This is a genomic window from Microcoleus sp. AT9b-C3 (genome assembly GCF_036705485.1).
In the GTDB taxonomy this organism is placed as follows: domain Bacteria; phylum Cyanobacteriota; class Cyanobacteriia; order Cyanobacteriales; family Microcoleaceae; genus Microcoleus.
Map to the genome: position 1 here is coordinate 115,343 of NZ_JAUBUR010000016.1, position 41,185 is coordinate 156,527.

Consider the following 41,185-nt stretch of genomic DNA (forward strand, 5'->3'; position numbering starts at 1 on the left):
AGGGTGCTTGTGACAGGTCGAAAGCAAGCTTTGCTTCTGCGGCGATTAACCGTTCAACTTCGCGATCGCGTGCAGTTTCAGGAAGCGATCGCAAATCTATTTCTAAAATCTTCAATTCCAGATGGGAAGCGATCGCCTGAACGGGTTGCCCGTTTATTGTCTTAAAAGCCGTTCGCAAAACTTCGTGGCGCTTGACAAGTTCGTTGAGACTGCGATCGAGGGCTCTGGCGTCGAGTGTTCCCGTCAAACGCACGCCGGCGAGGATGTGATAGGTAAAGTTGCCTGGAGTTAGTTGCTCAAAAAACCACAACCGCTGTTGAGCAAACGACAGAGGAAAAGTGTTAGACTCTCGACTTTGAGGCAGAATTTTTGCTAGCGAAACGCTTTCTTTTTTCTGGTTGAGTCGCTGCAACAGCAACTCGCGCTTTTGGGGAGAAAGAGTCGCGATGCGTTCGATTAAATCACTCATTTGCTGACAATAGAATTTCAAAGGTGGTACAAGGCCCCGGATTTATGCGTGGAATCAATCCCAAATCTCAAATCTCAAATCCTCAAGAAAGAGCATTTATCCGTGGGGTCAATCTAAAATCTAAAATCTAAAATCTAAAATCGATTGACTCCTTGTTCGGCGAGAATTTCCTGAATTTGTGCTTCTGACAGTTGATCGAGGTCTGCTAACACCTGAGCGAGCATTTCATTGTCTGTTTGTTCGACTTGCTTTTGGGCGATCGCTACAGCAAAATCGGCGACAGTGGCCGACTCAAATAAACGGTGCAAAGGCAACTCGACCTGAAATGCTTGGCGCACTCTGGAAATAACTTGAGTTGCTAATAAGGAATGCCCTCCTAATTCAAAAAAGTTGTCGTAAATGCCGACTTTTTCAAGTTTGAGAACTTCAGCCCAGATAGCGGCTAAAACTTCCTCGATATTTGTGCGAGGCGCGACAAAGTTTCGTGTCAACTCCGGTCGCATTTCATCAGGTGCGGGCAGCGATCGTCGGTCTACTTTTCCGTTAGAAGTTAAAGGCAAACTTTTGAGTATCACAAAAGCAGAAGGCACCATGTACTCCGGCAATTTTGACGTTAAAAAATTGCGAATTTCCTTGTGGGTAGGTGCTTGTTTCTGCTCGGAAACCAAATAAGCCACGAGGCGCTTTTCACCAGGCGCATCTTCCCGCGCCACAACTACAGCCTGCGCGATATCTGGATGTTGCCCCAGCACGGCCTCAATTTCTCCCAATTCAATGCGGAAACCGCGAATTTTTACTTGGCCGTCAATTCGCCCGATAAATTCGATGTTTCCGTCTGGCAAATAGCGAGCCAAGTCGCCGGTTTTGTACAGTCGCGTCTTTGCTTGCGTGTCCAAGGGATTGGGAATAAATTTTTCTGCGGTTAATTCAGGGCGGTTAAGATATCCGCGTCCCAAATTATCACCGCCGATGTACAGTTCACCAGGTACGCCTATCGGCACTGGTTGCAAGTAAGAATCTAAGATATAAATCTGAGTGTTGGCAATCGGAAGACCGAGTGGAACTGTGTCAAAATCGCACCCAGTTTTATCAAATTCCACTTGATAAGTCAGGACACCTACAGTTGTTTCAGTTGGCCCATAGTGATTGAATACTGAGCAACTGGGAGCAAGATTGCGAAGTGTTTTAATTAAGCTCCAGTTGGCTGATTCACCTCCTAAAATAAGCCGTTTAGCAGGCAAAATAGACTTGGGTTGAGAGGAATTTAAAAGAGCAGCAAGGTGCGAGGGAACAATCTTGAGGCAATCGATAGAATGGCGGCGGAAATATTCACCCAGTGCCTCTGGATCGGTGGCGCGTTCTTGGGAGATAATATGCAGGCAACCGCCGAAACAAAGGGCGGGGAAAATCACTGTGTTTCCTAAGTCGGCGGCGAAGGTTGAAACAGTGGCGAAAGTGGCACCTGATGGCAGGTTTAATTTTTCCTCAATAGCGTACAGGTAATTGAGCAGTTGCCGGTGTTCGATCGCGACTCCCTTGGGCGTGCCAGTGGAACCAGAAGTATAGATGACGTAAGCTAAATTGTCAGAAGAGGCGCGAGGCGTGTAAGAGGCAGAAGTAGTGGGAATGTCTGTATCGATGCAAACAATATTTACCTGAGTTTTCGGTAAGCTTTCGATGAGCCGCTTTTGTACGAGCAAAACCTTCACCTGAGCGTCTTCTAGCATTAGCGCTTTACGCTCTATTGGGGTCGTTGGATCGATGGGTAAATAGGCGCCACCTGCTTTTAGTACGCCCAGCATTCCTACGATTGTTTCTAAAGAGCGATCGACGCAAATTCCCACAATTGTTTCGGGCAAAACTCCCAAGTTTTGCAGGTGATGGGCGAGTTGATTGGCGCGATCGTTAAGTTCTCGATAGTTGATTGTTTGGTTGTCAAAAACAACGGCAATATTATCAGGAGTGCGATCGGCTTGTTCTTCAAAAAGGTGGTGAACGCATTTGTCTGTCGGGTAATCTTTCTGGGTTTGGTTGAACTCGACGAGAAGCTGGTGACGATCGCGATCGCTGAGTATGTCTAGCTGACTGATAGCGACTTCTGGATTTTTGACTGTGCTTTCTAAAAGCGCCTGAAAGTGTTCTGACAAGCGCTTTATATCTGCCGCACCAAATAAAGCGGAATCGTAGTGAAATTCAGCGCTTAGGGAATTGCACAGGCGGAGGCAGGAGAGCTTGAGTTTGAATGGCTCTAGGCAGGCATCTTGTCGCACAAGGGAAAATGAAACGTCTGAATTACCATAGTTCTTAGGTTCTCCTTGGAAGTCAAAGCAGACGGGCCAAAAGCTACTGTTTTTTTCGTTTTCTAGGATTTCTTCCCAGCTAAAATATTCTTGCCAGTTGTACATCTCGTTGAGATTAAGCTCAACTTGCTGCCTCGCTTGTGAGAAATTTAACTCGTCTTCCACTGGGCATTGTAGGGGTAAGTATTTGCACAGCAGCCCCAGAGAGTGTTCTAATTCTTCATATTTTCTGCCGTCAATCGCTACGCCGATTATCGGGTTTTGCTCTCTGGTAAGCCGCCAAATGAGAATTTGCCAGCAAGTCAGCAGGAAGGCAGAAATATCGCTTTTGTGTTTTGGAGCGATCGCTTCCAGGCTGTTTAACAAATCCCCCCGAATTTCCACCCTTTCTACTAGCGGCTTAAATTCCGCTTCTGCATTCTTCTTTTCCCAAGGAAGCGTTAATAAATCGAAAGATTCAATGTTCAGCTTTCGCCAGTATTCTTGGCCGATTGCCGTTTCTTCTGATTCGAGTAACTCATTTTGCCACTCAGCAATATCGGCATATTGCATTGGCTCATCGGCTGGTTCTTCTGGACAGACACAGGCTGAGTAGGAAAGACTGAGTTCGCGGGTGAAATTTTTCAGGGTGGCACTATCTGCAATTAAGGCAGAGAAGTTCGCCACCAATAGGTGCTTGTCTTGGGCCAGAGTGACTAAAGAGATATGCCAAAGCGAGCCGCGCTCAAAATCAAAAGGAAGCAGACTTAGTTGCTGAAAAAGCGCTGCGATTTTAGCTTCTTGTTCTTCGGGAGACAAACCGCTCAGATTGTGTTCCGAGATAGGAACTTCACCAGTGCTGGCGATCGCTTGCAGGGGTAGTGTCATCCCAGGCAAGCAGTGAAAGCTAGTCCGCAGGATTTCGTGCCGATTTACGACATTTTGCAGCGCCTTTTTAAGCATCTCTCGATCGAGGTTTCCTGTAATTAAGATTGCACCTCGAACGCGATAAGTCTGTTGGCTTTTATTTTGCTGTAACCCCCACAGGTGTCGTTGTTGTGGAGAAAGTCTAAACCCTTCGATTGTTTCGTTTTGCATTTCTAAAGTTCCTTTAATAAGCCTTATCTTGACAGCTAAACGCTTCTGCCATACCGACAACAACCCGACGCGAACCCGAAAATGGCGTGCGTCCGTGCGCGACTAGCATATTATCTAACAGCAAGACATCTCCTTCTTCCCAAGGGAAAACAATCGTTTCTTGCTGATAGCAGCGACGAATTTCGTCTAATATAAAATCTTCAATGGGCGAGCCATCGCCGTAATAAGCATTGCGGGGTAAATCTTCCTGTTTAAAAGAAGTTAAAAGCTCTTTGCGAACGGCGGGTTCGAGATTAGAAATGTGGAAGAGGTGAGCTTGATTAAACCACACCATTTCCTGCGTTTTTGGGTGTTCCGCGACAGCTTGACATATTTGCCGAGTTCTCAAGCGATCGCCACTTTTCCATTCTAACTCAATTCCCGCTTTTTTGCAATACTCTTCTACCTCAATTTTGCTATCAGTATTGAAGACATTTTGCCAGGGTAAATCTACGCCACCGCCGTAATTTCGCACATACATTACCTTTTTTTGGGCAAACTTTTCTCTAATCTTTGAATCCAGGCTTTCAAACACTTTGCGGCTGTTAGCGATCGGAGTTTCTCCTCCGTGTTCGGCTTTCTTGACGCAGAAAAAAGCGATTTTCAGCGGCCAATTGCGAGAATAAGCCATTTCATTGTGCAACGGGATGAATTGCTCGGCAGGATACTCGGTGGAAGTGTAGATATTTCCGCTCACCTGACTGCGCGGAGTCGAGCGAAAAGAATATTCCAACAAGTCACCAGCAAGAGTTTGAATAAACTGCTCGAAACCGTTCACCCCCCCGACTTCAAAACCTCGAAAAAGTATTCCTCCATGCTTCCATAACTGCGTTTCAATTGATGAGCGATTGTTCAGTGCCCAACCTGCGAGATTTAATTTTTCTCCTGTTGGCTGAACAACTAGAGGTAGAAGGTTTTGGGGCTGGAGGTAGGCGGTTTTGACTAATTCCTCTGAGGACAGGCTGACGGCTTTGCGCCTAACTAATCCTAACTTTTGGGAATTGAAATTCTTTGTTTCTGTATTTGTCATAGTTTTTGGTTGGGTGAGGATTTTATCCCTTTTCCGGTAGCATCGGCATAGTAAAATTCAGTCAACAGTCAACAATCACAGATGGTGCAACCGGAATCCATCTAATTCATCTGCGTTAATCTGTGTTAATCTGCCTGTATCTGCGGTCAAAAAAAGAGAAATTCTTCACCGCCGATAACAAGGGATTGACGCTGATTAACGCAGATGTCGAGAAGAGAGATAGGAATAATTCGATGCTAACAGATTTGATATGAGCCATCATTTTCAACTTTTCATAACTTTGCGTTTAGCCATTTTAAATTTTTGAATTCCCGAAAGATGAATTTGTTTTTCCTGCTCAATTTGGTGCTGCCTTTCTGCTTCGGCAAGAATTTCTGCCAACTCGTCGAGCCTGATATCTGGCTGGATAACTACCTGGTTGAGAACGGTTTGAAAACCTCTCACGATTCGGGCAACAGTCGCAGCCTCAAATAAGTCTGTTTTGTACTCAAATAAGCCTTGAATTCCTTCTGAAATCTCCCAGAGAGTGAGGCTTAAGTCGTGTCTCGACATACCGACATCGAATTCCAGAACGGTCAAAGTCAAATCGCCTAATTTCAGGGGTGGCATGGGTGCATTCTGGAGTACAAACCACACTTGAAAAAGCGGGTTATAGCTGAGATTGCGCTCTGGCTGCAATTCCACGACGAGCTTTTCCAAAGGAACATCCGGGTGAGCGTAAGCTGCTAACGCTACCTCGCGTGTTCGAGCGAGCAGTTCGCGGAAAGTTGGATTACCTGCGGTGTCAATTCGTAGCACTAAAGTATTGACAAAAAATCCAATTAATTCCTCTAATTCAAGGAGGTTGCGGTTGGCAATAGGAGAGCCAATAGCGAGGTTATCTTGCTTTAATTGGCAGGATAGCAAGGATTGAAATGCTGCCAAAAACGTCATAAATAGGGTGACATCTTGTTGCGGGGCGAGCGTTTTCAGCCTTTCAGTTAAAGAAGCAGAAATAACAAAAGATTGCTGCGCTCCTCGAAAACTTTGCACGGGAGAGCGCTGCTTATCTGTTGACAGCACAGCTAAAGTGCCACCCAATTGCTGTTTCCAATAAGCGAGCTGTTTTTCTAATTTCTCTCCCTGGAAATGCTGCCGCTGCCAACTGGCGAAGTCCGCATACTGCACGGGAAGTTCAGGCAGCGGGGAGGGTTTGTCAGTTGAAAAAGCTTCATAAAGTGCGGCTACTTCTCGCACCAATACCCCCATAGACCAACCATCAGAAATAATGTGGTGTATCGTCAGCAGCAACACATATTCTGCCGGACTAAGTTGCAGCAGAGTGCCCCGCAGTAAGGGATCTCGCGTTAAGTCAAAGGGGCGTTGGGCTTCTTCAAGAGTACGCTGCTCTATTTCAGCTTGCTGCTCAGTTTCTGCTAAATGTTGCAAGTTTACCACCGACAAAGCGAAATCCAAGGAAGGAGAAATCACTTGAACAGGTTCCCCGTCCACTTCTGCAAAAGCAGTCCGTAAAACTTCGTGACGCCTGACAATTTCATTGAGTGTTTGTTGCAGTGCCGACAAATTCAATTGTCCTTGCAAACGCACAGCAGCAGGAAGGTTGTAGGCAGGGTTTTCGGGAGACAATCGATCGAGAAACCACAGCCGTTGCTGGGCAAAAGAAAGGGGAGCCGAATTTTGCTGCGATCGCCTGGGAATGCGCTGAGATTGCTCAGCCTGTACTGCCTCTTTGCCCAATGCTTTGAGGAGGAGCGCTCGCTTCTGGGGCGAGAGGTTTTTCAGTCGTTCTGAACGATTAGTAGACATCATAATTCACCTCCTCGCAGTGGTCGCTGTTTGTGATAGTTAAGGAAAGCTTTGCTGCTATTTTTAGCTGGTCGTTTAAAACAACGTTGATATCTGCTTCAGTGGTGAGGGGGTTGGCAAGGACGACTCGAAAAGCAACAATGGGAATCGTTTTGCCATAACAGGTGTTTTGCAGGGTTGTTCGCGATACGAAGGTGTGACCGGCTCGCCGCTGGGCCTCCTGAAGGCGCTCGTTAAATTGATTAATGAAGTGGTTGTCTGCTTCGGCTAGTTGTTTTTTGGCTGCTTTTTCCCTGAAGGTTTCTGGAATGTAGCGGTATAAAAGAATATTAATTTCTGGTTCTAGCAGCAATTCAAATTCTGGATTTTCCCGAATTAAATTGGCGAAGTGCTGCGTTTTATGGATGCCTGCATCTATCAAAAATTCATAGCCTTGATGGCCGATGATGTTGAAGGCGGCTTGCAAGAACAAACTCGCACCTGGCCGAGAGCCTTCGAGAGAGCGCTTGCCTAGATCGATGGAGTCTTTTCGCACTGTGTAGGGCGCGTGTTTTTCAATAACTTTGGCGGTTTGGGGATTGCGGAATAAAACCACACCGATTCCCATTGGCAAATACATTTGTTTGTGTCCATCTATGGTGACGGAATCTGCTAGTTCAATGCCTGCGAATTTGTGCCGGTGACGTTCGGAAAAAAGCACGGGGCCGCCCCAAGCGGCATCGACGTGAAAGTGAGCGTTTGCTTCTTGGGCGATCGCGGCTATTTCTGGAAGCGGATCGATACTTCCCGAATCGGTGCTGCCTGCAATACCGATAATTGCCAGAATGTGCAGGTTGCGATCGCGACATTCGGCTACAGTTTGGCGCAGCGCTGCCAAATCCATGCGGTGATTGGAATCGGTGGGAATTTTTAGGAGATTGCGATCGCCAATGCCTAATAAACCGGCAGCCTTTTCAAAAGAATAGTGCATCAAATTGGAGCCGATTATCACCATTCCCTTGTAGCCGTAAAACTCTAAAGCTGCGTACAAGCCTTCTTTTTCAATGCCACTAAAGTTATTTTTTGGCCCTAAAGAAGCGTTGCGAGCGCACCACAGGGCTGTGATATTAGCGAGGGTGCCGCCCGTTGTCATGATACCGAGCGTGCTGTCACTTTTTTGAATGTGCTGGTTATAAAAATCCTCAGAAAAATCGTAAATTAATCGGTGCATCATTGCCAAAGTCTGGCGCTCGCAGGGGCTTAAAACTTTGGCAGTTTCCATCTTGACCAAATTTTGATTCATCGCGGTTAACAGCTTCGCGATGGGGCGCACAAAATAGGGAAGTGCGCTCGTCATGTGACCGATATATCGGGGGGAAGAAGTGTGAATGGAATGGGCAACGAGGGTTTGGGCCAAATCATCGATATAATTCCCAACATCTGTAGGAAGGGCGGGAATTTTGTTTTCCCTAAACTCCTGAATAATTAACTCTAAGTCAATATCTGTACTAGCGGTTTTTGCGTACAAAAAGTCTTGAACTAGGGCAGAAATTCGCTCCTCCATTGCTTCTTCTGCCAAAAATGACTTTTCTGACGCACTGAATAGCTCCATTAACTTTTCTTCAAGTGGGGTAACACAGGCTTTTAAGGGCTGCATTACATCTTGACAATCTTTGATTTGTACTGTTAGTTTACTCATTCCGAATCAATCCTCTTAAGTGGGCTTTTTTTGTCTCCTATTTCCCATATAAACCTTAAAGGAAAAGGGCTTTTTGTGCTTTTTGACCAGAAAGAATTGGTTTAAAGCCCCAAGCCTTGCAGGGAGAAATTAAAAGAAGACTATTCATTACTCCAATCCTCGGAATTCCAGGTAGAGGTCGCCCCGCGGTCAACTGTCAACTGTCAACTGTCAACTGTCAACTGTCAACTGAACAACCCGATATTTACTCAGTCAGCATCACCGTTTGTGCTGACTCTCCATCACTCTTTTCTAAGAGATCGAGCAATTTATCTATCTGGTTAGAATCGGCGTTTGCCAGAATTTCTTCCTCGATTAGTTCAGCTAAATTCTCAATGGTGGGAGCGGCAAAGAAATCGCACAGCGCTAACTCTACCCCAAAGCACGATCGCACTCGCGATATTAACTGTGTTGCCATCAGAGAGTGACCGCCGAGGTCAAAAAAGTTTTGGTTAGTTCCTACTTTTTCTAGCCCTAAAAGAGCAGTCCAAATCTCAGAAATTTCTTTCTCTGTGGGCGTTTGTGGCTCAGTGAAAGCTGTTTCATCAGAAACGTAATCGCACCTTTGAGATAAGGCGAGGCGGTCAATTTTTCCGTTGGGCGTTAATGGCAGGGCATCTAATAGCACAAAAGCTGAAGGCACCATGTAATCGGGCAGTTTGTGCTTCAAGAATGAACGCAGTTCGGAAATAAGTTCTGGGTGCGGATTTCTGAACCCAGAGTTAGGAACTAGGTAAGCGACTAGGCGTTGGCTGCCCGGTGTATTTTCCTGAAGCAAAACAGCAGCGGTGGACACAGAAGAATATTGAGAAAGTGCTGCCTCTATTTCTCCGAGTTCGATGCGGAAACCGCGAATTTTGACTTGGCAATCGCCACGGCCCAGAAATTCTATATTACCATCCGGCAGGTAACAACCGATATCGCCTGTTTTGAACAAAACTTTTTGATTAGAATTACTGAGAAAATCTAATTTTTCTTGCCCAAACGGGTTAGAAATGAATTTTTCCGAGGTTAAGTCGGGGCGGTTTAAGTAGCCCTGTGCCAATCCATCGCCGCCGACGTAAATCTCGCCGGGAATTCCTATGGGAACGGGTTGCAAATTGCGATCGAGCAGATAAATTTGCGTGTTGGCGATCGGGCGACCAATTGGAACTTTCTCGACACAATGAGTTGCATTGTACCACGTCACGTCCGCAGCTACTTCCGAAGATCCATAAAGATTGATTAATACCCGTTGGGGCATTTGCTCTAGAAATTGCTGGCAAAGTTCCACCGGCAGAGTTTCTCCGCTGCAAATCCAATACTTTAATTGAGGCAAACGCCTGTCTAAATCAGGGAAGGAATCTAAGATAGCGCGCAACAAAGAAGGAACTAACACCAGTCGCGTTACATTTTGCTTGGATAAGGTTTGAAGGAATTGGTTAATATCTTTGACGGCTCGATCGGGAATAATCACTGTGGGCAACCCATGCAGCAAAGGAGCAAAGATTTCCCAAACCGAATCGACAAAATTTAAGGATGTTTTTTGACAGCAAATATCTTCTTCGCTAAAAGGGTAGGGGTTCCAAAAACAGCGATTTACTGTGCCTCGGTGGGTGCCGAGTACGCCTTTGGGAGTGCCAGTCGAGCCGGAAGTGTATAGGACGTAAGCGAGGTTTTCGGCTTCCACTTTAACAGCGGGGCTGCGATCGCTCTGGCGGGAAATTTCCTGCCATTCAGCGTCGATACAGACGACTTTAGCGCTGTGTTCGGGGAGGGTTTCTAGGAGGTTTTTTTGAGTCAAAAGCACCGGAACTTGTGCGTCGGCCAGCATGAACGATCGGCGTTCTTGGGGATAAGCAGGATCGACAGGAACGTAAGCGGCACCGACTTTTAAAATGCCCAAAATGGCCACCAGCATCGACAGCGATCGCTCTAAACAAATTCCCACCAAAACTTCGGGTTTTACACCTAGAGATTGCAGGTAATGCGCGATTTGGTTGGCTTTGGCATTCAATTCGCTATAAGTCAATTGTTCATTTCCGCAAATTGCAGCCACTGCATCTGGGCTTCGCTCTGTTTGCGCTGCAAATAATTCATGAATTGAGGAATTTTTGGGGTAATCCGCTTGAGTGTCGTTCCACTGGACAAGTAATTGCTGGCGTTCGGCGGCGCTCAATACGGGCAATTCTGAGAGTTTCCGCTCAGGATTTGCAGTCATTCCTTCGAGTAAAGTTTGCAGGTGTCCGAGCATCTTCGCGATCGCACTGTTCTCAAAGCGGTTGCTATTGTAACCAATTTTGAGCGCCAACTCCTCACCCGGCACCACCGTCAGCGTTAGAGCATAGTTCGTCTTTTCAAAAGAAAGAACGCTTTCTATTTCCAGGTTTTGAACCCGCTTCTGCAAAGAAGACTCTAAGGGATAGTTCTCAAAAACTACCAGCGTGTCAAACAAAGGCAGCCCGCGCGGCACTTCGCTCCACCGCTGCACCTCTACCAAGGGGCTGTATTCGTACTGTCGCGCCTCTATTTGTCCGTCCTGCAACTGTTTGAGCCAAGACAGCAGCGAGTCTTTTGGGCGAATCTTGACGCGCGCGGGCTGGGTGTTGACGAACAGCCCCACCATCGATTCTACTCCCGCCAAGTCTGGTGGACGACCGGAGACAACCGTGCCAAAAATAACGTCTTCCTCGCCACTGTAGCGACTCAGAAGCAGCCCCCAGGCTCCTTGCACTAGAGTGTTCAGCGTCAATTGCTGCTGCCGAGCTAACGATCGCAGCGCTGCTGTTGTCGCTACAGGCAGCAGGATTTGCTGTTCGCGATCGCTTTCTTCTGGCGCAGCGTCGCCAAAACCCCGCTCAATTGGCAGCGGCGTGGGTGCGGTAAAGCCTTGGAGGCGCTGCCGCCAAAACGACTCAGCCTCAGACAAATTCTGCTGCTGTATCCAAACAATGTAGTCGCGATAGGGGCGCGGGCGTGGCAAGGATAATTGCTCGCCGTTGAGTTCGGCTTGGTAAAAATCAAAGACTTCTGTGAGGATGGCGGGGCTAGACCAGCCATCTAGCAGCAGGTGGTGGTGGCTCCAGATGAAATAATAAGTATCTTTTGCCAGTTTGATCAGAGTCATCCGCATCAACGGCGGTTGTCGCATATCGAAACCCCGATCGCGATCGCTTTTGAGAAAGGTTTCTAGCTGCTGTTGCTGTGCTGCGGGCGCGAGATCTTGCCAATCGAACTCCTCCCAAGGCAGTTGGACTTGCCTGTGTACGACCTGAACGGGTTCTTTGAGGCCTTCCCAGACAAAGGAAGTTCGCAAGATGGGATGTCGATCGGTCACCTGCTGCCACGCCTGCTTGAATGCCTGCGCGTTCGCCAGTTTGCGAAGCGTGCAAGTTAATTGCTCGAAATAAACTCCTGAGTTGGGAGAGTAGAGGGTGTGAAAGAGCATCCCCTGCTGCATAGGCGAGAGGGGGTAAAAATCTTCAACGTTTGCTTTGCTCATTTCAAACTTTTCCAATTGCTGAAAGAATGTCTTCTAGGTCGTTTTGCGTCCACTGGCTCCACTTGAATTCTGCAAAGTCAGAGGGAGTGCAGCCGACTGCTTCAGGTTCCTGGGAAGCCAGGGCGATCGATCGCAGGGCTTCGGCAAATTTTTGCGCTAAATTCTCCACCGTAGAAGTTCGGTGAATTTCCTCGCTGTAAGTCCAATCCATTCGCAACTGCCCGCCCGCAACAAATCCGTTAATTTCTATCAAATAGCTGCGGTTTCCTTCGGGGCTAAAAGTCTGCCCGACCGATTCCCCAGACAGGGCAAATAAAGATGATTCAGGGAGAACTTGATCGAATTGTCCGAAGTAATTGAAACTCACCTCGGCGGTGGGGAGCGAGCTCAGTTTCTGGGACATTTCGCCGCCAGCGAGATATCGCAGCAACCCGTAACCGATACCGCGATTCGGGATGGCGCGCAACTGTTCTTTGACAGCCTTTAAGCCATCTGCGGGAGTGGAAGCCTCGCCGATCGACAGCAGTACCGGAAACACGGAAGTAAACCAACCCACAGTCCGCGAAACGTCTGCATCTGGGAAGATATCTTCCCGCCCGTGCCCGTCTAAATCAACCAGCAGCGAGCGTTCTCCCGTCCACTGGGCAAACGCCCAGGTCAGTGCTGCCAGCAGCACGTCGTTAATTTGGGTTCGGTAGACTTTGGGAACTTCGTGCAGCAAGACGTTAGTGTCTTCTGCTGCGATCGCCACCGACACGATGCGCGACTGCGCTACCGCATTGCTTCCCCCAGCGAAATCTACGGGCAGCGAAGAAATCGGCTTTTGCAGGTGTGCCAGCCAGTAATCGAATTCTTGGTGCAACGCTTCTGACTGACCGTATTCAACCAGCCGCTGTGCCCACTGTTTGAAAGATGTCGTCTTCGGCGGCAGCGCTATTGCTTCACCCCTGCTCAACTGTTCGCAGGCAATTTGCAAGTCTTCCAGCAAAATTCGCCACGACACGCCATCGACAGCTAAGTGGTGGATAACTATTAGCAGGCGCGAAGGTTGCTGCGGCCCCAGATCGAACAGAACAGCGCGCGCGATCGGCCCTTCTGACAGGTTTAAGCTTGCCTGTACTTCATCCGCCTTAGACGATATAGCACAATTTTGCTCATTTGTCAATAAATTAGATAAATCTAATTTTTCAAACGGCACGGCTCCCCCCGGTTCGGCATTGAACTGCTGCCAGCCAGATTCGCCGGAGGCAAAGCGCAGGCGCAGAGCGTCGTGGTGCGTCAGAAGTTGCGCGATCGCTCGCTCCAGCAGCGCTCCTTCGATGGGTTGCCGCACTTCCAACATCACGGCTTGGTTCCAGTGGTGCCCACAGGCAAAATTTTCTTCAAAGAACCACTGCTGCACGGGAGTCAGGGGCACCGCGCCCGTCACCGGTTTTTGCTCGGCTTGCACAGCCTCGACAGTGCCAGCGGCGGCTGCCAGTTCCGCGATCGTCTGGTGTTGGAATAGCAGTTTGGGAGTCAGTTGAATCCCCGCTTGATTGGCTTTGGCGACGATTTGGATGCTGAGAATCGAATCACCGCCCAACTCGAAGAAGTTGTCGCGCGTGCCCACTCGATCGATACCGAGTACCTGCGCCCAAATACTCGCGAGTTGCTCCTCGACGCTGCTGGAAGGAGCCGCGAAAGCTGCTTCCAAGTCGGATCGCGTCAAGTCGGGCGCTGGCAGCGCCGCCCGATCGAGCTTGCCGTTAGGCGTTAAAGGCAGTTTCTCCAGCAAGACGAAGGCAGACGGCACCATATACTCTGGCAAGCGTTCTTGCAGGAACTGGCGCAACTCGCTAGAAGACAGTGAAGAATTTTGCTCTCGGGCGTCGGGGACGACGTAAGCAACGAGACGCTGGCGATCGCCTTCCCACACCAAAACCGCACTTTCCCGCACTGCAGGATGCTGGGACAGCGCTGCCTCAATCTCTGCCAGTTCGATGCGGAACCCGCGAATTTTCACCTGATTGTCAATGCGACCAATTAGCTCGATATTGCCGTCTGGCAAGTAGCGAGCTAAATCCCCAGTTTTGTAAAGGCGATTTGAATACCCGAAAGCAGAAATTTCTTCGCAGAAGGGGTTGGCAATGAATTTCTGGGCGGTTAATTCGGGGCGGTTGAGATAGCCGCGCGCTACGCCAGCACCGGCGACGTGCAGTTCTCCGGGAACACCGATCGGCACGGGCTGCAAGGAAGCGTCTAAGATGTAAAGCTGGGTGTTGGGAAAGGGCCGTCCGATGGGCACTAACTGCTCGCCCGCTAAATTTCCCGTCGCGCTTTCAAAATAGCAACTGTCGATGGTGGCTTCAGTGATGCCAAACGAGTTAATCAACCGAGTTTCTGGGCCGCAAAATTGCCGGAATTTTTCATATTCCGAGCCATACCAACTGTCTGAGCCGCAGACGACGATTTTCATAAAGTCGAGCCGCTGTCCGCTCTCTTCTAGGTACTGGATCAGGTTCCTCAAGACGGCGGGAACGAATTCGGCAAAGTCGATCTTTTGCTGCCGCATCAGTTCGTAGAGTTCCTGCGGCGCGAGCAGCAAATCGCGATCGCACAGCACCAGTTTGCCGCCAGAACACAGCGATCGCATCAAGTCACCGCTAAAAACGTCGAAGGAGAAGCTGGCCATCTGGAGGTGAGATGTTACCCCAGAGCGAAGCTCATAAGCGGTTTCCCAGCCTAAATAGGCATTTACCAGACTGCTGCGATTGACTGCCACCCCTTTAGAGCGTCCAGTAGAACCCGATGTGTAGGTAACGTAAGCGAGGTTTTCAGGCGTGGCTGTGTTAGAGGGGTTTTCTTCGCTCTCCAGGGCAACTTGCTCCCAGTCTGCGTCCAAACAAACAACTTTGCAGGAGTGCGGGGGGAGCTTGTTTAACAGGTGTTGTTGCGTCAGCAGCAGTGGTGCCTGGGCGTCTTCGAGCATATAAGCCAAGCGCTGCGGCGGGTAAGCGGGGTCTAGGGGCAGGTAGGCTGCACCTGCTTTGAGGACGCCCAGAAAAGCCGCGATCGCCTCTAGAGAGCGATCGGCGCAAACGCCCACCAGCACCTCTTTCCTTGCTCCCAACTTTTGCAAGTAATGCGCGATTTGGTTTGCCTTGGCGTTGAGCTGTCGGTAGGTTAGCTGCTGGTTGTCAAAGACTGCAGCCGGGGCGTCGGGGGTTTGCTCTGCCTGTTTTTCAAACAGATCCTGCGGACACTGGTTCGGCAAATAACCCGTATTGGTGTTATTCCACTCCAGCAATTGCTGCTTTTCGGCAGCAGTCAGCAGCGGCAAGCTGGAGAGGCGCTGCTGTGGATTAGCGGCGATACCTTCCAACAAGGTTTGCAGGTGTCCGAGCATCCGGGTAATGGTGGCGCGATCGAACAAATCCGTGCTGTATTCCACGGAGGCTTGCAGCCTTTCCCCGACTTCTTCTAAATCCAAGCTCAAATCACACTGAGTCGTATTCGTTTCTACCTGGAGCAGACTTAAAGTCAATCCGGGCAGCTCCAAGGGCGGCATGGGGTTGTTCCGCAACTGGAACATAACCTGAAATACCGGGTTATAACTCAGACTGCGCTCGGGTTGCAGTTCCTCAACCAGTTTCTCAAATGGCAAGTCTTGGTGGGCGTAGGCTCCCAAAGTCACCTCGCGCAAGCGTTGAAGCAATTCTCGAAAAGTAGGATCGCCGGAAACGTCAGTCCGCAACACCAGGGTATTGACGAATACGCCAATGAGCCCTTCAATTTCCGCGCGGTTGCGGTTGGCGATCGGCGACCCGACTAGCAAGTCTGTCCGCCCTGTATAGCGGTAAAGCAGCGTTTTAAATGCCGCCAGCAGCGTCATAAACAGGGTAACGTCCTCCCGCTGGCTGAGGTTTTTGAGGGCGGCTGTCAGCTCGAAAGACAGCAATAGCGACTGGGTTGCGCCTTCGGATGTCTGAATTGGAGGTCGGGGTCGATCGGCTGGCAGTTCCAGCAAGGGAGGCGCTCCCTCCAACTGTTGCTTCCAGTACGCAAGCTGAGTTTGCAGCACTTCGCCGCTGAGCCAGTGGCGCTGCCAGATCGCAAAGTCGGCATACTGCACGGGAAGTTCTGGAAGCTGGGGTTGGTTCCCGGCGGATAAGGCTTCGTAAATTGCCGCCAGTTCCCGCGCCAGCACTCCTATCGACCAGCCATCTGAAACGATGTGGTGCATCGTCAGCAGTAGGACGTATTCTTCTTCGCTAAGCTGTAGCAAAGATGTTCGCAGCAAGAAGCCTCGTTCCAAGTCAAAGGGCTGTTGCGCTTCCTTTGCAGATAGCTGCTTTACGGCTGCCTCTCGATCGCTCTGGGGCAGTTCTCGCAGGTCTATTACTGGCAGCCGCAGGCGAGAAACAGGGGGAGCAATGACTTGAACGGGCTGTCCCTGAACCTCAGTAAAAGTCGATCGCAAAGCTTCGTGCCGGTTGACGATTTCGTTGAAAGTTTGCTCCAACACGGCTACATTTAATTTGCCTTTGAGCCGGATAGCGCCTGGGAGATTGTAGAAAGATTTTCCCGCCTCGAACTGGTCGAAAAACCACAGCCGTTGCTGGGCGAAAGACAAGGGGATTGAGTCGCCTTCTTTCCTCCTAGGAATTCTGCGATCGCTTGAGGATTCTACCCCCTTTTCTCGCAGCATCACTTCCAGCAATGCGCGTTTTTTTGCAGATAGTTTCAAATAGCTCATTTGACCCTGATTAATGTTGACTAGACTGCTGGAATTAATAAGTAGAGGGAGAGGCGATCGCCAATTCCCGATCGGGGAGAGAAGTTTTCTCGGCTAGCATTTGCTCTACTTCTTCATCGGAAAGTTCCGCAAGACTCAGCAGCAATTGAGCAGTATTTTCAACTTGCTCTCGCTGCGCGGGATTTTCTACCAAGCCAGCGGCTTGCTCGGATGCGGTAGGCGACTCGAAGAATGAGCTCAGGGGGACATCTACCCCGAAGGTGTCGCGCACGGCTGAGATGACTTGCGTGGCTAGTAGGGAGTGCCCTCCTAAATCGATAAAAAAGTTGTCGTGAATGCCGATTTTTTCCACTCCGAGTATTTCAGCCCAGATGCCTGCGAGAACTTTTTCAACCGGGGTGTTAGGCGCGACAAAGGTTTTGGGAAGGAAGGCGGCATCCGGTGCGGGCAAAGCTTTGCGGTCTACTTTTCCATTGGCAGATAGCGGCAGCGCCTCCAGCATGACAAATGCAGAGGGCAGCATATATTCGGGCAGCTTTTGGCTCAGAAATTGCCGCAATTCGCAAGTTTCTGGCGCTGCATTATTTTGTTGGGGAACCACATACGCTATTAACCGTTTCTGACTGTGCTGTTCTCCGAATGCCGTTACTACACACGATCGCACTGCCGGGTGCTGGTTCAAAGCGACTTCAATTTCTCCCGCCTCGATGCGATATCCCCGAATTTTGATGCGGAAATCTTCTCGCCCTAAAAATTCGATATTGCCGTCAGGGAGGAAGCGCCCTAAATCTCCCGTTCGGTACAAGCGATCGCCGGTGACGGGGTGCGTGAGAAAGCTGGCGCGAGTTTTTTCTTCATTCCGCCAGTATCCTTTTGTCAGCCCAACTCCGGCACAGCACATCTCGCCGGCAACCCAGACGGGACAGTCTTCCAGCCTTTCATTCAAAATGTAGTAGCGGGTGTTCGCGATCGGCTTGCCGTAGGGAATGCTCTTCCAAGAAGGGTCAACAGTTTCTACCGGATACCAGATGTTCCAGAGAGTGGTTTCGGTTGGCCCGCCAACGCTGACAACGCGACATTCTTTGACGATCGCCCTTAACCTCTGGGGCAGTGTTACTGGAATCCAATCTCCGCCGAGAAACGCCCAGCGCCAGCACTCCGGCAACACCTCAGAACGTCCGGCAGCGTAATCGAGCAGCATTTCCATCATCGGCGGAACCGAGTTCCAAATGGTGACGCGCTCTTTTACCATCAATTCAGTCCAGTGAGCGGGGTCTAGCCGTTGTGCGGCATCGGGAATGACGCTCGCGCCCCCGACCGCTAGGATGCCGAAAATATCGTAAACCGACATATCGTGGTGCAGTGCGGTGACTGCGATCGCGCGATCGCACTCGGTCACATTAAACACTTGGTTGGTCTGAGCGATCGCATTGACTGCACCTCGGTGCGCGATCGCCACGCCTTTCGGCAAGCCAGTTGAGCCGGAAGTGTAAATCACATAAGCTAAATCTTCCGGTTCCTGCACCGTTTCTAAAGGTTCGTCACTTTCTTTTGCCAATTCGTCCGTATCGAGGCAAATTCGCCGCACATTTTCCGGCCATTCTAAGCGTTGATTTAACTGAGATTGCGTCAAAACAATCTCAACTTCGCCATTTTCCAGCAAATACCACAGCCGCTCTTTTGGCAGCGCCGCATCTACGGGCAAATAAGCGGCTCCAGAGGCTAGAATTCCCAAAACAGCGACGATTTGCTCCCATCCTTTTTCCATGACGACGGCAACCAACTGGTTGGGGCGAGTTCCCAGCTTCCGCAATCGGTGAGCGACTTGATTTGATCGCCGATAGAGTTCCTCGTAAGTGAGGGTACGATCGCGCGTAATGATGGCGGGTTCGTGCGATCGCGACGCGACTTTCTGAGCAAACAATTCGTGCAGCAATACATCGGGAATGGGTGCCTCAATGCTGTTAGTAAAGGCTTGCTGAAACTGCACCGTTTTCTGCCAAGTTTCCTCTTCATTGGCGAGGCGTTGCAATAGGCGGCAATAGGCATCAAACATATCGTCAATCATCCCTGGCGGGAAGAGTTCTTCCACCGCATCCCAGCTAAAAGAAAGCCCCTCAGCAGTTTCGGTAAATTGCGCGTCGATCCAAACTTGCGGAGTTTGACCGATAATGTGAACCAGTTCTCCCAATTCTTGAATCAGAGAAAAGATAGAATAATCTTCCCCAGGCGCGTTTTGCGGATCGATCGTAAACACGACCGGCATCAGGGCTGCGGTTGTACCTTGCGCTTGGGCGAGTTCTCGCAAAACGCGCACGCCGCTGACATATTGGTGTTCTAAATCTTGCCAAAGTTGTTCTTGCAGTCGCTTGGCTCGTACTTCAAAACTTTCTTGCTTTGAATTGTCTATTTCTAGCAGAGTAAATGAGGCAAATTCTCCGATAATTTCCTCAACTTGAGGATGGAGGGGAAGGCGATTAAAGCGAGGCACGTTGAGGGTAAACCGAGGCGTTTTGCTCCACAGGGAAAGAACTTCGGCATAGGCAGCTAGCAATAAACCCGTAGGGGTGAGGCTGGCGCGAGCTGTGCGCGTTTTGAGGCGCTGCCAGGTTGGCAAGTCTAGGCGATCGCTCCAGCGTTTAAATCGCGGCTGCGTTAAGGAATTCGGCTGTTTGGCGAGGGGCAATTCCGGCGCTGGTGGCAGGGTTTTGAGGCGATGGCGCCAGTAATCTAAGGATTGCTGGTAAAATGGGGAGTTTTCTAAGGCGATCGCGGCTAATACGCAATCGCGGAAAGACAGTTGCAAGGGCGCGATCGCAGTATTGGGATTGCGGTAAAACTTTACCAAATCGCCAAACAAGATTTGAAAACTCCAGCCGTCTATGCACAAAGCGTCAATGCTGATGTGGAGCCGGGTGCGGCGATCGCCCCTTTGCGAAGCGCAAATCTCGAATAGCGGCCAGCGATCGAGCGGCAGCACTTGGTGGGAAAGGCGATCGCGAATTGCTTCGAGCTTTTCGTCGGCAACCTCTGGAGCGAGCGATCGCAAATCCAAAACCTCAATTTTATAAGCGGGTACGTTTTCCAGAATTTGCTGCTGTCCGTTAGGCAGTACGATCGCCCGCAGCATATCGTGGCGCTCTACAACTCGCTGCCACGCGAGGCTAAACCGCTCTAAATCTAACTCGTCGCTCTCAATTTCTACATAACCGTGAATGGCAACATTGCCCATTTCAAAAAAGCAATTTCTGCCGATCCAATATGCCTGCTGCATTTCGTTGAGCGGAAATGGTTGGTAGCGATTTTGAGAATCGGGGGCGATCGCAGGCAGTGAAATCAGGGGTTCGGGCGACTGCTGGCTCTTAGCTTGTGCGATCGCAACTGCCAGACTGGCGACAGTGGGGGATTGAAACAAGCAGCGCAATGATAGCTCGACTTGAAAGCGATCGCGCACCTTGGCAATCAGTTGAGTTGCCAGCAAAGAGTGACCTCCCAACTCGAAGAAATTGTCATTGATTCCCACCTGTTTTAAACCCATAACCTCAGCCCAAATATCAGCTAATACTTGTTCTTCTAAAGTTTGAGGAGCGATAAAATCGGCGTCTAAACTGTTGGTTTCGGGTGCGGGAAGTGCTTTGAAATCTACCTTGCCGTTTGGCGTCAGTGGCATAGATTCCAAACACACAAAACTGGCAGGAACCATATAATCTGGCAGTTGTTCTCTGAGGAAAGAGCGCAGATTTTTAATCAGTGCGGAGTTCCCAATGCTGAGTGCTGAGTTTAAAACGAGGTAAGCAACTAAGCGCTTTCCGCCTGAATCTTCGTCACGCGCGAGAATGACGGCTTCTTGCACGTCTGGATGTTGGCTGAGTGCAGATTCAATTTCTCCCAACTCAATGCGGAAACCGCGAATTTTTACTTGGCGATCTGTGCGATCGAGAAATTCTAAATTCCCGTCGGGAAGATAGCGAACTAAATCGCCTGTTTTGTAAAGGCGATCGCCTTGTTTGCTGCTAAAAGGATCGGGAATGAATTTGTTTTGATTCAGCTCTAAACGGTTAAGATAGCCTCTGGAAACGCCCGCACCTCCGATATAAAGTTCGCCGGGAACTCCGATCGGAACTGGTTGCAAATTAGCATCGAGTACATAGGTGCGGGCATTTGGAATCGGGCGTCCAATTGGCAAGGTTTTTGCGGAGTTTTTAGAGTTTTTAACCGCAGAGGGCGCAGAGGACGCAGAGGGGAGAGAAGAAGAGGAGGAAGAGTCCCACCACGTCGCGACAATTGTTGTTTCTGTGGGGCCGTAAGTATTGACTAGCCGGACTTTTTCTGATACGCACTTTTGCCACTGATTCAGCGATGCTGAAAGCGCTGCTTCTCCGCCAATAATTGTCAAGCGCACTGACGGGGGAAATTCTGCTTTTTCGATGCTGAGTCTGGCAGTTAATTCGCGCCAGTAAGCTGTCGGCAAATCCAATACAGTGATTTCCCATTCCCGGCACTTTTTCAGGAAGGAAGAAATGCTATCTAACATGGAATTTCCGCGCAGTACCAAAGTGGCACCTCGCGTTAAACAGGGATAGATTTCTTCGGCGCTGGCGTCGAAGCTGAGGGAAGCAAATTGGAGAATGCGATCGCCTGGTTCGATGCTATATTCGCTACTCGCAGCCTGCGTATAATTGGCCAAAGATTGATGCTGCACCATCACTCCTTTTGGCTTGCCAGTAGACCCGGATGTATATATGATATAAGCGAGGTTTTCTGGCCCAACGGGGCTGTCAGGATTTGACTGATGTTGTTGAGCGATCGTTTCCCATTCTGCATCCAAGCAAATCACAGAAATATTATTTTGGGCTGGCGTTTCTGCTTTTAATTCTGCTTGCGTTAGCAATACCCTAACTCCAGCGTCTTCTAACATGAAGGCGAGGCGTTCTTTAGCATAGATGGGGTCGAGGGGCAAATAAGCGCCACCTGCTTTTAAGATGCCTAAAATTCCGACGATCGCATCGAGCGATCGCTCCATATAAACGCCGACTATCGCATCGGGTTTGACGCCGAAAGAGTGCAAGTAATGGGCAAGTTGATTCGCGCCATCGTTCAGTTCTCGATAGGTCAAAGTTTGGCATTCAAATCGCACCGCAACCGCATCAGGCGTTTTCGCAGCCTGCGCTTCAAACAAACGGTGAACGCACTCATTTTGGGAGTAATTTACCCCAGTATTATTCCACTCAAATAGAAGTTGCTGGCGTTCTGTTTCTGCAAGCATGGGCAAATCGGACAGTCGTGCAGAGGGATTCGCAACTATGCCTTCTAATAAGTTCTGAAAGTGTCTCGCCATCCGCGCAATTGTAGCCGCTTCAAATAAGTCTAGGCTGTACTCAAACCAGCCTCTAATACCTGTTGCTGTGGCTTCTAATTCCAGCGTTAAATCGAAATTTGCTGTGCCGCTGTGAATCTGTTGGCAGTTCAAGCTTAAATTCGGCAATTCTAAGGCGAATTCAGAGGCATTTTGAAAGGCAAACATCACCTGAAATAAAGGCGAGTGACTTAAATCTCGATTCGGCTGCAATTCTTCTACCAACTTCTCAAACGGTACATCTTGATGCGCGTAAGCGCCTAATGCAACCTCTTGCACTCGATTCAGCAACTCTCGAAAAGTTGGATTTCCATTTAAGTCAGATCGCAGGACTAAAGTATTGACAAAAAATCCAATTAATGATTCGGTTTCGGTGCTGTTGCGGCTGGCAATTGGTGAACCGACGAGGATATCTTCTTGCCCCGTGTAGCGGTAAAGCAATGTTTTGAATGCTGCCAGTAATGTCATAAAGAAAGTGGTTTTTTCACTACGACTCAATTGCCTAATTGCCTCGGTTAAATGCTCTGGCAATTCAAATAATTGCCTACCTCCCTTGTAACTTTGAACAGCGGGACGAGAAAAGTCTGTTGGTAAATTTAGAACCGCTGCACTCCCACTTAACTGCTGCTTCCAGTAAGTAAGTTGAGTTTCTAATATTTCTCCCTGCATTTGTTGGCGCTGCCAACTTGCAAAGTCTGCATACTGAATTTGCAGCGGTGGAAGCGAGGCTAAATTTTTATTAGCAAAACCTTCATAAAAGGCAGCTAGTTCCCGTAAAAATACGCCCAAAGACCAGCCATCAAAAATGATATGGTGGGCGGATAAAAGCAGAGTATGTTCTGTCTCATATAGGCGCAGAAGTTTGGCACGAAGCAGATTTGGTTGAGTTAAATCAAAGGGCAATTTTGCTTCTTCAGCACACAGTTTTCGTGCTATATTTTCACGTTCATCCGGGGAGCGATCTCTTAAATCAATCAGCGGTAATGGGAAACTTTTTGCCTCAAAAATAACTTGTATCTGTTCTTTCTCACCACCAGCAAATGCAGTTCTCAAAACCTCGTGCCGCTCGATAATTTTCTCAATACTTTGCCTGAGTGTTTCTGCATTGAGTTGTCCTGTAATCCGAACTGCACCGCAGAGGTTATAGAAGGGGTTTCCCGGTTCCAATTGGTCGAAGAACCACAAGCGTTCTTGGGCAAAAGACAGGGGAAGATGGCGCGATCGAGAAACTGGCCTTGGGACGGCTGCTTTGGTATTTCCTGTTAGTTGCTCTAGAATTTGCACTGCCAGTCGAGCCATGCTCCTATCTTCAAACAAATCGGCAACCGATACAGTAACGCCCAAGTCACTCTCTATTTGATTTTTTAACTCAAAAATTCTTAAAGAATCTAGTCCAAAGCTACTGAGCGGTCGATCGATAATATCTTGTGTTTGCCCGCTGGCACTGAAGTGGATTGAAGATTCCTCTTCAGTCGGCTTTAGCCGACTTTGGCTATTAGCCGGGGAATAAATTCCCCGGCGGTTTACCTGCTGCCAAAGGTAAGCCTCAAGAAGCGACTGCCGTTCTTCTAACTCGGCTGTCTGCAGAATTTCTCGCGTGAGTTGACTCTCGATTTCCACCGAATCAGCTAACTCTAAAACGCTACTGGCGACAACTTCCAAATTGTCAGCTAGAAAGTCTGCATAGGCGGCGCGACGTTGAATTTTACCGCTGGTCGTTTTCGGAATGCTTCCGGGCTTAATCAGCACTACTCCATAAACTTGCACTTCATATTCTTGAGCAATGCTGGAGCGGATGGCGCTGATAATTTCCTCGGCATTATCCGGCGCTTTGCGAGATTGTAATTCTTGCACGATAACGAGCTGTTCTTCGCCTGCGACTTCCACCGAGAATGCCGCGATCGCCGCTTGCCGCAAACTGGGATGGCTGCGCTCTGCTGTTCTTTCTATATCTTGGGGGTAAAGATTGCGACCTCGGATGATAATCAAATCTTTGAGTCGCCCTGTAATAAACAGTTCTCCGTCGCGTAAAAAGCCTAAATCTCCGGTTCGCAAAAATGGCCCTTCGCTGGTATCTGAAAGATATGCTTGAAAGGTTTTTTCTGTCTCTTCTGGGCGATTCCAATAGCCTCGCGCAACTGTTTCGCCAGCTACCCAAATTTCTCCGACTTCCTGCGGCTGGCATTGCGTCAGAGATTCGGGATTGACGATCGCAACTAGAGTGCCAAATTCAGGGAAACCGCAGCCGACTAAAGTTCTCGCGCCCCCCTCGCCTTCGCCAACTTCTACAATGTGATTATTTTCCAGCGCCCCAGCGTCAACAGGTAAGAAAGTCGGTGTTATTCCGCTGCGAACCGTGGCAATTTTTAGCGTGGTTTCTGCCATTCCGTAAGCAGGACAAAAGGCATCGGCGTGAAAACCGCAGGGTTCAAAAGCTTTGGTAAATCGCTCTAAGGTTTCTTTGTGGATCGGTTCTGCGCCGTTATAGGCCACGCGCCAACTACTCAAGTCGAGCATTTTTTCGCCATCGCCCAAGATTTTGCTTATTTTGCTAGCGCACAAGTCGTAAGCAAAATTTGGCCCGCCGCTGTGGGTAGCTTTGTAGCGCGAAATCGCTTCCAACCAGCACATCGGGTTCTGAATAAACGCCGCTGGCGGCATGAAGTAAGAGGGTATTCCCAGATACAAAGGTTTGAGCAATCCGTCAATTAACCCCATGTCGTGAAAGGGGGGAAGCCACGTTACGGCAACGCTTTCGGAATCGTGGTTAAAGCCTCGGTCAATGTATTCGATGTTGTATAAAACGTTGGCGTGGCTCACCATTACGCCTTTGGGGGTGGAGGTTGAGCCGGAAGTGTACTGAAGATAAGCCACTTCGTCGGGATGGATGGGTGGCTGCTGCCACTTTTCGCCGTCACCGGAAAGCATTTCTGCTGTCAGCCAGCGCAGCCCTTTGAGTTCCGGCGCTTGCTGGCATAGCTGTTCTAAATTTTCCCGGTGTCGCGCGGGAGCGATTGCAACTGTTGCTCCTGCATCTAGGGCGATCGCACTAATTTTCGCTAAATTCCGTTTCAGCTTCGGCGGATAGAGGGGAACCGCGATCACTTTGGCGTACAAACATCCAAAAAAGGCGGCGAGATAGTCCAATCCTGGCGGGAAAAGCAGTAAGGCTCGATCGCCAGTGACTCCCAATGTCTGAAGTCGCGCGGCGTGCGATCGGGCGATCGCGTCTAACTCTCGATAAGTCAAACTGGCGGTTTCAGTTTTTCCGTCTAACAGAAATGTATATTTCTGCTCTGGTTGGTGTAATGCTCTGTTTTTTAGAAGTTCTACTAAATTGGTGCAACTTTCGGTGAGTTGGTTTCCCTTAATGTCTGCGTCACTCATCGATTCTTTTTACCTAATAAATCTTGTTTGCAGTACGCCAACCAGTTCCGCCAAATTCTTTCCACATAGACGTTCTGTGGACAGTTTTCGGGCGTTACGAGTCTCCCATCAGCGTGTTTTAGTCTTCAATCCGGGTATTACTTGTTTTGAGTTTTTTTGTCGATCGCGCTGTTCGGCAATGGCTCCGGGGCGATTTCAGTCCGAGCCAGCTTCGATATCAGCTTCAGGGGCTTTACGGCTATCGACTTTAAGCATAGTAGGCTAGATGATATTTATTGTCAAGAGTCGTATAGCAAATTTGTTGACTGCTATGGTTTCCTATATGACAATCTTTTCTAACTCTTGCCATAGCATTTTAGGCGATCGTTTGTCTAGCCCTTACCGCAACCATATTATGCAAGTGGTGCACAATTAGCTAGAGGGGTCATACCCCCTATAGTGAAATGCAATTAGTTTTCATTAGTTAACTCTTGACAGATCTAACTGCTGTGTTATCTAATTAAGGCACTTTCTCATTAAGCGTCCAGCGACTACTTCCTTTAACCGAGGAAAATGCCCACCGTGGTCGATCGTCTAGATCGCCACCGGACAGAGGCGATCGCCCTCACGCGCCTGCTGTATTCCCAGACAAATGCCACTAGCGACGGGAGAATCGGATCGAACTGCGCCCGACAACTGGGCCGGATCTTCCGCAGATCAGTTTCAGGAGCCAGAGAAGAGCAGCAACGCTGCCACAAATCATGTTGTGCAAGCAACGCAAACCACATATCCGAAGTTCCATTAATTGTTGATTTAAGAGTAATGAACAGATCGCAGAAATTACTAAGTAGCCTTGGGCTGGCAGGAGTCGTGTCGGCGGTAGTCGCTCAGTCGGCGTGCGCTTCCAACATCGCGCAGGTGACGGGCGTTCGCCTCAACCCCACGTCAGAAGGCATTGAAATTATCCTAGACACTGAAGATGGAAGACCCCTGCAAGTCTTCACCACCACCTTTGGCGAAACTTTACAAATTGATGCCATCACCGCTCAACTGCGACTACCGGGGGGAAATGAGTTTCGTCAAGACAAACCGGCTGCGGGAATTGCTTCTGTCACCGTTACTCCTTTAGATAACAACAGCATCCGAATCAAAGTGATTGGCGAGAGGGGTCAACCAGTGGCACGGGTGATTCCTAACGCTGCGGGTCTGATTCTGAGCTTAAAACCCACCTCGCAGATGACTGCTCGCCCGCCTGCACCGGCTCCTACAACGCAGCCACCAGGGACACCCGGAGAACCCTTGCCACCGACAGGGCAGCAGGTAGAGATACCCGCAGAACCTTTGCCACCTACAGCGCAGCCACCAGGAACACCCGGAGCACCCTTGCCGCCGACAGCGCAGCCACCCGGAACGCCAGGAGAACCATTGCCACCGAGCGCGCAGCCACCCGGATCGCCCGGAGAACCCTTGCCACCTACAGCGCAGCCGCCAGGAACACCGACACAGCCACCCGGAACGCCACAGGTGGGGAGAGACCCGATTGAAATCGTCGTCACTGCAACACGAACCTCAGAAAGAGTGTCAAACGTGCCGCGCTCTATAACGGTGGTAGACTCCGAAGAAATTCAGCAGCAGGTAGGGCCATCGAGAAATATCGTGGAAGCTCTGGCAAATCAGGTTCCAGGTTTCGCGCCCCCGACTCAACTTACTAGCACTTATGGACAAACTTTGCGAGGTCGCGACGTTTCCGTTCTGATTGACGGCGTGCCACAAACGACCAATCTTCAATCTTTTGGCCGAGAATTTAGAAACATCGATCCCAGCGCGATCGAACGCATTGAAGTGGTGCGGGGGTCTACCGCAATCTACGGCGCTCAGGCTACAGGTGGCGTGATTAATATTATTACTCGTCGCCCAACTGAGGAAAGGCTAACTGCTGTTACTGAAGTGGGCGTCAATAGCGCTTTAACAAACACAGAAGATGCTCTAGGCTTTAACGCTCAGCAGACGATTTCTGGCCGAAGTGGCAATTTCGATTTCACTGGCACTGTCTCGCTCTCTAGAAGTGGATCTTTTTACGATGCCAAAGGCTCGCGCATTCCCTTTTATGAACTCGGCGGAGATAGCAGCACCCTCTTCAACGTGATGGGCAAAGTCGGGGTAGATTTGGACACCCAACAGCGGCTGCAACTAACTGTCAATCACTATCGGGAAACCCAAGATCCCAATGTGATCCCAGACTTTAGCATTGACGAACAGGAAGGACGGCAAAAAGCCCGCGCCATCAGAACCGGAAATTTGGATATTGACGGGGAAACACCGGGAAATAAAAGTACACAGCTCAACCTAAGTTACACCAATCAAAACCTTTTTGGCAGCAGCCTTCAAAGTCAAATCTACTATCGAACGAATTCCAATGTAGGTGTTCCTTTAGATTTCCGCACCTCCGATTTCTTTGGGCCGTTTATCGGGGTTGGTAATTCGCGAGCCGAGAACGAACAGATAGGAGGTAGACTGGCGATCACCACTCCTTTATCCCGCGCCGAAAATCTTCGATTAACCTGGGGTTCTGACTATGTTACTGAAGATAGCAAACAGCGTTTCGACTTGTACGACCCGGAGAGATTCGACACAAGTGGTGGCCGGGTTTACCGGAAAATTTCCGAGCGTCCTTTCGTCCCTCCTTACACTTACGACAGCCTTGGCTTTTTCGGTCAATTGGAATGGAATATTGACGATATTGTCATTCTAAGTGGCGGGCTACGTCACGAACGGGTCGGGTTAAACGTCAAGGATTATACCACTTTTAACGATCGCCAGATCGAAGGAGGCGATCGCAATTTTAACGCCACCCTATTTAATACAGGGGCTGTCTATAAAATTAATGACAACTTCAACGTATTTGGCAACTTTTCTCAAGGTTTCTCAGTTCCCGATTTCGGCCGCATCCTCCGCCAACCCCCCGATACTTTTGTCGGAATTGAATCTTCGTTAGAAGTAACTCAACCGCAAAAAGTCAACAGCTACGAAATTGGCATTCGAGGAGGGTGGCAATCCGTGCAAATGTCGCTTGCTGCTTTTTACAATACTTCTGATTTAGGAGTCCGTTTTGAACCAGTTGGCAACACAGGCCGCCTGGAACTACAGCGCGCCCCAGAACGCATTTACGGCTTAGAAGGAACTGTGGATTGGCAACCTGCACGAGAATGGTCGATCGGCGGGACTGCTACTTATATTCAAGGTGAATATGAGGAAGACAACCGTTACCTCGCCCTCGATAGCAGCCGCATTCCACCGCTCAAGCTAACAGCTTATGTTCAAAACGAAACTTTGCCGGGATGGAACAATCGGTTACAGTTATTATATTCTGGAAATAGCGATCGGGCATTCAAAGACGGCTCGGATGGCGGCCCGATTAGCAGCTATCTCACACTGGATTACATCAGCGCGGTTAAAATTGGCTCTGGGCTGCTACAAGTCAAAGTCGAGAATTTATTGAATAATCAATATTTTCCCGTGCTCTCGCAATACTCCGCTGGATTTGAATCCGACAGCTCTAATTATGCAGGGAGAGGTTTGACTCTCAGTGTTAATTACCGCCTTAACTGGTAATTACAGCAGATTGCAGGTTTATGAGGTAGATTCAATATCCCTCTAGGGACATTCCAAGAACCCAAAGCGTGTCAATTTAAGCTGTTATATCATTTCCGGTTACACCGGAATGATGTTGACTGTTGACGGTTGACTGTTCACTGTCAACAGTCAACAGTGAACTCGAATTTACTATTCCGATGCTAACGGATTTGATATTAGTCTGCCAGTCCTCACACTCGCTAGTCTGTCAGTCCGCCAGGGGTTGAAACCCCTGTCTAATAGCTAAAGTCCTCTCAAGAGGACTAATGAGTTGAAAAGTGTTTTTCTCAGTCCTCATAGCGAGGACTTTAGCTTTGAGACAGGGAATTCATTCCCTGTCGGACTATCAGTTTTACCTTAATGAGAACAGTTAACGGCTTTGAGAAAAATTTCCCGATGAAGTTCCGCAAACTCGCATTCAAACTGCACTTGTATTTGGGGTTAGTGGTAGGAATATTTCTAGCAGTAATTGCTTTAACGGGCAGCTTGCTAATTTTCGGGCCGGAAATCGAGCGGTTCTTCAATCCCCAACTCCTGCAAGTAATTCCTCAATCCGAACGGATACCGCTGGAAAATGTCCTCCAGATTGTCGAAAAAGCTTATCCGCAAAATCAAGCTGTTAGTATCTTGCTGCCACGAGAAGCGAAGGATGTTTGTCAAGTTTCAATGCTGTCAAAGAGTGAGAAAATAGTTAACGTTTATGTCAATCCTTACAGTGGAAAAATTACGGGTGGGCGCCTTTGGAAAGAAAGTTTTACAGGTTTTATTTTTACGTTACACGCGGAATTAGCTGGAGGAGAATTCGGTCATCTTGTCGTCGGTATTTGCGGTCTAGTAATGCTAGGACTAACTTTTACTGGTTTGGTTCTGTGGACGGGTTGGCGCAATTTGGCTCGCGGATTTTCTATTAATTGGAAAGCTCACTGGCAGCGGACTGTATTTGATTTACATAACGTTTCTGGCATTGTATCGGTCGCTTTTCTCATACTCATATCCGCTACAGGAACAGCGATAATTTTTTACGCGCCTGTTGAATCTACGCTGTATTGGCTAACGAATGAAAAGCCACAGCCAGCCTTGACTTCTCATCCCCAGTCTAGCAGTTCGAGGCAAAAGCTTGACGAAATCTTAGACCAAGTTAATACCGTTTGGCCGGAAGCTAAAACCACTTTTATTTCTCTGCCGTTGAAGCCTGAAGCAATTTTTAAAGTACGGAAAAAATTTCCCAACGAGCCGCACCCAAACGGGGTTAGCACCATTTATCTCGACCAATACAGTGGCAAAATATTGCAGGCTGACAATGTAAATTCAGCTTCTGTAGCAAATCGAATTCTCAACTCGCTTTATCCGCTACATATTGGCAGCTATGGCGGCATTTACTTGCGAATTGTACACGCGATCGCAGGATTAGCAGCGATTGTACTGTTTGTTACGGGTGTAATGATGTGGCGGCAGCGGCATTTGGCGAAATTTTACCGCAAGGAGGCGAGACAGCAATATGAAGAATTATCTCCACTTAGCCAGCAATGGCCTTGGTTTTAATGAGAGCGGCGTGCGGTTTGATGCGGGTGTGATATCAAATCTGTTAGCATCGGAATTATTCCTATCTCTCCTCTCTTAATCTGCGTGAATCTGCGTCAATCCATTCTCATCTGCGGTTCGAGAAATTCTCTTTTTTTAACCGCAGATACAGGCAGATGAACACAGATTAACGCAGATGAATTAGATCGACTCCGGTTGCACGATCCATCGGTAATTGTTGACGGTTGACTGGATTTGACGACTGACGATGCTACCGGAATTGATATGATTATCATGCCTAAAAAAACCCGATCTTCTGAATTTTAAATCCTATAAATCGCTTATTTAATGCAAAAATTTATTCAACTCTGGCTCGGACAAACTGCTTCGATGATTGGCAGCGCTATGTCCGCGTTTGCGCTGACTATTTGGATTTGGGAGTCCACCAGTCAAGCGACAGCTTTGGCTTTGTTGATGTTTTTTACTCAATTGCCGCGCATCTTGCTTGCTCCGGTTGCTGGCATTCTCGTCGATCGCTGGAATCGAAAATTTTTGATGGGGATCGGTGATGCGGTTTCAGCTTTGTTAACGCTCACTATCCTCTTACTTTATATCAGCCAAAACCTGCAAATATGGCATATATATGTAGCGGCTGCAGTTAACGGAATTTTTGACCAAATTCAACAGTTAGCTTACTCAGCAGCGATCGCCACAATGATGCCAGAAAAGCATTACAGCCGCGCTAGCAGTTTAAGTTTTTTGGCAAATTACGGCGCGAGTATTATTGCTCCGACGCTGGCGGGGATTCTCTATTCTGCGATCGGGCCCGGCGGGATTTTTACGATCGACCTGGCAACTTTTACAATCGCGATCGCCACGCTAGTATCTGTCAAAATACCACAGCCCGCGATCGTCTCCAATCCCCAGCCGACTCGCCCCCACCTGTTGCAAGAACTTAGCTTCGGATTCCGCTACATCGTCCAGCGTCCCAGCCTACTTGCCTTGCTGGTGTCATTTTCGCTATTCTGGTTCGCTCACGACATCGGCGCGGCCCTCTACTCACCGATGATTCTGGCACGCACCGGCAACAATGCCAGAATCCTCGGAACTATCCTTTCAGCCGCCGGCGCAGGCGGCGTTTTAGGAGCATCAATCGTCAGTATTTGGGGCGGTCCCAAACGCCGAATCCGGGGGTTTCTGCTCGGCATGGCAGGCGCGGGCTTGAGTAAAATAGTCTTTGGTTTCGGTCAGGCGCTTTCCATCTGGATTCCCGCTCAATTTTGTTCGTCTTTCAATTTCCCCATCCTCGGCAGTTCCAACGAGGCAATCTGGCTGGCGAAAGTCGCACCAGAAGTACAGGGGCGTGTTTTTGCTACCAGAGCAGTGATCGTGCAATTGGCGTCCGCGATCGGTTTATTGATCGCAGGCCCACTTGCCGATCGCGTTTTTGAACCCGCCATGCAGCCGTCCGGTTTTTTAGCCGCTATTTTTGGCCCAATTATCGGGACAGGTGCCGGTGCTGGCATGGCTTTGTTATACGCTATATCCTCCCTGGGCTTATTGCTCGTTGCAGTCGGTGGGTATGCTTCCCGACTGCTGCGCGATGCGTAAAGGGGAAACGGAAAGAGGTCTTTTAACTTCTTGCTTCTTGCTTCTTGCTTCCATCCGTTACATCCGTTACATCTGTTACACAATCCGTTGCCGAACTTCCTGACATCCGTTACATCCCGATCGCGTGTTCGTTGCCGAACTTCCTGACATCCCTTACATCCGTTACATCCGTTACATAATCCGTTGCCGAACTTCCTTCTGCTAAAGTTTCTGGCGCGAACTCAGGTGAGCTTCAATTTCCGATCGCGATCGCCATACAGGGCGCAATTCCTTGCGAGCAAAGAGCTGCGACTGATCGCCGGCGTGGGGCGAACCAGGTTGAGTAGCGTTGCCGTAACTGTTTAGCGCCATCGCTTTCACCGGAAGAGAGAACTCAATCGCAGCCACAAAAGAATCGCCCGCAACCGCTTTAAAGTGATCGTCTTTCCCAGGAGCGAACCATACTGAGCGAAATACACCCAAAGCACCGTCAGCTCCATTTGCAGGCAGATTCGCCACCCCAGGCAATCGGAAGACTTCCCCCCATGCCACATCTAACGCGCCATAAGTTACCTCAACTTTGGTTGCTGCCGCTTCCAGCACCCGCACCGCCTCCGCAGGATTTGCCAACCCGTCTGGCGTCGTTAGCGGTGCATCTTCGCTCCAAGGTTTAGCGAATAACTCATCAGCATCCATCGCTTGTTTCCAAAAGGCAAACAGCACCGCACCGCGACTGTCAGCATCGACTTTCCGATCCCAAGTGGCGAGAACTTCCGCAGCGCGACGCGCTTTTTCACTGCCTTGCCGTGCGGCGGGAATTAAATCATCGAGGAGGCGCGAGGCGAGTTCTACCTGAGTGGAATGTTTGTATTGCATCAATTCATCGAAAGAGATTTTGTCATCTTCTAAGAGCATTTTTGCCGATCGCTGCGATCGCAAATCCATCGGGCCGCGCGGTGCCATGTAGGCGGGATAATTATCGGGTGCGATCGCGCTGGGAAACGTCGTTGTCCAGGGGGGATCGTTGGTATTTTGCAACCAACCGCTGGGCGGATCGACAACGCGCGGCAAATCCGCATAGGGATGATTTTTGCTCCATAAAGTCTCTGACGTATTGCCTGGAATCGTGCCTGACCAGTATTTAAAATCTCCTTTTTTGCGTATAGGGACTTGACCGTTAAACAAGTGCATGATATGCCCCTGACGATCGGCATACATAACGGTAAACATGGGAATTTCTAAGCGCTTTAAAGCGGCTTCAAATTCAGAAAAATTCTTTGAGCGTGCCATATCCCACCACTGCTGAAGGGCTGCTGGTTTATCGAGTCCGACAACGCGCAGGGCGATCGCTTTGCCCTGTTTTTCTGTGATAATCGGCCCGTGAACAGAACGCCGCACGACGAGAGATTCCGATCGCAAATTCCCATTCTTTTCTTTGACTTTTAAAACCTTCTCTTCCCTGTCAAATTTTCGGACTTCGCCATCGAAGCGATAGCCATCGTTAGCGAGGGGCAATTCATAGGCATCCCAGCCATCGTGAGTGTTGACAGTATGAGTCCATCCCAAGTTGTCATTAAAGGCGATCGTTAATACAGGAAATCCGACGAGAGTCGCTCCGTAAGTGTTAATTTCTGGGCCAACCAGTTGTGCTTCGTACCATAAATATAAATCCGACCAAGGAAGGTGAGGATTTGCCAATAACATGGCATTACCGCTTTCAGAACGGGAAGGAGCGATCGCCCAACCATTAGAGCCTTTGGGGGTATCATTTTGAGCGATATCTTCAAGGCGCTCTGGATCGACTACAAAAGTAAAATTGATGACACGCTGCGCGTGTGCCAATACATCTACCGGTTTGAGGGGCAATGCTACCTTTAATTCTTCGCTGAGCGCCTCTGGGTGTTCTTTGGCATAGGCATTCATTCCACCAACAAAAGCATCAAGATAGTTGCGAAAAATAGGGTTTTGTGATTCATACCACGCCTTGGCGCGATTAGGAATTCCCATAGTTTGCACCCAGCGATCGGATTCCAGATAATCTTCGCCCCAAAATTCGGCAGCTTGCCCGCGAGATTGCCCGTAAAGACGCAAAATCAGATTACCATGACTTTGCATCTGCGCCCACCCGAAAGCGTAGAAAAGGCTTTTAGTATTCTCTCCATAAATATGTGGAATTCCATAGGTATCCCAAAGAATTTGAGTGCCGATTTCAGGCGAGGATTGAACCCCATTATTTAAAATCAAAACTAAAATAAAACTTATCAATAATGAGACAATTCGTCGGCTTTGTTTTTTGAGTTTTAGAAACATACTATAGCCTTTCTCAGGTAGGTGGGGTACAGAAAAAGCCTCGAAAATCCTGGCATTAACAGAATAAAGTGTACCTCATGTTGGTGAGAACCACTATATTATATTGATATCAGTTGATAGGTTATGCTATACAAGCAAAATTAATTTCTAGGACATTTTCCTGAATTAACATATTCACGGAAGCTTTTACTGTAAAGATGACTTTTTGAGTTCCACCAAGCTGCTGCCCCTTTTTGTTGTAAGTCATTCCGCATATTTAGGCACCAACCAGCCCATAATTCTTCTTCTAACAACTTATTTTTATATTGATAATACAAATTTTCATACAGATTAAAAAAACTACAAATAAGCTCGTTAAACCGGGTGAATTCATTCTCATTTAATTTTTCCAGATTTGTTATGCCTAACTTGTATATCCGCGCCACTTCATCATCCTGGCTTATACGTGACTCAAGCTCTGCACAAGCGCTAATAATTGATTGATAGGTTGCACCCTTGGTTGCTTTTGTACTTTCTTTAACTTGAATTGCCAAATAAATCAGTGATACAACTACTGCAATAGTCTGAACAATGCCAGTAATATCACTGATAGATAGGTTTAATTGTGCTATGTACATCTTTTTATTAAGCGTCAAGAATCACCCCATCTGAAAAGACGGTGAGTATATCAAAGAGTTATTTTTGAAGCTGCCCCTGTTGCCAATTTCCTTCTACTTTCGTTCCATCTGCATAAATGTAGGAACCTTGACCGTGTTTCTGGCCGTTGAGGAATTCACCTTGATAGCGATCGCCATTGGCGTAAATGCAGGTACCTTTGCCGTTGAACTGGCCATCGGTAAATTCGCCTTCGCAGCGATCGCCATTCTTAAAAACGTACACTCCTTTCCCGCTCATCTTACCCTTGACAAAAGTGCCTTTATAGCTATCTCCATTGGGGAACTCACGGACACCTTCACCACTAAATTCTCCATTGTCAAACGGCCCTTGATAACGTCCCCCTTCTTTAAAAGTAAACAACCCCTGACCTTGAAGGTTGCCCTTCACAAACTCTCCTTCATAGCGGTTGCCGTTCGGATATTCGCGAACCCCTTTACCGTGAAACTGCCCTTCACTAAATGGCCCCTCATAACGACCTCCTTCAGCAAAGGTATAAATTCCCTGCCCGTGAGGTTGATTATTCAGCAACTCTCCTTCATAGCGGTTCTTATTAGCATATTGACAGACGCCTTTGCCATTAACTTTTCCTTCTTTAATATCTCCTTCGCAACGAGTGCCATTAGCAAACGTAAAAGCCCCTCTGCCGCTGGGAGAACTATTGGCAAAAGCGCCTTCGTAACGAATGCCGTTAGTTGAGGTAAAAGTGCCTGTACCATCAAACTCACCGTTTTTAAAACTTCCTTCGTAGCGGTTGCCGTTAGCAAATTCGCGGACACCTTGACCGTTAAATTCACCATCGGCAAATTCTCCTTGGTATCGACCTTCTTCTTTAAAGGTATAGATGCCTTTACCGTGAGGTTTGCCGTTGAGAAATTGGCCTTCGTAGCGATCGCCGTTGGCATATTGACAGGTGCCGGGGCCGCTGAGTTTTCCCTCAGTCAATTCTCCCTCGCAACGTCCGCCATCGGGTAAAGTAATTACTCCTGCCATTGCGCTGTGAGGGTTGGCAAACAACAAAGCCATTCCCAAGTTGGAACCAAGTAATAGAGCGAATCCAACTCGCTGAAGTTTAGTTAATATTGCTGACGACATTGCCAAATTCATAATTCACAAAAAATTCAAGTTTTAACTTTGCTATTCCTTGGACAGTGCTATAGAATTCCCAGCCAAATTGTTAGAGTCTCAAAAAAATCCCTAGTCATTGAGCCGGAATTCAATGGATGCTGTTTTTCCTTGAATGCCACTCTCTGATGAGGCAAATTTCCATTTTTCTACTGTTTTAATCGCTGCGCTATCGAAGTCGTCGTGCTTGCTCGAAGTCAAGATCGCGATGTTGAATGCCTTACCGTTGGGGTCAACGTCAAACATGACTTCCACTCGGCCTTCCCGCCCTTGTTTTCTGGCTGCGCTCGGATATTCAGGTTTACCGCAGCTAATGCAAGTGCCGGGAGGCGGGCCTTTCGGGCGCGAAGGACTCCCCCCTCTTGCTGGATTTGTCGGTTTTGGCACTGATCCCGAACCGCTGCCAAATGGCTCTGACGAACCCCCGCCGCCATTTCCACCTCCACCGGGTGATGAGTTCGATGCACTTCCTCCAGGGCTACCAGAGGAGGCGAGGTTTCCTACATCTGGGATCGCATTTCCAGAATTTCCGCCACCTCCTGGCCTGGTAGCTGTGACTGGTGAGCCAGTCGCAGGCGATCGGGGCGATCGCCCCGAGCCAGCCGCAAATGGCTCATCAGAAGGTATGTCGCCATTTTCGCTGGCACCGGATGGTGAGTTGGACGCACTTGCTCCGGGGCTATCAGAGGAGGAGGGGTTTGTGATCTCCCCGATCGCATTTCCAGATTTACTACTGCCTCCTGGCCTAGTAGCTGTGACTGGTGGGCCAGCCGCGGGCGATCGCGCCAATGGCCCGGAAGAAGGATTTAATGGCTGTGAAGAAGGCTCCCCGCTACCCGCCGAAGCAGATGACGAGAGCGGGTTATTTTGTTCAGGGCTGTCGGAGGAGTTGGGATTTCCAGCATCTTTTGTAAAGTCTGGGAGACTCGCAGCACCCTTGGGGCGGGAGTCGCTAACGGGTGGTTCGCTTTTTGGAGGATCGGGCGAAGGGGTTTCGGGTTCCTGGGCGATCGGGGTTTTAGGAGTTTCTGGGGAATTTAAATCCTGTTGAGGTGCGGGGGAAGGCTCGATAGGAGTTGGCGGTGGCGTTACCGCTACGGGTGGCTCCTCTGGAATCGGCGGTGGCGTTACCGCTACGGGTGGCTCCTCTGGAATCGGCGGTGGCGTTACCGCTACGGGTGGCTCCTCTGGAATCGGCGGTGGTGTTGCGGCTACGGGTGACTCCTCTGGGGGAGTTGGCTCTGGTGGCGGTTCTGGTTTGAACGTCTCAGGTGGGGGAGATACCTTTTCTGGAATAACCGGCTCTGGCTGGGTTTCCTCTACTGTGGGTTCATCAAGCACAACAATTTCAATTGCATCCTCTTCAAATTCAGCAGGTTTGACCAAGTTGAGGCTCAACGGCAGCGCGACACCGTGCAGTAAGGCTGAGCCTAACAGACTGATCGCCAGAACTTTTTTGAGAGCTTCTTCTTGTTGTTGTCTTTGCGTCGCCGAAATATTTGACAAACTCATCCCTTCTCAATCTCCTTTATGGATGACAACATCCTCGCTGGCTCCCCGACATAACCCGAAACAAGCTACCAATAGCCTGTTGAGCTTGCTATCAATGATGAACCTACCCATCCTATAAGAACCTGTCACCTTGTTCAAGACTCTTGCAATTAATTTTCATTATTTAATTTTTAGATAGCCACTAGACCCTACCAATCAGCTTTTGCTTTGGGGGCGTCTACGTCGCTCTTATGGGTGCTGTCAATGTTCGGATTCTGGCAAGGCAAGGTTCAAAAATGCCTTAACTGCAATACTCTAGCCCATAATATACCAACAAATTTCGACATTCTCAAGCTTTTCATAAAAAGTTATTAATAAGTAAAAATAACTTTTCCTATAAATTTAATATGTAATTCTTATTTAAAAAAGTGGATCATGACTTGACAAACCCTGAATTTTGTGAAAACCTAGTTGAGAATCTTTTAAATTATTGAAGATTATTGTCAAGTCCTAACGCAAATAGTTAGCAAAGAAGCACTGGCAGAACAATCTGTCGCGATCTCGGTCAGGATCACATTAGGAGCATTTTGGGTACAGACGAAGATAGTCACATACAGGTAGTGCGTTTGTGCGATCGCGATCGCGCTTGAGTGAAACAATTCGCAGCCTGAATCACTTGTGCCGACTTGACGCAGAAACTCTACCAGCCTTCTCACGGGCTAATTGCACCATTAGGCAGCTTGCGATCATTCAACAGAGCTAGCGAGAGTACAAATCAATGGATGCTTTCATTTACATTTTTCGCGCCGCAGGCATTGTTGCTTGGCCGCTATTGGCCTCCTCAATCGCAGCAGTCGCGCTGATCATAGAGCGTCTTGCCTTTTGGTTTAGGGTAAATCGGCGGCAGCGGCGAGTCGTGCGAGAAGTGCTACAGCTTTACAGTCAAAACCCCGATTCCGCAATCAAAAAGTTACAAGTAAACAGCGATTTGCCCCTAGCCCGGATTTTTTTAGAAGCTTTAGAATTAGACGCGCCCAACATCGAAGAATTTCGTTTGGCCTTAGAGAGTGGCGCTCAGGCAGAAATCCCCATCCTGAAGCGATTCAATACAATATTTGACACCATTATCAGCCTTTCCCCACTATTTGGGTTGCTCGGAACAGTTTTGGGGTTAATTACTACCTTTAGTTCTCTCAAACTGGGGAATGCCACGGGCACCAATGCCGCAGGCGTTACTTCTGGGATTAGCGAAGCCCTCGTTTCTACGGCAATAGGGTTAGTTGTGGCAATCTTTACACTCTTATTTGCCAATATGTTTCGCGGGTTTTACTTACAGCAGATTGCTTTTATTCAGGAAGCCGGAGGTCAGCTAGAGTTATTGTACCGTCACCGCTACGAAAAACTACCAAGAGAATCTAATTATGCGCCTACCCGATGAACCTGATAGTATTCCCCAGATTAACATCGTGCCAATGATTGATGTGGTGTTCGCCATATTGACGTTTTTAATTGTTTCCTCTCTGTCTTTATCCAAATCCGAGGGTTTGCCCGTAAACTTACCGAAAGCATCAACCTCTCAAGTTCAGGACTCGCCTGCTAAAATTACCGTCACCATTGATCCTAATGGAAAATTAATGGTTGATAAAAAGTCAGTCAACTTAGACCAGATTGAGAGTACGGTGCGGCAGACGATGGGATCAAATCAGAACTCATTAATTGTGCTGAATGCGGATAAAAGCGTCAATCACGGAAATGTGGTGGAAGTTATGGATCGATTACGCCGAATTAAGGGAGCTAAGTTAGGGATTGCTACCGCAAAGTAGAGAGTTCCTATAATTACTAATTAGTAATTCGCTCACATCATTAAGCTGAAATTACCCCGTGCAGATTTACTAAAAAAGCCTGTAAGTCTTATTAAAAGCGACTCCTGAATAGTCTGTCTGATTCAGGATTTTATTTAATAAAGCAGTTAAAAATTAAAGTCCTTACTGCCAAAAAACAGCAAGGACTTTAATTATTTAACGTGAGTTTTAAGGATGAACATCCTTAAAACTCACGTTAAATACTTGCCATCACTTCACGCGCTGCAGCCAAAGTTCGATCGACATCTTCCTCAGTATGAGCCAAAGAAGTAAATCCAGCCTCAAACTGCGAAGGAGCAAGATAAATTCCGTGTTCCAACATTCCCCGGTGAAAGCGGCTGAACTTCGTCAAATCCGACTTCTTCGCATCCTCGTAATTGTGAACCGGGCCAGCCGCAAAAAACAAGCCAAACATCCCGCTAATTTGCCCGCCCCAAACCGCGTGTCCGGCTTCCTTAGCAATTTTTAGCAATCCGTCCGACAGTTTTTTAGTAATCTTATCCAACTGTTCGTAAGTGCCGGGTTTTTGCAGCAATTCCAAAGTTTTAATCCCAGCAGTCATCGCCAAAGGATTTCCCGAAAGCGTACCCGCTTGATACATCGGGCCAGCAGGAGCCACCATCCCCATAATATCCCGCCTTCCCCCGTAAGCTCCCACCGGCAAACCGCCACCGATAACTTTACCCAAAGTAGTCAAATCCGGCGTGACACCGAATCTTTCCTGAGCTCCGCCGTAGGCGATGCGGAAACCGGTCATTACTTCATCAAAAACTAACAAAGCACCGTTATCTTTAGTAATTTCCCGCAAACCTTCGAGAAAACCAGCATCCGGGGTAATAAAACCGGCATTCCCCACCACTGGTTCGAGAATTACGCCTGCTATCTCGCCGGGATTTTCGGCAAATAAAGCTTTGACTGCTTCTAAGTCATTGTAGGGAGCGTTGAGGGTATTGGCAGTAGTGGCTTTCGGGACGCCTGGGGAGTCTGGAAGGCCCAGAGTTGCGACGCCGGAACCGGCTTTTACCAAGAACATATCGGCGTGCCCGTGATAGCAGCCTTCAAATTTAATCAGTTTATCGCGTCCGGTGAAAGCTCGCATCAGCCGCAAAACGGCCATACAGGCTTCGGTGCCGGAGTTGACAAATCGCACCATTTCAATGCTGGGAACGGCATCAATGACCATTTCGGCCAGTACGTTTTCCAACAGCGATGGTGCCCCGAAACTCGTACCTTTTTCTAAAGATTCGTGCAGGGCTTTGATGACTTCCGGGTGGGCGTGGCCGCAGATGGCTGGGCCCCAAGTGCCTACATAATCAATGTATTGGTTTTCGTCAACATCCCAAATGTAGGCTCCTTTTACCCTGTCAAAGACGATGGGCTGTCCGCCTACGGATTTGAAGGCGCGGACGGGGGAACTGACGCCACCTGGCATCAACTTCTGGGCGGCGGCGAAAATTTCTTCTGATTTGGTCGTTTTCAAGGTTGTGGAAACCAATGTTTTCTCCTTAGTGAACGTCTGTTGTTGGTAGAATAATTTTATAGCGTGCGAGTCGTTTAGCCGAAACCTGAAAAAGGGGGATGGCTAGCATTGATGAGGTAAACCCTCTAGGGTTAGAGTTC

Annotated in this window: 18 protein-coding genes (1 of these 18 only partly in view); 5 read left to right on the forward strand and 13 right to left on the reverse strand. The window is 48.7% G+C overall.

The features are described 5' to 3' along the window. The 8 genes from QUB77_RS16310 to QUB77_RS16345 form a co-directional block, all read right to left on the reverse strand. A protein-coding gene (locus QUB77_RS16310; protein WP_333174145.1) for an amino acid adenylation domain-containing protein crosses the window boundary here: on the reverse strand, window positions 1–469 show its 5' portion. It extends 5,288 nt beyond the left edge of the window; only the first 469 of its 5,757 coding nucleotides appear in the window; its start codon is at window positions 467–469; its stop codon lies beyond the left edge, outside the window. A gap of 134 nt (window positions 470–603) precedes the next feature. Further along, window positions 604–3,846: an amino acid adenylation domain-containing protein gene (locus QUB77_RS16315; protein ID WP_333174142.1), complete on the reverse strand. Its 3,243-nt coding sequence runs from the start codon at window positions 3,844–3,846 to the stop codon at window positions 604–606. A gap of 13 nt (window positions 3,847–3,859) precedes the next feature. Continuing rightward, the gene (locus tag QUB77_RS16320) at window positions 3,860–4,915 is read right to left on the reverse strand and encodes a TauD/TfdA family dioxygenase (RefSeq protein WP_333174139.1); all 1,056 of its coding nucleotides are present in this window, start codon (window positions 4,913–4,915) and stop codon (window positions 3,860–3,862) included. Between the two features lie 264 nt (window positions 4,916–5,179). Then, the gene (locus tag QUB77_RS16325; protein ID WP_333174136.1) at window positions 5,180–6,724 is read right to left on the reverse strand and encodes a condensation domain-containing protein; all 1,545 of its coding nucleotides are present in this window, start codon (window positions 6,722–6,724) and stop codon (window positions 5,180–5,182) included. Then, a complete protein-coding gene (panP, locus tag QUB77_RS16330) occupies window positions 6,711–8,399 on the reverse strand; it encodes a pyridoxal-dependent aspartate 1-decarboxylase PanP (protein WP_333174133.1) in 1,689 nt (562 codons plus the stop codon). The genes QUB77_RS16325 and panP overlap by 14 nt, the downstream gene beginning before the upstream one ends. A 244-nt stretch (window positions 8,400–8,643) precedes the next feature. Next, entirely contained in the window at window positions 8,644–11,919 is a 3,276-nt protein-coding gene (locus QUB77_RS16335) for an amino acid adenylation domain-containing protein (protein ID WP_333174131.1), read from the reverse strand. Window position 11,920: 1 nt separating this feature from the next. Further along, a complete protein-coding gene (locus QUB77_RS16340; RefSeq protein ID WP_333174129.1) occupies window positions 11,921–16,657 on the reverse strand; it encodes an amino acid adenylation domain-containing protein in 4,737 nt (1,578 codons plus the stop codon). A 34-nt stretch (window positions 16,658–16,691) separates the two neighbouring features. Next, window positions 16,692–25,400, reverse strand: coding sequence for an amino acid adenylation domain-containing protein (locus QUB77_RS16345; RefSeq protein ID WP_333174126.1), 8,709 nt, complete (start codon window positions 25,398–25,400; stop codon window positions 16,692–16,694). A gap of 561 nt (window positions 25,401–25,961) precedes the next feature. On the opposite strand from QUB77_RS16345, the gene QUB77_RS16350 reads away from it, so the two are divergent. The 3 genes from QUB77_RS16350 to QUB77_RS16360 all read left to right on the forward strand — a co-directional run bounded on the left by QUB77_RS16350 (window position 25,962) and on the right by QUB77_RS16360 (window position 32,144). Next, the gene (locus QUB77_RS16350; RefSeq protein WP_333174124.1) at window positions 25,962–28,991 is read left to right on the forward strand and encodes a TonB-dependent receptor domain-containing protein; all 3,030 of its coding nucleotides are present in this window, start codon (window positions 25,962–25,964) and stop codon (window positions 28,989–28,991) included. A 381-nt stretch (window positions 28,992–29,372) separates the two neighbouring features. After that, the gene (locus QUB77_RS16355) at window positions 29,373–30,554 is read left to right on the forward strand and encodes a PepSY-associated TM helix domain-containing protein (protein WP_333174121.1); all 1,182 of its coding nucleotides are present in this window, start codon (window positions 29,373–29,375) and stop codon (window positions 30,552–30,554) included. Between the two features lie 327 nt (window positions 30,555–30,881). After that, window positions 30,882–32,144, forward strand: coding sequence for an MFS transporter (locus QUB77_RS16360; RefSeq protein ID WP_333174118.1), 1,263 nt, complete (start codon window positions 30,882–30,884; stop codon window positions 32,142–32,144). Between the two features lie 201 nt (window positions 32,145–32,345). Here QUB77_RS16360 and QUB77_RS16365 read toward each other — a convergent pair whose 3' ends face one another. From QUB77_RS16365 to QUB77_RS16380, 4 genes are all read right to left on the reverse strand, one after another. Next, window positions 32,346–34,433, reverse strand: coding sequence for an acylase (locus QUB77_RS16365; RefSeq protein WP_333174115.1), 2,088 nt, complete (start codon window positions 34,431–34,433; stop codon window positions 32,346–32,348). A 140-nt stretch (window positions 34,434–34,573) separates the two neighbouring features. Next, on the reverse strand, window positions 34,574–35,050 hold the full coding sequence (locus tag QUB77_RS16370; RefSeq protein ID WP_333174112.1) for a hypothetical protein: 477 nt from the start codon (window positions 35,048–35,050) through the stop codon (window positions 34,574–34,576). Window positions 35,051–35,108: 58 nt separating this feature from the next. Beyond that, window positions 35,109–36,182, reverse strand: coding sequence for a hypothetical protein (locus QUB77_RS16375; protein ID WP_333174109.1), 1,074 nt, complete (start codon window positions 36,180–36,182; stop codon window positions 35,109–35,111). Between the two features lie 102 nt (window positions 36,183–36,284). Further along, the gene (locus QUB77_RS16380) at window positions 36,285–37,724 is read right to left on the reverse strand and encodes a TonB family protein (RefSeq protein WP_333323285.1); all 1,440 of its coding nucleotides are present in this window, start codon (window positions 37,722–37,724) and stop codon (window positions 36,285–36,287) included. A gap of 757 nt (window positions 37,725–38,481) precedes the next feature. Here QUB77_RS16380 and QUB77_RS16385 point away from each other — a divergent pair. Continuing rightward, the gene (locus QUB77_RS16385; RefSeq protein ID WP_333174104.1) at window positions 38,482–39,141 is read left to right on the forward strand and encodes a MotA/TolQ/ExbB proton channel family protein; all 660 of its coding nucleotides are present in this window, start codon (window positions 38,482–38,484) and stop codon (window positions 39,139–39,141) included. Next, window positions 39,125–39,526, forward strand: a complete 402-nt coding sequence (locus tag QUB77_RS16390) for a biopolymer transporter ExbD (protein ID WP_333174102.1) — start codon at window positions 39,125–39,127, stop codon at window positions 39,524–39,526. Before QUB77_RS16385 ends, QUB77_RS16390 begins: the two co-directional genes overlap by 17 nt. Before the next feature lie 235 nt (window positions 39,527–39,761). Here QUB77_RS16390 and hemL read toward each other — a convergent pair whose 3' ends face one another. After that, window positions 39,762–41,060, reverse strand: coding sequence for a glutamate-1-semialdehyde 2,1-aminomutase (hemL, locus tag QUB77_RS16395; RefSeq protein WP_333174100.1), 1,299 nt, complete (start codon window positions 41,058–41,060; stop codon window positions 39,762–39,764). Window positions 41,061–41,185 lie beyond the last annotated feature (125 nt).

Bases quoted from the DNA above. Each gene is read 5' to 3' on its own strand.
- QUB77_RS16340 (WP_333174129.1), bottom strand. From the start codon at position 16,657: ATGAGCTATTTGAAACTATCTGCAAAAAAACGCGCATTGCTGGAAGTG.
- QUB77_RS16325 (WP_333174136.1), bottom strand. From the start codon at position 6,724: ATGATGTCTACTAATCGTTCAGAACGACTGAAAAACCTCTCGCCCCAG.
- QUB77_RS16390 (WP_333174102.1), top strand. From the start codon at position 39,125: ATGCGCCTACCCGATGAACCTGATAGTATTCCCCAGATTAACATCGTG.
- QUB77_RS16370 (WP_333174112.1), bottom strand. From the start codon at position 35,050: ATGTACATAGCACAATTAAACCTATCTATCAGTGATATTACTGGCATT.
- QUB77_RS16315 (WP_333174142.1), bottom strand. From the start codon at position 3,846: ATGCAAAACGAAACAATCGAAGGGTTTAGACTTTCTCCACAACAACGA.
- QUB77_RS16365 (WP_333174115.1), bottom strand. From the start codon at position 34,433: ATGTTTCTAAAACTCAAAAAACAAAGCCGACGAATTGTCTCATTATTG.
- QUB77_RS16380 (WP_333323285.1), bottom strand. From the start codon at position 37,724: ATGAGTTTGTCAAATATTTCGGCGACGCAAAGACAACAACAAGAAGAA.
- QUB77_RS16355 (WP_333174121.1), top strand. From the start codon at position 29,373: ATGAGAACAGTTAACGGCTTTGAGAAAAATTTCCCGATGAAGTTCCGC.
- QUB77_RS16360 (WP_333174118.1), top strand. From the start codon at position 30,882: ATGCAAAAATTTATTCAACTCTGGCTCGGACAAACTGCTTCGATGATT.
- QUB77_RS16385 (WP_333174104.1), top strand. From the start codon at position 38,482: ATGGATGCTTTCATTTACATTTTTCGCGCCGCAGGCATTGTTGCTTGG.
- QUB77_RS16375 (WP_333174109.1), bottom strand. From the start codon at position 36,182: ATGTCGTCAGCAATATTAACTAAACTTCAGCGAGTTGGATTCGCTCTA.
- panP (WP_333174133.1), bottom strand. From the start codon at position 8,399: ATGAGTAAACTAACAGTACAAATCAAAGATTGTCAAGATGTAATGCAG.
- QUB77_RS16320 (WP_333174139.1), bottom strand. From the start codon at position 4,915: ATGACAAATACAGAAACAAAGAATTTCAATTCCCAAAAGTTAGGATTA.
- QUB77_RS16335 (WP_333174131.1), bottom strand. From the start codon at position 11,919: ATGAGCAAAGCAAACGTTGAAGATTTTTACCCCCTCTCGCCTATGCAG.
- QUB77_RS16345 (WP_333174126.1), bottom strand. From the start codon at position 25,400: ATGAGTGACGCAGACATTAAGGGAAACCAACTCACCGAAAGTTGCACC.